The sequence below is a fragment of the Streptomyces hyaluromycini genome, assembly GCF_002217755.1.
GTDB classification, from domain to species: Bacteria; Actinomycetota; Actinomycetes; order Streptomycetales; family Streptomycetaceae; genus Streptomyces; species Streptomyces hyaluromycini.
In genome coordinates, this window is sequence record NZ_BCFL01000020.1 from 1 (window position 1) to 57,671 (window position 57,671).

The 57,671-nt window shown below is 71.5% G+C and carries 41 protein-coding genes, 1 tRNA gene and 5 pseudogenes (1 of these 47 running past the window's edge); 20 read left to right on the forward strand and 27 right to left on the reverse strand.

The window, feature by feature from the left end; translation table 11 throughout:
* Positions 1-653 precede the first annotated feature (653 nt).
* The 3 genes from SSP29_RS21825 to SSP29_RS21835 all read right to left on the reverse strand — a co-directional run bounded on the left by SSP29_RS21825 (position 654) and on the right by SSP29_RS21835 (position 3,094).
* The gene (locus SSP29_RS21825; RefSeq protein WP_089102453.1) at positions 654-965 is read right to left on the reverse strand and encodes a hypothetical protein; all 312 of its coding nucleotides are present in this window, start codon (positions 963-965) and stop codon (positions 654-656) included.
* An 89-nt stretch (positions 966-1,054) separates the two neighbouring features.
* The gene (locus SSP29_RS21830; protein WP_089102454.1) at positions 1,055-1,393 is read right to left on the reverse strand and encodes a thioredoxin family protein; all 339 of its coding nucleotides are present in this window, start codon (positions 1,391-1,393) and stop codon (positions 1,055-1,057) included.
* A gap of 561 nt (positions 1,394-1,954) precedes the next feature.
* Positions 1,955-3,094 (reverse strand): PucR-like N-terminal domain-containing protein, encoded by a 1,140-nt coding sequence (locus SSP29_RS21835; protein WP_089102455.1) that lies wholly within the window; start codon positions 3,092-3,094, stop codon positions 1,955-1,957.
* An 87-nt stretch (positions 3,095-3,181) separates the two neighbouring features.
* Here SSP29_RS21835 and SSP29_RS21840 point away from each other — a divergent pair, with 87 nt between their 5' ends.
* On the forward strand, positions 3,182-4,237 hold the full coding sequence (locus SSP29_RS21840) for a ferredoxin reductase (protein ID WP_089102456.1): 1,056 nt from the start codon (positions 3,182-3,184) through the stop codon (positions 4,235-4,237).
* Positions 4,238-4,244: 7 nt separating this feature from the next.
* A complete protein-coding gene (locus SSP29_RS21845) occupies positions 4,245-5,363 on the forward strand; it encodes a fatty acid desaturase family protein (RefSeq protein ID WP_089102457.1) in 1,119 nt (372 codons plus the stop codon).
* 386 nt (positions 5,364-5,749) lie between these two features.
* Here SSP29_RS21845 and SSP29_RS21850 read toward each other — a convergent pair whose 3' ends face one another.
* Positions 5,750-6,151 (reverse strand): hypothetical protein, encoded by a 402-nt coding sequence (locus SSP29_RS21850; RefSeq protein ID WP_150134640.1) that lies wholly within the window; start codon positions 6,149-6,151, stop codon positions 5,750-5,752.
* Between the two features lie 294 nt (positions 6,152-6,445).
* On the opposite strand from SSP29_RS21850, the gene SSP29_RS21855 reads away from it, so the two are divergent.
* The 3 genes from SSP29_RS21855 (at position 6,446) to SSP29_RS21865 (ending at position 7,697) form a co-directional block, all read left to right on the forward strand.
* On the forward strand, positions 6,446-6,805 hold the full coding sequence (locus SSP29_RS21855) for a hypothetical protein (protein WP_089102458.1): 360 nt from the start codon (positions 6,446-6,448) through the stop codon (positions 6,803-6,805).
* The gene (locus SSP29_RS21860) at positions 6,802-7,431 is read left to right on the forward strand and encodes a hypothetical protein (RefSeq protein WP_089102459.1); all 630 of its coding nucleotides are present in this window, start codon (positions 6,802-6,804) and stop codon (positions 7,429-7,431) included. The genes SSP29_RS21855 and SSP29_RS21860 overlap by 4 nt, the downstream gene beginning before the upstream one ends.
* Positions 7,432-7,511: 80 nt before the next feature.
* A complete protein-coding gene (locus SSP29_RS21865; protein ID WP_089102460.1) occupies positions 7,512-7,697 on the forward strand; it encodes a hypothetical protein in 186 nt (61 codons plus the stop codon).
* 51 nt (positions 7,698-7,748) lie between these two features.
* Here the strand turns inward: SSP29_RS21865 and SSP29_RS21870 are convergent, their stop codons facing one another.
* The gene (locus tag SSP29_RS21870; RefSeq protein ID WP_089102461.1) at positions 7,749-8,012 is read right to left on the reverse strand and encodes a hypothetical protein; all 264 of its coding nucleotides are present in this window, start codon (positions 8,010-8,012) and stop codon (positions 7,749-7,751) included.
* A 396-nt stretch (positions 8,013-8,408) separates the two neighbouring features.
* On the opposite strand from SSP29_RS21870, the gene SSP29_RS21875 reads away from it, so the two are divergent.
* Positions 8,409-8,486, forward strand: a tRNA-Met gene (locus SSP29_RS21875).
* A gap of 227 nt (positions 8,487-8,713) precedes the next feature.
* On the opposite strand, the gene SSP29_RS21880 is transcribed toward SSP29_RS21875, so the two are convergent.
* Positions 8,714-9,529, reverse strand: a complete 816-nt coding sequence (locus tag SSP29_RS21880) for an SAM-dependent methyltransferase (RefSeq protein ID WP_089102462.1) — start codon at positions 9,527-9,529, stop codon at positions 8,714-8,716.
* Between the two features lie 358 nt (positions 9,530-9,887).
* On the opposite strand from SSP29_RS21880, the pseudogene SSP29_RS59855 reads away from it, so the two are divergent.
* Both SSP29_RS59855 and SSP29_RS21890 read left to right on the forward strand, forming a co-directional pair.
* Positions 9,888-10,106, forward strand: a pseudogene (locus SSP29_RS59855) (NAD(P)H-dependent glycerol-3-phosphate dehydrogenase); the annotation flags it as partial.
* A gap of 150 nt (positions 10,107-10,256) precedes the next feature.
* Complete coding sequence (locus tag SSP29_RS21890) at positions 10,257-11,183, forward strand: ankyrin repeat domain-containing protein (protein WP_438363805.1); 927 nt, start codon at positions 10,257-10,259, stop codon at positions 11,181-11,183.
* Between the two features lie 504 nt (positions 11,184-11,687).
* Here the strand turns inward: SSP29_RS21890 and SSP29_RS52590 are convergent.
* On the reverse strand, positions 11,688-12,314 hold the full coding sequence (locus tag SSP29_RS52590; protein WP_145968941.1) for a hypothetical protein: 627 nt from the start codon (positions 12,312-12,314) through the stop codon (positions 11,688-11,690).
* Positions 12,315-12,320: 6 nt separating this feature from the next.
* Between SSP29_RS52590 and SSP29_RS21895 the strand changes: the two genes are divergently transcribed.
* From SSP29_RS21895 to mgrA, 5 genes and pseudogenes are all read left to right on the forward strand, one after another.
* The gene (locus SSP29_RS21895) at positions 12,321-12,521 is read left to right on the forward strand and encodes a hypothetical protein (RefSeq protein ID WP_150134643.1); all 201 of its coding nucleotides are present in this window, start codon (positions 12,321-12,323) and stop codon (positions 12,519-12,521) included.
* 32 nt (positions 12,522-12,553) lie between these two features.
* On the forward strand, positions 12,554-12,856 hold the full coding sequence (locus SSP29_RS59095) for an MBL fold metallo-hydrolase (RefSeq protein ID WP_150134644.1): 303 nt from the start codon (positions 12,554-12,556) through the stop codon (positions 12,854-12,856).
* Between the two features lie 62 nt (positions 12,857-12,918).
* Positions 12,919-13,269, forward strand: a pseudogene (locus SSP29_RS61245) (aquaporin); the annotation flags it as partial.
* Positions 13,270-13,303: 34 nt separating this feature from the next.
* Entirely contained in the window at positions 13,304-13,870 is a 567-nt protein-coding gene (locus tag SSP29_RS61250) for an aquaporin (protein ID WP_368669248.1), read from the forward strand.
* Between the two features lie 441 nt (positions 13,871-14,311).
* The gene (gene mgrA / locus SSP29_RS21915) at positions 14,312-15,355 is read left to right on the forward strand and encodes an L-glyceraldehyde 3-phosphate reductase (RefSeq protein WP_089102466.1); all 1,044 of its coding nucleotides are present in this window, start codon (positions 14,312-14,314) and stop codon (positions 15,353-15,355) included.
* 143 nt (positions 15,356-15,498) lie between these two features.
* Here the strand turns inward: mgrA and SSP29_RS21920 are convergent, their stop codons facing one another.
* Entirely contained in the window at positions 15,499-16,551 is a 1,053-nt protein-coding gene (locus tag SSP29_RS21920; RefSeq protein ID WP_089102467.1) for a serine hydrolase domain-containing protein, read from the reverse strand.
* A gap of 309 nt (positions 16,552-16,860) precedes the next feature.
* On the opposite strand from SSP29_RS21920, the gene SSP29_RS21925 reads away from it, so the two are divergent.
* The 3 genes from SSP29_RS21925 to SSP29_RS21935 all read left to right on the forward strand — a co-directional run bounded on the left by SSP29_RS21925 (position 16,861) and on the right by SSP29_RS21935 (position 19,473).
* Positions 16,861-17,529, forward strand: a complete 669-nt coding sequence (locus tag SSP29_RS21925; protein ID WP_089102468.1) for a response regulator — start codon at positions 16,861-16,863, stop codon at positions 17,527-17,529.
* Positions 17,526-18,638, forward strand: a complete 1,113-nt coding sequence (locus tag SSP29_RS21930; protein ID WP_089102469.1) for a sensor histidine kinase — start codon at positions 17,526-17,528, stop codon at positions 18,636-18,638. The genes SSP29_RS21925 and SSP29_RS21930 overlap by 4 nt, the downstream gene beginning before the upstream one ends.
* 214 nt (positions 18,639-18,852) lie before the next feature.
* A complete protein-coding gene (locus SSP29_RS21935; protein ID WP_089102470.1) occupies positions 18,853-19,473 on the forward strand; it encodes a histidine phosphatase family protein in 621 nt (206 codons plus the stop codon).
* Between the two features lie 677 nt (positions 19,474-20,150).
* On the opposite strand, the gene SSP29_RS56095 is transcribed toward SSP29_RS21935, so the two are convergent.
* Positions 20,151-20,735: a dihydrofolate reductase family protein gene (locus SSP29_RS56095; RefSeq protein WP_089102471.1), complete on the reverse strand. Its 585-nt coding sequence runs from the start codon at positions 20,733-20,735 to the stop codon at positions 20,151-20,153.
* A gap of 167 nt (positions 20,736-20,902) precedes the next feature.
* On the opposite strand from SSP29_RS56095, the pseudogene SSP29_RS21950 reads away from it, so the two are divergent.
* A pseudogene (locus tag SSP29_RS21950) lies at positions 20,903-21,289 on the forward strand (transposase); the annotation flags it as partial.
* A 20-nt stretch (positions 21,290-21,309) separates the two neighbouring features.
* On the opposite strand, the gene SSP29_RS21955 reads toward SSP29_RS21950, so the two are convergent.
* Complete coding sequence (locus SSP29_RS21955; RefSeq protein WP_150134648.1) at positions 21,310-21,570, reverse strand: DUF2625 family protein; 261 nt, start codon at positions 21,568-21,570, stop codon at positions 21,310-21,312.
* Positions 21,571-21,764: 194 nt separating this feature from the next.
* On the opposite strand from SSP29_RS21955, the gene SSP29_RS60940 reads away from it, so the two are divergent.
* Positions 21,765-22,583, forward strand: a complete 819-nt coding sequence (locus SSP29_RS60940; RefSeq protein ID WP_089102472.1) for a lectin — start codon at positions 21,765-21,767, stop codon at positions 22,581-22,583.
* 88 nt (positions 22,584-22,671) lie between these two features.
* Positions 22,672-23,037, forward strand: a pseudogene (locus SSP29_RS21965) (chitinase); the annotation flags it as partial.
* 88 nt (positions 23,038-23,125) lie between these two features.
* On the opposite strand, the gene SSP29_RS21970 reads toward SSP29_RS21965, so the two are convergent.
* Positions 23,126-25,912, reverse strand: coding sequence for a lectin (locus SSP29_RS21970; RefSeq protein WP_150134651.1), 2,787 nt, complete (start codon positions 25,910-25,912; stop codon positions 23,126-23,128).
* A gap of 342 nt (positions 25,913-26,254) precedes the next feature.
* On the opposite strand from SSP29_RS21970, the gene SSP29_RS21975 reads away from it, so the two are divergent.
* Positions 26,255-27,742 (forward strand): FGGY-family carbohydrate kinase, encoded by a 1,488-nt coding sequence (locus SSP29_RS21975; RefSeq protein ID WP_089102473.1) that lies wholly within the window; start codon positions 26,255-26,257, stop codon positions 27,740-27,742.
* 36 nt (positions 27,743-27,778) lie between these two features.
* On the opposite strand, the gene SSP29_RS21980 is transcribed toward SSP29_RS21975, so the two are convergent.
* From SSP29_RS21980 to SSP29_RS22055, 16 genes and pseudogenes are all read right to left on the reverse strand, one after another.
* Positions 27,779-28,933, reverse strand: a complete 1,155-nt coding sequence (locus tag SSP29_RS21980) for a DUF3103 family protein (RefSeq protein WP_245883166.1) — start codon at positions 28,931-28,933, stop codon at positions 27,779-27,781.
* 164 nt (positions 28,934-29,097) lie between these two features.
* Complete coding sequence (locus SSP29_RS21985) at positions 29,098-29,826, reverse strand: FadR/GntR family transcriptional regulator (RefSeq protein WP_089102475.1); 729 nt, start codon at positions 29,824-29,826, stop codon at positions 29,098-29,100.
* Between the two features lie 143 nt (positions 29,827-29,969).
* Entirely contained in the window at positions 29,970-30,896 is a 927-nt protein-coding gene (locus tag SSP29_RS21990) for a hypothetical protein (RefSeq protein WP_089102476.1), read from the reverse strand.
* Positions 30,897-31,022: 126 nt separating this feature from the next.
* Positions 31,023-31,865 carry a dimethylargininase gene (gene ddaH / locus SSP29_RS21995; protein WP_150134653.1) on the reverse strand — a complete coding sequence of 281 codons (843 nt, stop codon included), beginning with the start codon at positions 31,863-31,865 and terminating at the stop codon, positions 31,023-31,025.
* Positions 31,866-31,879: 14 nt separating this feature from the next.
* The gene (locus SSP29_RS22000) at positions 31,880-33,169 is read right to left on the reverse strand and encodes an MFS transporter (RefSeq protein WP_089102477.1); all 1,290 of its coding nucleotides are present in this window, start codon (positions 33,167-33,169) and stop codon (positions 31,880-31,882) included.
* Positions 33,166-40,245 (reverse strand): annotated as a pseudogene (locus SSP29_RS22005) (amino acid adenylation domain-containing protein); the annotation flags it as partial. The pseudogene SSP29_RS22005 and the gene SSP29_RS22000, both read right to left, overlap by 4 nt.
* 36 nt (positions 40,246-40,281) lie before the next feature.
* Positions 40,282-41,313 (reverse strand): TauD/TfdA family dioxygenase, encoded by a 1,032-nt coding sequence (locus SSP29_RS22010; protein ID WP_150134654.1) that lies wholly within the window; start codon positions 41,311-41,313, stop codon positions 40,282-40,284.
* An 11-nt stretch (positions 41,314-41,324) separates the two neighbouring features.
* Complete coding sequence (locus SSP29_RS22015) at positions 41,325-41,534, reverse strand: MbtH family protein (RefSeq protein WP_089102479.1); 210 nt, start codon at positions 41,532-41,534, stop codon at positions 41,325-41,327.
* A gap of 125 nt (positions 41,535-41,659) precedes the next feature.
* On the reverse strand, positions 41,660-42,883 hold the full coding sequence (locus tag SSP29_RS22020) for a cytochrome P450 (RefSeq protein ID WP_089102480.1): 1,224 nt from the start codon (positions 42,881-42,883) through the stop codon (positions 41,660-41,662).
* On the reverse strand, positions 42,853-43,647 hold the full coding sequence (locus SSP29_RS22025; RefSeq protein ID WP_150134655.1) for a thioesterase II family protein: 795 nt from the start codon (positions 43,645-43,647) through the stop codon (positions 42,853-42,855). The genes SSP29_RS22020 and SSP29_RS22025 overlap by 31 nt, the downstream gene beginning before the upstream one ends.
* Complete coding sequence (locus tag SSP29_RS22030; protein ID WP_089102481.1) at positions 43,644-45,452, reverse strand: non-ribosomal peptide synthetase; 1,809 nt, start codon at positions 45,450-45,452, stop codon at positions 43,644-43,646. Before SSP29_RS22030 ends, SSP29_RS22025 begins: the two co-directional genes overlap by 4 nt.
* A gap of 38 nt (positions 45,453-45,490) precedes the next feature.
* Positions 45,491-50,014: a non-ribosomal peptide synthetase gene (locus SSP29_RS22035; RefSeq protein WP_150134656.1), complete on the reverse strand. Its 4,524-nt coding sequence runs from the start codon at positions 50,012-50,014 to the stop codon at positions 45,491-45,493.
* A gap of 92 nt (positions 50,015-50,106) precedes the next feature.
* Positions 50,107-54,822, reverse strand: coding sequence for a non-ribosomal peptide synthetase (locus SSP29_RS22040; RefSeq protein ID WP_089102483.1), 4,716 nt, complete (start codon positions 54,820-54,822; stop codon positions 50,107-50,109).
* A gap of 118 nt (positions 54,823-54,940) precedes the next feature.
* Positions 54,941-56,188, reverse strand: a complete 1,248-nt coding sequence (locus tag SSP29_RS22045) for a glutamate synthase-related protein (protein ID WP_089102484.1) — start codon at positions 56,186-56,188, stop codon at positions 54,941-54,943.
* Entirely contained in the window at positions 56,185-57,201 is a 1,017-nt protein-coding gene (locus SSP29_RS22050; protein ID WP_150134657.1) for an asparagine synthetase A, read from the reverse strand. The genes SSP29_RS22045 and SSP29_RS22050 overlap by 4 nt, the downstream gene beginning before the upstream one ends.
* Before the next feature lie 35 nt (positions 57,202-57,236).
* Positions 57,237-57,671, reverse strand: partial view of a methylaspartate mutase gene (locus SSP29_RS22055; protein WP_089102486.1) — the end only. Its footprint extends 855 nt past the window's final position; the window shows 435 of its 1,290 coding nt (coding positions 856-1,290); its start codon lies off the right edge, out of view; the stop codon is at positions 57,237-57,239.

Here is a 57,671-nt window from a genome sequence, read left to right on the forward strand (position 1 = left end):
CTGACGTCACGTGCAGGGGCTCTCACCCAGCGGGTGAGAGCCCCTTTCGCCGGGACACCGCGAACGTGGTACTCCACGTCCTCAGCTTCGGGAGAGCCATGGAACGTCTGGACCGCCGCCACTTCCTGACAGGCGCCATCGCCGTCAGCGTGTATGCCGCCCCCGGCAGCCGACGGCTCGGAGCCAGCGCCGCCGCCGGTGTCGCCCGACCCGGGGGGCGAGTCGGCCGCGCCGAGCCGGCCGAGCTGTGGCGGGCCGCCGACGAAGCACAGCGATGGGACTCCAAGTTCGGCGGCGGATCTCCTCGTTCCTCCGCCGTCACCCGCTGCCTCACTACCGGGTCGCCCCGCTCCTCCACGGCAGCTACAGCGACGACGTCAGGCGCGGGCTGTTCTCCGTGACGGCCGAGCTCGCGCGCGTCGCCGGCTGGAGCGCTGTGGACACCTGCCAGCACGACCTGAGCGGCCCTGGCGGCCTCCGAGCATCGTCTGGAGCGCGCCGACAACGCTGCGGAGGAACGGCGCCCTCGATGAGCGGACGTACGACGAGCGAGTGCCTTTCCTCGCTCATGCTGTGCCCTCATAGACACCTCAGGGGTTTCAGCCGTCAAGGGGCACAGGGACGTGGTGCGCGGTGGTCGAACAAGCCAGTGGTCAGACGCTGGCGAAGGCGGACAGGAGTGTGTCTGTGCGGAGCCGAAGCTCAGGTGTCTCAGCTCCTGTGACGCTGACGGACACTTCCTGACCGCCGACGGCTTGAGCGAGGGCGACCTTCAAGGTCGCGTTCGTGCCGACCAGGGGATACGAGTACCGGCTGCCGGGTGCTTCGTCGTCGGTGTCCTGGACGCCGGCTTCGATGGTCTCCCAGTCGGTTTCGTCCAAGGCGTATCCGGCGTAGCGGGACAGCAACTCGAGGAAGGCACGCAGGTTGCGGCCCCAGATCCATCCGGTGATCGGCTCGGTCATGCGTCTCCCGTCTCTGCGAGGTGGACAGCATGGCAGACGTGGTCTGCCGTCAGGCTACGGGCGTCGGGGCCACGTGCCGCAGCGGCCGCTCAGAGGTGGCGGTCCAGGAACTTCCGTACCTCGGCGATGGTCACATGCCCCGTGCCGTGCGCCACCGCCTCTCCCTCTTTCAGCAGGACGTAGGACGGGGCTCCGGTGATCCCGTATCGCTCGGTTGCGGCCGGACAACGCGTGATGTCGGCGCGGACGACCGTAAGGCGGCCCGTGTAGTCGTCGGCGATGCCACCCACGACGAGGTCCATAACCCGGCAGGGCTCGATTGCCTTGGGCCATGTCCCGGTGAAGTATGCGAGGACCGGAACTCCGCTCATCCCAAGGATGAAATTGAACTCCGCGTCCTCACGGGGTCGGTGAACCCGCTTCGTCATGGAAGCTCCTGACCTCGCGTTCCGTCATTCCATCCCCATCATCCCTCGCGCGGTGTGCCAGGCCGGCCCGGTTGGTCGTCCGGTTGACCTGTCGGAAGGGAGGCACGGGGCCGTCGCAGAATCACGGTGGTCCCCGGCGGGAGCGGCCCGGCTCCCCGCCCCTGGTGACCCGGCCTGGCCGCCCCGCCGGTCACCCAGCTGCAGCCCGCCGCGCGCCCGTGAGGCAGCTCGTGCCAGGACGGCGCCCTCCACGACGGCATGAAGGCCGTTTTCCAGGGCGTAGCGGCCCAGATCATCGACCAGATGCTCGATGGGCGCGTTGACGAGCGGGCCGGTGCGCATCGTCCACCGGATCCAGTCGAGCCGTATCTGTCACCGCGATTCTCAGGGACGGCGCCCCCGACGGGCTTCCCGAGGTCTTGTCTGGTCTTCACGTCACCCCCCGGTCTCAGCTGGCTCATACCGCTGTTCCCGGGCCGCATGAGCCGGCTGATGGCACCGAGAACGAGGCACGGTTCCTGGACCGCTCGCGGACGCGGTCGTGGACTGTCGAAGTACGTGTCAGCTGACCGGAAGACCGACCGCCAGCGTCAGTTCAAGGACCCGGTGTGGCGATGCGAGATCCGGAAACAGCTCCCGCAGCTGCGACATCCGGTACCGGACTGTCTGGGGATGGACGAACAACGCCGCCGCCACCTCGTCCCGCCTGCCCTGGTGCAGCAGCCACGCCCGCAACGTCTCCTCCAGCCGCCGTGCGGTGGCGACAGGCAGGGTCCGCAACGGTGCGAGGGCTCGGGCACGCAGGTCTGCGTACGCGTCCATGTCGGCGCTCAGCACCAGTTCGGGCAGGTGGTCCTCGGTGTCGTGAATATCGGAGGAGAGGGAGCGTGCGCGTGCGGCTCGTGCGTACGAGGCGGACGCACGAGCCCATGGCCGGGCCGGGCCGACCACGGCGGTGCGGTCGGTCAGCTGCCGCAAGAGATGTGATCGGTCGGCATCGGGGACGAGCAGCACACCGGTGGCGTCCGGCAGATCGTCGAGGACGAGGGTGCTCGGGTCGAGCGTGCGGTAGGCAGGCCGGGCCTGGGCGGCGGGCAGCAGGACCGCGGTCAGCGAAACCGGAGGCTGCCACCCGGCCCGTTGGACAGAGGCCTGCAGCACGTCCGGGCTCGCGCCGGCGAGGAGGTCGCGGGCCAGGTGTTCCAGGTGGCGCTCGTGGGCCCTGCCCCGGGCGGCCAGTTCGTCGGCGTGGCCCGCGGCGCTCGCGGCGGAGAGCTCGTCGATGTAGGCGAAGGTCAGCTCGGCGAACTTGGCGACCTCGGCGGCGGGCAGACCTGCGGGTACGGCACCCGCTGCGAGGCATCGCCAGGCCACGCGGGCGCCGACGCGGTAGGCGCTGAGCAAGGCGTCCATCGAACGGCGGTCCCGGACCTCGCCGCGGCCCAGCTCGTAGGCTGCGTCACCGGCGTCGCCACCTGCGGCGTTCCCGCTCGCGAGGTCCAGGTAGTGCCCCAGGGCGGTGCGGACGGCTCGGCGGATGGTGCTGCCCATGCGGCCCGAAAGGGCGTTGGCGTAGGGAGGGACCTCGTCGATGATCGCCTGGACGACCTCGTCGGCGGTGGTCTTCAGCACGGCCCGAAGCGCGGTGACCGTCGTCTCGTCCAGGGCCAGTTCGCTGGCCCTCCGGATTGCATGGCTCACGTTTTTGTTTCCTGCGAACAATTCAGTCGACCAGATTTACATCCTGCGGTCAGGACTTTACGCCTTGAGGCGCAGCAAGCTGGGGTCATGACGAGTGCAGCCCTCCGCAGCAGGGCGTGGAAACTGCTGGAGATGGTCACGACGCCGCTGCTGCCGTCGGACTACCTCGACCTGGTCAGCCCGCTGCGTGCGGGCGCCGACCTGCGGGGGCGCATCGAGGCCGTGCACCCCGAGACGGGTGACGCCGCGACCATCGTGATCAGGCCGGGACGGGACTGGCGCGGCCACACGGCCGGTCAGTACGTGCGGATCGGGGTCGATGTCGACGGGGTGCGCCTGTGGCGTGCGTACTCACTCACTTCACCGGCAAAGCGCCAGGACGGCCGCTTCACGATCACCGTGAAGGCGATCCCGGACGGCAAGGTCAGCAACCACCTGGTCCGCAGGGCGAAACCGGGCACGCTGGTCCAGCTCGACCAGGCGGCCGGTGACTTCGTGCTGCCGCAGGCCAAGCCCGCCAAGGTGCTCTACCTGACGGCCGGCAGCGGCATCACGCCTGTGATGGGCATGCTGCGCGACACCGAGTTCGACGACGTCGTCATGGTCCACTGCGCGCCACAGCCGCAAGATGTGATCTTCCGCAACGAACTGCACGACCTGGTCGCGGACAAGAGGCTGCGGCTCACCGAGGTGCACACCGACACAGACGGCATGCTCGACATCGCCCGTCTCGACGAACTCGTGCCCGACTGGGCCGAGCGCGAGACCTGGGCCTGCGGGCCCGCGGGCCTGCTCGACGCCGCCGAAGAGCACTGGACCGAGCACGGCGTCCAAGAGCGCCTGCACACCGAACGCTTCCGCGCCAGCATCGTCGTCGCCGGCGACGGCGGCGAGGTCACGTTCAGCGCCAGCGGCAAGACCGTCGACGCGGATGGCGCCACGCCGTTGCTGGACATCGGCGAGGAGGCCGGCGTGCTCATGCCCTCCGGGTGCCGCATGGGCATCTGCTTCGGCTGCGTCACGCCGCTCAAGGCGGGCGCCGTCCGCGACCTGCGCACCGGCGAGATCACCGAGGCCGAACCGGGCATCCTCATCCAGACCTGCGTGTCCGCCGCGGCGGGCCCCTGCGACATCGAACGGTAGGAGCACCGTGACCGCCATCGACCCCACCGCCCACCTGACCGCGGATCAGATCGAGGAGCTCGGCCGCGAGCTGGACGCGATCCGCGACGAGGTGATCGCCGGCCGCGGCGAGAAGGACGCCGCCTACATCCGCAAGGTCATCTCGGCGCAGCGCAAGCTCGAACTGGCCAGCCGGGGCGTGCTGCTGTTCTCGTTCTTCCCGCCCGCGTGGCTGCTCGGCACCGCCGGTCTGTCGGTGGCGAAGATCATGGACAACATGGAGATCGGCCACAACATCCTCCACGGCCAGTGGGACTGGATGCGGGACCCGAAGATCCACTCCACCACCTGGGAGTGGGATCACGTCTCGCCGTCCGAGCAGTGGAAGCACTCGCACAACGAGCTGCACCACACGTACACCAACGTGATCGGCAAGGACAACGACCTCGGCTACGGCATCATGCGCGTCGACGAGGACCAGAAGTGGCACCCGTTCCACCTCGGCCAGCCGCTGTGGAACTTCATCAACGCCTGCTTCTTCGAGTACGGCATCGCAGCGTACGACCTGGAGCTCGGCAAGAACCTGCACAAGCGCCGCCGCAAGAACCCGGAGTTCCGCGCGCGGGCCAAGGCCGTGAGCCGCAAGATCCGCAAGCAGGTGCTCAAGGACTACGTGATCCACCCGCTGCTGTCGGGCCCGTCGTTCCTCACCACGCTCGCCGCCACGTTCACCGCGAACCTGGTCCGCAACATCTGGTCCCACTCGGTGATCATGTGCGGGCACTTCCCCGAGGGCGTGCAGGTCTTCGAGCGCCGGTCGATCAAGGGCGAGACGCGCGGCCAGTGGTACCTGCGCCAGATGATGGGCTCGGCGAACATCAGCGGCAGCAGGGCCATGCACTTCATGACCGGCAACCTGTCGCACCAGATCGAGCACCACTTGTTCCCGGACCTGCCGAGCAACCGGTACGCCGAGGTCGCGGTGAAGGTGCGCGCGCTGTTCGAAAAGTACGAGCTGGAGTACGTCACCGGGCCGCTGCCCAAGCAGGTGTTCTCCGCGTGGCACAAGGTCTTCCGGCTCTCGCTGCCGAACAAGAAGCCCAAGGTCAAGACGCCGGACCGCGAGCAGGAACTCGTCGCGGCCTGATTCCCGGCATTGGTTCAGACCTTTCGGCCGTACCGGCGGCACCACCGGGTTCGGTGAGATCCGTTGCGGACGGTAGGCGGCCGCGACATCAGACCGTACGACACGGGATCCGGGCCGCCCGGTGTCCGGCTGCGCTGCCTGGCCGTGCGCCAAGAGCTCAGCACACAGCCCCCGGCGAGGTGTTGTAGTGCGCTGACCCGCCGTGGTCGGGCCGGTAGTCGGGTGCGTACGCGCACTCGTACGCCGACGGGCGGGCTGGGTGGAAGGCATGGGCTGTCACGTGGACTCTGCCGGATGGGATTGCGCAGCCGTACGTCGAAGACCAGCATGCTCATTGGCGTCTCACCGTCTCACGGGTGACGAACGAGGTTGAGGGTCATGCTGTGTCAGGGTCGGGGCCGATGGCACCTACTGAGCGAAGCGAACGCCCGAGGTCTCCGGTGAGGATGCGGGGGTGTCGCCACCACCACAGGTCGGGGCCGGGGCAGGTTGTGGACCTGGTCGAGTGCTTGGCCGTCGTCGTCGATGGTCGCGGCCTTGTACCGGTCGTCCAGAGCTTTGATCTGCGGGGTCCAGAGCTGGACGATGTGTTCGTCCAGCAGGAGCCATGCCTCGTGCAGCCAGTTTCGGCAGTAGAGGTCGTCGGTGTACTCGTAGATGTCGTCGCCGTAACCGCGGTCGATGACGCTCACCAGGGCGGCCCACGCGTTCACCCTTTCAGTGACCGTGAATGACGTCCGACAGCCGTGCTGGTGCAACAGCTCTCCCACCTCGGTTTCGGTAGCCACGGGCAGGAGGCTGTCACGCCGAATCCGTCCGGGCGACCGAGATATGTCCCGCCAGAGGCTGCGGCCCCTGGAGCATGATCAAGGTGAGACGATCTCGCCGTGGCTGGTGTGATCACGGCATCGGAACTCTCCTGGATAGCCCCGAATCGACGTGCGCATCGTGCGGAGCGGCGAACTGGAGATCGTCCCGCTGAAGTTCTACCTCGACGGCTTCCCCACCTCCGCGCGCGGCCGGCGCCGCGCGATCCGTGAATCGTTCGACCGGGCGGCGCGGCGCTGCCCGAGATCCAGATCGTGGACCGCGCGCAGCTCGACGCGTATCTCGCTGCGTTCCCGGACATCGTGGAGTACTGGCAGCGAGACCATCTCCTCGAATCCGCCAAAATCCTCAACCAGGAGACCGCGCTCCTCACCGGCGGGGCCCAGGACCTGCAGACTCGGTTGCAGGCGCTCGGGGAGCGGGCCGACTCGCTGGATCCCCACTGGGGCATCGACTTCGCGTGGACCGGGAACACGGTCTGGCGCACTCTGCGGGCCAAGCACCCGCAGTCTCCCGAGATCAGCCCGGTCAGCCTCCACCTGGCTCTGCATCCCCAGGCCGCGCAACGTGACGACTGGGAGCGGCTGCTCGGAACGGCACCGCGGAGACGGTGAGGCTGTCCGCCGACGAGGTACAGGAACTGCGGGTCGAAGGCCCGCCATGGCTCAGCCAGGAGCACCAGCAGGTCGCCGTGGAAATCCGGCCGCTTGCCCATCTGCCGGAGTCGGAACACGAGGTCGACCTCGTCCCCACCGACGAAGAAGGACATCCGGTGTCCTCGTTCGTGGCAGCGCTGAAGGCGGCCGGCGAAGGCTCCCGAGGGCGCTCCGTCGAGGTACACGTCGACCGCGGCCTGGCGCTGCGACTCCTGCTCCCGCACGACGACACACAGCCCGCGAACCTGCTCTGCACCTTCCAGTCGGACGGACTGACCGCCGCCGACCCCCTCCGCCAGCTCGAACTGCGCCGGCTGCTGTCCGGGCCCGGGTATCTCGCCGTGGAGGTCGACGGTCACCCCGTGATCTCCGGCCGCCTTCCAAAAGCGCCCGACGATGACCCCGCCCAGCTGGCCGACTTCGACGCCTTAGCCTCCTACATCGAAGACCTCGACATCGGCCAACGTCACACCCGCCAGTACTTCCCCGTCGACCTGGACATCCCTACCGCAGCTTCACCGTCACGCTCAACGGCTCCGACGATCCCGTCCTGCGCAGCACCCTCAGCGGGACCGGCTGCCTGAAGGTCGGCTCCGACCGCTCGGCCATCCCCGTCGGACGACGCACCCTCAACCTCGGCCCCATCGAGGCGTACCACCCGCAGATGACCGCCGAAAACGGCCCCGCAGCCCCCGCCGCCCGCGACACCGGACGCACGAAAGGGCTCCAGGTCACCTACGCGGTTCCCGACGGCCGGCACCTGCGCGCCTTCCTCGCCGCGACCACACCACCCGACCGCCCCCTCGCCCCCGTACCCCTCGGATTGCCCGGAGCCCTCGACCTCCCCTGACGACCCACCCGCAGAGTCCCGGGAACTGCCGTCAAGTCTGCCGCGCGGAGGTCAGGAAATCTGCTCGTCGCGGACACCGACGCAACCGGCACGGCACCCGCGGACCACTTCCGCCAGCGCCCAGACCACGGCCCGCACCTGCTCCCGATCCTCGCCCTGGCCGACGACTTCCAGCGTCTCGGCCGCCGCCAGACGCACGGAAAGCGGCAGATCGTCGAAGGCGGCACACTGGTACGCGACCGTGCGACGGGACTCCCGCTCCGCAGCGCTGACCCCGCCGGCAGCCAGGGGGAAGACTGCCGCCTCGTACAGCATGATCCCCGCAGAACCGCATCCGCTGATGCCTCCGCCCTGCCGTCGTCCACGACCTGCTTCAGGAAGTCCTGGGTCTGCTGGCGGCACATCGAAATCGTGACTCTCGCGCCCAGGCACACCACGGTCATGCCCGCGAGCATCCCGGCGCCCGCACCCAGCCAGCCAGCCAGCCGCCCAGCCGAAGCCCGGCATATCCCCCGGCCGATCCCGCGCACATGATCAACAGCGTCAACGCCGCAAACAGACGGGCGCGGAGCGGGACTCTCATACCCACGAGTATGCCCACCCAGGGAGTGCCACGGGCCATCGGTGCCGCACAGTGGCAGACCCGAGGGACGGCCCGACGGCATAAATCCCTGCCGGCGCCGCGCGGATGCCGTACGGTAAAGACACCGACGCGGGGTGGAGCAGCTCGGTAGCTCGCTGGGCTCATAACCCAGAGGTCGCGTGGTTCAAATCCCGCCCCCGCTACCAACATCCGGCCCCCGGCGACATTTCGTCGCCGGGGGCCGGAGTCGTTCGGCAGCAGGGCTCCAGGTCGTACGCCGTCGCCAGACGTATCCGGGTGCCTTCGCACGTCAACGGCGCCGGCGTTGACCAGCGCCAAGATGCCCCACCGGGCGGTAGGCAGCGAGGTCGGCGTCAGGAACGAGGGGCGGGCCTGCCGGTGAGTGTGCGCGGCAGCGAGGTGCAGCGAGAGATCACGGCTTCAGCGCCACGGCTCCCAACTGGGGTACGACCGTGGGCTCTTCGCCGGGCTCCGGCCGCCACAGCGAGCAGGACACGAGCCCGGGCTCCAGGAGCGTGAGCCCGTCGAAGTACTGGGCGACCTCCTCGCTGCTGCGGGCGGTGACCGGCGGTTTGGCGTTGGCGTTCCAGAACTCCATCGCCTCAAGCTGGAGGTCGCCGCCGAGTTCGGGCTCCATGGTGGGATGGGTCAGTACGAGGAAGCTGCCGGGGGACAGCGCCTCCACGAGCCGACGCGCGATGGCCCGCGCCTCGTCACCGTCAAGGACGAAGTTGAGGATGCCGAGCAGCATGAGTGCGGTGGGCTTGGTGAAGTCGAGTGTCCGTCCGGAGATGCGCAGAATGGTGTCCGGGTCGTGCACATCGGCGTCGATGTAGTCGGTGGCGCCTTCCGGGGCACTGGTCAGCAGGGCGCGGGCGTGCGCGAGCACGATGGGGTCATTGTCGACGTACACGATCCGCGACTCGGGGGCGATCCGCTGGGCGATCTCGTGGGTGTTCTCCAAGGCCGGCAGGCCGGTGCCGATGTCGAGGAACTGACGGATGCCGTGCTCCTCTGCCAGACAGCGCACGGCGCGGCCAAGGAACTCCCGGTCGGCGCGCGCGATGTCGCGGATGACGGGGATCATTCCGGCAACGTGATCGCCTACCTGCTGGTCGACCTTGTAGTTGTCCTTGCCGCCCTGCCAGTAGTTCCACACGCGAGCGTTGTGCGCCGTCCCAGTGTCGAGTCGCTGGACTGCGGCGGTGGCGCTCTGGTTCTCGCTCACGTCTTCCTCTCCTCGCACGCCCAAGGACCGCGTGAAATAGGGCACTTGCGGTCACGGCTGCGCTATGGCACATCGGTGGGCGTCATTCTGCCGTACACCGCCATCGTCGTGTCCCGGAACAGGTGGGCCGGAGGAGACTTGGGTCTACGGCGCTCTGCTTGCGGCTGTCGCCGCTTGGGTCGGTCTGCCCCTGCCGGATGATGAGATCCACCCGGCGTCCTCGTGATCCGCTCCCGGCCGGCCAGCTGATGCGGAACTCGGCTCACCCTGGGGAAGGTCGTGCACCCTTCCGGGGGGAGCGGGCCCGCGAGCCAGTAGTCAACGGCGGCCCGGGTACCGAAGGCTGAGCCGCCCGGCGGCGAGCCCTCGTGGAGTGGCCGGACTGGCCGGCCTAGGCGACCTCGTCGCCACCTGCGCCTCACCGCTCTCCCGCAACCGCGCCTTCGGCACCCGCCTCGGTACGGGATCGACCGCCGAAGATGCGGCCGCTGCCACCCGGCAGACCACCGAAGGCGTCAAAAGCACAGCAGCGATCCTCGCCCTGGCCCACGCCCACGGTGTCGAGATGCCGATCACCGGGGGGCCTCGGAGTTGCCCGGCTTGGTGCTCCGGGCGGATGCGCGCTGGTCGGTCTCCAGTGTCGGACCCGTGTGCGAGCGTGTAGCGCGAAAGCATGTGACATGTTGAAGGGGGATCGGTGGCAGCAGTGAGTGACGGCTGGGCTGGGATGGGCTGGAACTGGACGGATGTCGACGACGTTCGCCGGCGTCTCAATGAAGGCGCCGATCCAGAAAGATGGAGCGGCGGTCGGCCGCTGCATCGCGCGGCCGTGTTCGGGTCCCCGCAGGTCGTCGCCGAGCTGGCCGACCGAGTTGTGGATGTGGACGCGCTGGAGAACGGGATGACGGCGCTGTGGGAGGCCGTTGTGTCCAGGAAGCCGGACAACGCACGGGCGCTCGCCGCCGCCGGGGCTGATCCCTGGCGGCTGTCGATCGGCGGCTGGTCACCGGGGCGGCTGAGCCTGGCTGGACCGACGCCGGATCTGTTCCCGGTACCGGAGGGGGTATGTCTGACCGGCACGGAGCGTGCGGCAGCGGAGGAGGCCAAACGGCTCACCACGGCACTGGGCACATTCCACTACGACGGTACGGGGCTGGCCTGCGTGGCCGGCATCGACGCGGCCGAGGCGGTGCGCCGGCTGGAGGCGGCGCCGGTGGCGGACGGAATCATCGATGAGCTGCTGGAGGACCCGTACGAGTACGACATGGACGAGAGCTTGCAGATCATCGGCGTGACGTCCGTGCCGGGCGGCTGTGTCGTGACACAGCCCTGGGGATATGCGCCGCAGATGCCCGGCGTGCTGACCCGGTTGTCCGCCGGCACGGTCTGCTACGGCCTGTACGCCAATCCCAAGAGCGGCAACCAAGGCGGCATCGCCCGGCACGGAAGCATCGAGGGCTGGGACCTGCACCCGGGCGGAGGACCGTACGAGAACGACACCTCCGAGGAAGCGCTGACTTCGTACCTCTACCAGTACAACGCCGTGGCCTACTCCTGCGCCGTTACAGGACTGCGCCCGGCCGACCGGCGCGCCGTGGTCGGACCTCCCGATATGTGGGTTGAACTGCCCTGCCGCGACTACTGGAGTCACTGACTCACACAGACCATCGCCGCCGTGCTGACGCGCCTCAACCACGCGACGGCACGGACGCACCTGAGCGAGCACCGCGTCTCGCGAGCCGGGGGTGGAACGGTGCAGCTCGGGTTCCGGTGATACGGAGGATTCGTTTCACCGGTGAACTTCCCTCCGCCATGGGGGTGACATCGCTCCGCCACACCAGCGTGGGTGCGTAGCGGGCGCTACCTCTCTGGATCAGCAACTCCGCCGATCGAGAGAGGCCACCGCATGCGCAGGATCAGCGCCAAGCTCGCCCGGGTGACCGCGACCGCGCAGCGGCGCGGTACCTGGGGGAATACTCACCGGATCCGGACGCCAACGCGGTGGCCGAGGATCCGGCCAAGGTGAGCCAGGAGCATATCGACCGGTCGCCGATGGAGAGGGTGCGGCAGCCGGAGCTGCCGCAGAAGCTGGTCCCGGTGATCCGTGACGAGGAGACCTCTAAGGTGTTGGGCACACCTGCAGGGGCGGGGAGTTCGCTCAGCTGCGGGACGAGGCGATCATCCGGCTGTACTGCAATACGGGGGCGCGGCACACGAGGCGTTTCCCTATCTGGATCTGCGGAACAACATCCACGCGCAGCTGGTCCACCAGATCGACGAACAGCCGTCGAAGTGGGCACCCGTGTCGTTCGTCGACATCGTGTACCGCAAGCACCGGCCGGACAACCCGTTCCCCGGACTGGACGACCTGATCGCCGCCCCGGTACGCCCGGACTGACGACATCTCGCGACGGCTGCGGTCGCGGATACCGTGGCCGTCTACCGGCGGGCAGCTGTGACGAAGAAGGCGCAGAGCCGGGCACCCCGTGCGCCTGGCTCCGCGCCTGTGTTCACCCGGCATCACGTCCCGGGCCTTTGAGAGTTGGCATCCCGCTTCAAGGAGAGCCAGGGCGGTCGCAATGCGGGGACCGATGTCGTCGGAAGCAGCGCCGAGTTCTTCGGCGAAGGCTTGCACGGCTGCATCGAGGGTGGCGGTCATGCGGCAGGCGCGCAGTTCGCGGTTGGCCCCGAACACGCGGTGTTCGAACCTGTCTTGTTTGGAGCGGAAGTACAGGGGGACCGCGCGGGGTGCGGCCTCGGCCGTTGCCGCGATGTCGGCGACCATGGAGGCGTGGCGGCCGCGTTCGCTTCGCCCGCCGCCCGCACCGAGGCGGAGGCCGACTTCCTCAAGGTGCGCCGTCTGGGCCTCGATGCCTACCCGAGACTGCTGCTGCACACCGCCCACAGCACCGACCGCCTGGGCGGCCCAGTGGCCTCGGCCGACGCGCTCACCCACGCCCTGGACCAGCACCTGACCACCACCGATGCCTGAAGCCCCCCGCACTCTGTGAACGAAAGCACCCCATGTCCGCCCTGACCCAGAACGTCCACGCCGCCGGTGACACCAGTCTGAACAAGTCGTCCGTCCTGATCGCGGGCGAGCGCGAAGCACTCCTGGTCGACGGCCAGTTCACGCTCGCCGAGCAGCACCGGGCCCTGGGAGAAATCATCGACAGCGGCAAGGAGCTGACCACCGTCGTGGTCACCGCCGGCGACTCGGATTACTGTCCGAAAGAAGCGCTGTTCGAGCGGTGTCCCGATCTGGGCCTGCTGGTGTTTCTGGACCCGGGCACCCGGGTCGCCATCGGCGTGATGGCCCGGGGTTGACCGTGTCCACGATTGCTTGTGTACCTGCGCGGCGGACTACTGGTACCACCGCCTCGGTGGCGATGGCCGCGGAGTTCACCCTTACGGGCGGTGTCCTGTTCGTCGTGGTGACCACTGTCCGCTGGGTGACGGCATCACCACTCAGCCGGGCCCTGCCAAAACCGCATCTTCAGCTTGCGGTCGTGGCGGTGATCGTCGGCGCGGCGCTCGCGGGGGCGCTGTCCTCTCCATGGGGCCGTTATTCCGGCGGACATCTCAACCCGGCGGTGACCTTCGGTCTGTGGCTGACCGGCGCCTTCCCCGGCCGCCGGGCTCCGGGATCCTTCGCTGCACAGCTCACCGGTTCCGTGGCGGGAACCGGCCTGGCCCTCCTCGTGTGGGGCCCGGTCCTCGACGACCGGATGGCCTACGCCGCGGTTGAACCCGCTCCTTCCTGCTCGCCGGGCCTTGCTGTTCACCGTCGAAGCCGTGTCCACCGGCGCCGTCCTCACCGTCACCCTGCTGCTGATGTCCCGTCGCAGGTGGACACGCTGGATCCCGCTGGCCCGCCCCGCCGCCACCACTGTGGTCATGATCGCCCTCGGCACCCTCACTGGCGGGTCCGCCAATCCCGCCCGCCAGTTCGGCCCTGCTCTGTGGGCCCACCGGCCGGGTGACTGGTCACACCTGTGGCTCTATCTGCCGGCGCCCCTTGCAGGCGCGGCCCTCACCGGCGGGGTCGCCCGGTACCAGGCATATCGCCTGTCCATCCCCCGAAGAGCGGTGGCGGACGGTCGCGCGCAAGGCGATCGGAGACTGGCCGATGCGCTGATGGAAGAACGTGCTGAAGTTGGTCGCGCTGGTGAAGCCGAACTGCGCCGCGATACGGGAGGCCGGCAGGTCGCCGTGCGCCAGGAGGGTCTGGCTTCCAGGACGACCCGCCGGTCGATGATTTTTCCGCCCCGGCCCTCGAGAGGGCATGGGATGAGCAACCCATGGCCGGGGCGTCGTCCTCCAGGCAGCAGGCGCGGGTGAAGTCATAGACGACGCTCTCTGAAAAGGGCTCTCATCACTACCGGGTCGAGCAGCGCCGCGGCGGTGTCGGGCGCTGTGATCGGATGCTTCGGACCGGAGTGTCGGCAGTCGTCGGTGTGGATGCGGGCTGGCTCGGGCCCGGTTGCCGTGGGCTGCCGCTCCACGACAAAGCCGGTCGCCTTCCGCCCGCGCCGACCCGCAGCGAAGGCAAGGCAGGACTGCCGAGTCTGCTGGCGTCTGGGCAGGCTGAGCCGCTGCGGGGTCTTCGGCGTAAGCGAGTGCCCTGGAGACGGCATCGCGCTGCTGCAAGGCTCTCTTTGAGAAACGACACCGATGAATGCGATGTGCGTGAGCTGTTGGACTCGGAAATCGAGCCAGGGCACAGTAGGCACGTTCGCCCCCCGAACGGTATGAAACCTACTGTCACCTGCGGAGACCCCCATGAACCACGTCGCGGACCCCGAGCGGTACTACGGCACGATGCGCTACCGGCGCACCGGGCGCTCGGGCCTCGACCTGCCCGTCCTGTCCCTGGGCTACTGGCACAACTTCGGTGACGACCGGTCGTTCGAGAGCCAGCGGGACATCGCGCTGCGCGCCTTCGATCTCGGAATCACCCACCACGACCTGGCCAACAACTACGGCCCGCCCTACGGCTCCGCGGAGATCAACTTCGGGCGGCTGCTGAAGCAGGACCTCGCGCCGTACCGGGACGAGCTGGTCGTCTCCACGAAGGCCGGCTGGGACATGTGGCCCGGCCCCTACGGCCAGGGCGGTGGCTCCCGCAAGTACCTACTCGCCTCCCTCGACCAGTCCCTGCGGCGCACGGGCCTCGACTACGTCGACATCTTCTACTCCCACCGCCTCGACGCCGGCACGCCCCTGGAGGAGACGATGGGCGCGCTGGACACCGCCGTCCGCCAGGGCAAGGCTCTGTATGTCGGAATCTCCTCCTACGACGCCGAGCGCACCCGGCAGGCCGCCGCGATCCTGCGGGAACTGGGCACGCCCCTGCTCATCCACCAGCCGTCGTACAGCATGGTGAACCGCTGGATCGAGACCGACGGGCTGCTTGACGCGGCGCAGGAGGAGGGTTTCGGCGTCATCGGGTTCACGGCGCTCGCGCAGGGCCTGCTCACCGGGCGCTATCTCGACGGCATCCCGGAGGACTCGCGGGCCGCGGCCGGCACGTCGTTCGACGCGGACTGGCTGTCGGACGACATGGTGAACAGGCTCCGCGCGCTCAACACCATCGCCCAGCGCCGTGGGCAGACCCTCGCGCAGATGGCGCTCGCCTGGGCACTGCGTGACCGACGGGTCACCTCGCTGGTCATCGGCGCGTCGCGTACCGAACAGCTCGAGCAGAACGTCGCCGCGCTGGAGAACCTGGAGTTCACCGCGGAGGAGCTGGCCGAAATCGATACGTACGCTGTCGACAGCGGCGTCGACCTGTGGCACGACGCCCGGACCGGAAAGATGGACTGAGGCCGTACTTGTGTCGGCCGGCGCGGCCTTGGGTCCGGCTGCCGGCAGCCGGCCGCCGGAGCCAGCGCGCTTTCCAGGAGGGCAGGGGAGGTGGGGCTGCTCCGGTCTTTCCGGTGGCGGTGCCGGGCCTCGCCGGCGCGCGGTCAGGCGAAGGCGAGCGAGCGGAACGTGTTGCGGACGGGGACGAGGGATCCGTAGTCCCTCGTGTAGTAGCGCGTGTTGGTGAGCAGGAGCGCCCAGCGGCCCTGTTTGGGGGACAGCCATGCGCCTGCTGCGCCGGAGGCGTAGTGCTCCCAGATGTCGTCGGTCCCGGGGACCGTTCCCGGGGCCGGGCGCCAGAACAGTCCGCCGGCGGGGGCGAGTTCGCCGGTCTGGGGCCGCAGCGACTCCTTGGTCCAGGCGGTGCCGAAGCCCGGTCGGCTGCCGTCGCGTCCCGGCTGGAGCAGGTGGCGGAGGAAGGCCGCGAGGTCGGGGAGGACGGAGAACACACCCGAGGTGCCGCGGACTTCGCCGAGCAGGCGCGCCGGAAGTCCGTGGGCGGTGCCCCTCAGGCGAGCCCCGGTGATGTCGTCGAGTTCGGTCGGCGCGCACCGGGCGGTCGCTTCGCCGGGCAAGGGGCCGTAGCGGGTGCGTGTCATGCCCAGGGGCTGCCACACTCCGGTGGCCGCGAGGACGTCGAGGCTCTGGCCTGAGAGTTCCTCGGCGAGGTAGCCGAGGACGAGGGCGGCGCGGTCGGAGTACTCCACGGCCGCACCGGGCGGGCGGCGCAGGGCCTCGTGGAGGACGCCTTCGCGCATGTCCTGGGGGTCGGTGCCGTACCGGTTCAACAGGTCGGTCCCGAGCGGGACGCCCGCCGTATGGGTGAGCAGATGGCGTGTGCTGACCCGGCCAAGCGGGTGGTCGCGCACCTCGGACCAGAAGTCACCCAGCTGGGCGTCGAGGTGCAGCTCGCCGGCTTCGACCAGGGATCCGATGGACGACCACACCGCGAGGATCTCCGTGAGGCCTTCGACGTCGAAGACCGTGTCGTGCCGCATCGGTTCGTCGGGCTGGTCGGGATCCAGGACCCCCTGGGTGCCGAAGGCCATGTTTCCGGAGCGGTCGCCGACGGCCCAGACGGCGCCCGGGTAGACCTTGTCGCGGGCACCTTCGCCGACGCAATCACGGATGCGGTCGATGTCGAGGTCGAGGGCCATGGTCTCCCGATCTGTCCTGGGCCGTGCGGTCTCCCGTAGCTCAGCGTAGTGAGGCGGGCTGGGAGGTCCTGGCTGCGCCACGGCGAGCCGGCCGCACTGTGCGCCGAGGTTGCGCGCCTGCCGCCGGCCGGCGAACGGGCACCGCCCGCCGGCCGGCGAACGGGCACCGCCCACCGGTCGGCGAGCGGGCACCGCCCGCCGACCGGCTGAGGCCGCGCCGCCAACCGGCGGGTTCTGCGTGCCGGCCGCCCGGGGGCCTGCTCCCGCAGGGGTAGGCATCGAGCCGGGCATGCGACGAGCGGAGCGCACATGATCCGGGTACTGGTGGTCGACGACGAAGCTTTGATCCGTACGGGTTTCACACACATCCTCGAAGCGGCGGACGACATCGAAGTCGTCGCGGCGGTACCCGGCGGCCAGGCCGTGCAGACGGTACGGGAACTGTGCCCCGACGTCGTCCTGCTCGACATTCGGATGCCGGACGTGGACGGGCTGACGGTCCTGGCCGAAGTCCGCCGCATGCCGAAGCCCCCGGTGGTCGCCATGCTCACCACGTTCGACACCGACGAGTACGTGACGACCGCCCTGCGTTCGGGCGCCGCGGGATTCCTGCTCAAGGACACCGATCCCGAGCAGCTTCCCTACCTGGTGCGTACCCTGGCCGAGGAAGGGACCGTACTGTCGTCCAAGGTCACCCGACTGGTGGTGGGCGGCTACCTCGACAACAACGTCCGCGAGCCCGCCGCCGTCCGTCTGACCGCTCGCCTCACCGAGCGCGAGCGGGCCGTGCTCGTCCTCATGGCCGAAGGACTCGCCAACAACGAGATCGGCGAACGGCTGCACCTGAGCACCGGCACCATCAAGGGGCATGTCACCAACGTGCTCGGCAAACTGCAGGTGAGCAGCCGTGTCCAGGCGGCTCTGATCGCCGAGCGCGCGGGCCTGCTCACCCACGCGCAGGACGAGGGCGTCCGATGAGCCGGCGACAGCCGCGGGCCGTGCTCACGGACATCGCTCTCGTCGGGATCGCGCTGGCGGACGCATGGGCTCACGTCGACATCGAGGACCGGCCGACCACTGCCTGCGCGCTGCTCGGTGCCCTCGCCCTGGCACTGCGTCACCGGCTGCCCCTGACGACCTTCGTCCTCACGCTCCCCACCGGACTGGTCACCGACGCGGTGGTCGCCCCCACGGCCGCGCTGTACACGCTGTCCTCCGTCAACCGCCACCGTTTCCTGCTGGGCGGCTGCGCGCTGCTCTACGCGATCATCGACTTCCTGCCCTGGCCGTGGTCGTCCCTCGACGCCACCGAGCTGTCGCAGACGAACAGCCTGTTCCACCTCAGCTACACACTGGCCACCGCTGCCGCTCCCGTTTTCCTGGGCCAGCTCGTCCAGGCCCGGCGCGAGCTCTCGCTGCGGCTCGCCGACATCTCCGAGGCCCGCAGGCAGGAACGGCTGCTGACCGCTCAGAGCGTGCTGGCCAAGGAGCGTGCCCAGCTTGCCCGGGAGATGCACGACGTGGTCTCCCACCAGGTCAGTCTCATCGCCGTACAGGCCGGAGCGCTCCAGGTGGGCGGCCGGGACGCCGAGACGAGACAGGCCGCGGCCACGATCCGCCGGCTGAGCGTGCAGACCCTGGAAGAGCTGCGGCACATGGTCGGCGTGCTGCGGGCCTCCGGCAGCAGGCCCACAGAGCTCACGCCGCAGCCCTCGCTCGCCGACCTGGAGCATCTGCTGGAGGCCGGCGGCATCGAAGCCAAGCTGGAGACCGATGTGCCCGAGGAGCTGCCGCCCACGGTGCAGCGGGCCGTCTACCGGACCGTCCAGGAAGCGCTGACCAATGTCCGCAAACACGCCCCCGGCGCCTCCGTGACCGTCCGTATCGGGCTCGGGGAGGGTGTTCTCCGCGCCACGGTCACCAACACCGCCCCCACCCGAAGCGCGCTCGCCCTGCCCAGCGCCCATCACGGCCTGGCGGGTCTGGCCCAGCGGGCGGAGCTCCTCGGCGGTACCGTCACGTCCGGCCCCACGGATCAGGGAGGCTACGAGCTCCGGCTCGAACTGCCCCATGAGCCGAACCGGTGAACGCGGCCGCCGAAACGCCCCGCGCGTTCGCCGCGCCTGGTTCCGGCCGGGTCGGGTCGCCGGGGTGGGCCGGCCGGTCGGCGGGGTGGTTTCGGACACCTGGCGGATGGTGCCGCAGGGGGCCTGCACCGACCGTGGAACACGTGAGGCACGACGTGCCGGCAGCTGTCCGCACCGTCCGAAGCCATTCCCGGCCAGGAAAGAGGTAGGTCCCATGCCGATCGACCTGACGCTCCTGTGCGCGCCCGGCGGTGACCCCACTCTGGATCCGCTCCTCGGCGACGCCCATCTGAGCGAGGACAACATGCACATGGCAGGCGCTGCGAGAGCAGTGCTCTCTCCCCGCGAGCCGGCCGTCCGGGCCCCTTCGATCCGCTGCTCGGAGACTGCTGACGCCATCGGTCTCGTGGCATCGTCCGAGCCCATGCTGCGCGATCTCAACGTGGGCAGGTGGTGCGGTCGCACGGTCGGCGAAGTCGCCGCGACCGACCCCGACGGGTTCACCGCCTGGCTCACGGATCCGGATGCCACGCCGCACGACGGAGAGTCCGTACGGCAGCTGTGCCGCCGGTCGGCGGACTGGCTGAGCAGCATGGCACCGCACACAGGCCACGCGGTGGCCATCACCGAAGCAGCCGTCATCCGGGCCGTGCTCATCGACGCGCTTGCCGTACCGGCACGAGCGTTCTGGCATCTCGCCGTGCCACCCCTGTGCGCCGTCTTCCTCACCAGGCGAAACGGCCGCTGGGACGTCCAGTTCGGCAGCATCCCACCCCAGGAGCCCCGGCACCGGCTCCTCTCCCGACGAGCGACGCCCGCGACGAGCAGGGCCTGACCAGCGCATTCGAGGTGAGGGGCAGGCCCGGCGCCTCGTGGAGGAGCAGGGCAAGTGACTGTTGCGGGTCTTGCCCTGCTGGGTCGATGACGATGTGCTCCCGGTTCCACGGTTCGTAGTCGCGGTTGAGAACCTGCTGCCAGTCGGGCAGTGGCAGCTCGGGGATGTCGATCGATCGCGTGGTCACGCGGTCTCGGTGCTCGTCCGGGTCCGAGCCGATCTTGATGGAGGCCGAGGATCCCGGGAGCAGCACGGTGCCCGCACTGGGACTCTGCGAGCTGACCCGGTTGACGTTGTCGCAGTCGACGGCGCTGCCGACGCTGCCGAGGACGCATCCGGCGGCCGAGAGCGCCCTGGCCCGCCGCGGACTTCCCGAGGACCGCACCGGCATCCAGGGGCTGAGCGGCTGGTACGTCCACGACGGCGCCGGCACCCACGACTGGCTGCTCGCGAAGTGGTTCGGGATGAGGACGGTGCGGAGAGGTACGCCGGCCGCACCGGCTACGCCGCCCCGTCCGGCCCTTCAGACCGCCGGTGAACACCCACGAGCCGCTCTCGCGCAGCTCCTCGTTGAACCGGTGCAGGTCGGTCGCGATTTGAGCCATGCCATGGCCCCGGGGTCGGCCACGGCTTCGGGCCGGTGGACAGAGAGCAGGTACTTCCGCTTGATTCCTGCTTCACCGGCGGGTGTAGTGGGCGATGATCACGCCCTTGGTGGTGGTGACGCTGCTGGTGAGCTCGAATTCGGTCAGCGGGGCGGGGCCCTCGAACAACCGCGTGCCGGTGCCCAGGGCGAGCGGGTGGATCAACAGGGTGTAGTTGTCGACCAGGCCGGCGGCATGCAGGTCGCGGACCAGCGCCACGCTGCCGATGATCGTCAGATCGTTGCCCGGCTCGGTCTTGAGCTTGGCCACCGTCTCGGCGGCCTCGCCGGGCAGCAGGATCGAGTTCTGCCATGCGTCGGCGTTCTCCAGCGTCCTGGACACGACGTACTTCGTGGCCGCGTTCATGTGCGTGGTGAACGGGTTCCCGTCCGTGGCATTGCCCCAGGCGGTGATGAAGTCCGTCCAGGTCCGGTGTCCGAACAGCATGTCCGTGGGCCTGGCCATGCCTTTGCCCATCTCGCGGCCCATCACCTCGTCGTTGTACTTCCCGCCCCAGCCCCCGTGGGTGAAGCCACCGCGGGTGTCCTCATCCGCACGGCCCAGGCCCTGGACAACTCCGTCGAGGGTGATGGACAACGTGGCATTGATCGAGCGCATGACATGCCCCTCTGCTTCTGCGGACCGCTCCTCCGCGGCCCAGTCACCCCCTACACGAACGGCCACCGGCCAAATCGACACCTGCACCGAACTTTCCTGCTCACCAAACCCACCACGCGGACGGCACCACACAACCGGAGCGGGCCGCGGCCCGCGCTGCCCGGCATCCGGTGCGTCCGCAGGGCGGTGGTCGACGGCGGTACGGTGATCGCGAAGTGCCGGCGGCGATCCTGTTCGTGGCCACGACGGGCTGTACGCCTGGCGGCAACTGCCGCCGGTCTTCGGTCCGTCCGGGCCGACCGCGCACCGCCGGTTCACCGAGTGGAGCCGGGCCAGGGTGTGGGGCATGCTTCAGCGCCTGGTCCTGGACGAACTCGGCGCTCGCGGGGAGTTGGGCTGGTCGTGGTGCGCGATCGACTCGGGGAACATGCGGGCCCTCCAAGGGGGACCTGAACAGTCACGGCAGCCAGGGAATCGAACCCCTCGTGCGCGGCATCCCGTCCCTCCGCTCCCGCCGCGGACCGCGTCGCCGCCATCCTCATCTGCTACCCGGCGTATGGGTGGGTGAGCCGGTTCATGCGACTCCGAGGAACCCCGGATTAGCGCCGTCGAACCGAAGGCACGAGTTGCGGCTCAGGCTCAGGAGTTCCGCCATGGGCACCGCACGACGGCCGGCCGCCGGCAGATCCCGGCGGGCCTCGGGCGGCCGCGATGGCGGGAAGAGCGACAGCCCCTGCCGGGCATTGAGCACAGAGACTTCGTCGCGCCAGCCGTCCCACCGCAGGCCCTCATAGAACTCCTGGAGCCCTCCGGAGAGAGAATCCAGGACAGCCATGAGGCCCCAGGTTCCCGGGCGCTCGTCCCGGCGCCGAACGAGCAGCAGTGGGGGCTCGGGCCATATCTGTCATGTTCACATCTTGACGGTCTTGGTATAGACCTTTTACCTTCCCGGTGTCAGGTCGTCCTGGCGTGCGTCCTGTCGGTGTCCACCGCACCTGCATGCCACCTCGGAAAGGCTTCCCACCCCCCATGGCTGCTCGCTCTTCCTTCCTCACCACCGCGTTACGCGGTACTCCTGTCATAGCCCTGCTGGCCTTGTCGCTCGGCCCGTTGACCGCGGCACCGGCGGCCGCGGCGACCGGCACGGTCACGGGCCTCGCCGGCAAGTGCCTCGACGTCGCCGGCGCCGGCACTGCCGACGGCACCCCGGTGCAGCTCTACGACTGCAACGGCACCAGCGCCCAACAGTGGACCCCGGGCGCCGACAACACCTTGCGCGCCCTGGGCAAATGCCTCGACGTCACCGCCAACTCCACCGCCGACGGGGCCAAGGTCCAGCTGTGGTCCTGCACCGGCGCCGCCAACCAGCAATGGACCGTCACCGCCGCCCACGACATCGTCAACCCCGCCGCGAACAAGTGCCTCGACGTCACCGACCGTTCCTCGGCGAACGGTGCGCGGATCCAGATCTGGACCTGCACCGGCGCCGACAACCAGAAGTGGAACGCTCCCGCGCAGCAGACCGGCGAACAGTGCTGGGCCACGCACTACGGCCCCCAGCCGCCCGGCGCCCTGACCGCCAGCGGCGAGGTCTTCGACAACGACGCCGACACGGCCGCCACCTCCCTCTCCCGCCAGCCCCAACTGCCCTTCGGCACGCGTGTTCTGGTCACCAACGTCGCCAACGGCCGGTCCCTGACCGTTCGGGTCAACGACCGCGGCACGTTCGTCCAGACCCCGCAGGAACCCAAGTGCCTCGATCTGACCGACGGCGCGTTCAGCCGGCTCGGCGGCGTCCTCGACCCCGACGCCGGACACATCGTCGTGACCCAGCAGGTCCTCGGCTGAGACGTCTGCCTTCACAGGCCGCAGGCGGGTCACACAGCACTCCCCCCCTCGTTTCACCTCAGGAGGAGTTCCCGTGCGCCTTTCTCGCTGTCCGGCCGGCCAGGCCGCCTACTACGGCCGCGGTCCCATCCAGCTCAGCTGGAACTTCAACTACAAGGCGGCCGGGGACGCGCTCGGCATCGACCTGCTCGACAACCCCTGGCTGGTGCAGAACGACTCGGCCGTCGCCTGCAAGACCGGCCTGTGGTACTGGAACACCCAGAGCGGCCCCGGCACGATGACCCCCCACAACGCCATGGTCAACGGCGCCGGCTTCGGCCAGACCATCCGCTCCATCAACGGCTCCCTGGAATGTGACGGCCGCAACCCGGCCCAGGTCCAGAGCCGCGTCGACGCCTACCAGCGTTTCACCTCGATCCTCGGCGTCACCCCCGGCGCCAACCTCTACTGCTGACCACCTCCGCGTGCTCGTGGAGACGGCCGGGCGTACAGCTGCCCGGCCGTCTCCGGGGGGTAGGGCTGTCAACTCCCCCGCCGACGGCTCAGGTCGGCAGCTTCCAGTTCTGTGCCGCCGTGCCGTTGCAGGTGTACAGCTGAAGCTGGGTGCCGTTCGTCGTCGAGGAGTTGGGGTCGTCCAGGCACAGCCCCGACTCGGGGTTGACCAGCGACCCGTTGGTACCGGCGGCCCACTGCTGGGCGCCGGTGCCGTTGCAGGCCCACAGCTGGATCAGCGTGCCGTTGGTGGTCCCGCTGTGATCGGCGTCCAGACACTTGCCGAGAGCCCGGACGGTTCCGTCGCCGGCGATGATCCAGTCCTGGGCATAGGTGCTGTTGCAGCCCCAGATCTGGACGTGGGTGCCGTCGGAGGTGCCGGAGGACGCGTCGTCCACGCAGAGGGTCGAGGCCACCGAGGAGGTGAGCGGACCGACGCGCGGCGAGGCCGGTGCGGTGGTGTCACCCGCGTAGGAGGGAGGTGCCGCGGTGGCCGCGGTCGCCCATGACGTGTTGGCGCTGGTGCCCAGTGTGAAGTCGAGCGTGCCGCCGGACGTGATCGCCGTGGTGGGGGCGTAGGCGTTGTTCCACGCCGTACCGTTCCACGCCGCGGACTGGACGTAGGGGGCGTTGTCGGCCGCGCCGTTGCCGTTGACCGTCAGCGTCCCACCCGAGGGAAGGGTGACCACGGCCTGGGTGAACAGCGGTGAGCCGAGGGCGAGGTCGGAGGTGCCGGGTGTCTCGGGGAACATGCCGAGCGCCGACCACACGTACCAGGCGCTCATCGCGCCGAGATCGTCGTTGCCGTCGGCCAGGCCGCCCGGGGTGTTCGACCAGATCTGGTCCTGGACCGCCCGCACCGTGCCCTGCGTCTTGTAGGGCTGCCCCGTGTAGTCGTACTCCCACGGGAGCTCGATGCTCGGCTCGTTGCCGACCCAGGCGTAGCCGCCCGCGCCGGTGTAACTGCGCAGCACGGTGTCCAGGTAGTGGTTCATCGCCGTGTTGCCGCCCTTGGCGTGCGCCAGGCCGCCGATGTTGAAGGGAACCATGCCGGTGTAGATCCACGAGTCGGCCTCGACCATGTCGGTGCCGCTGGTGGGGTCGAAGCCCCCGGTCCACGAGCCGCTCGCGTTGCGGGGTTCCACGAAACCGGAGGCGGGGTTGAGCACGTTGCGCCAGTCCTGGGCGCGGTTGGCGTACGTCTTCTGGTCGGTGGTGTCGCCGAGTGCTCCGGCCATCGCGGAGAGCGCGAAGTCGGCGGTGTCGTACTCCAGGGTGGTGGCCACCGGGCCGTAGAAGTTGCAGCAGCCGTAGCTGCCGTCGTGCGGCATGTATCCCGGCGAGTTCAGGTAGGCGAGGCCGGGCCGGTCGTTGTTGGTGGTGCTCGCCTGTCTGACCATGTCGGCCAGGGCGGTGGTGGTGTCGAAGTTCCGGGCGCCGAAGGCGTAGTAGTCGGCGATGATGGCGTCCGCCGGGTCACCGACCATGACGTACGACTCGCCGTTGTTCTCCGACCACTTGGGGAAGATGCCGGTCTGCGCGTAGTCGTCGACCATCGACTGCGCGGTGTCGGAGGCGACCTGGGGGGCGATGAGGGCTTCGAGCTGGGCCTGTGAGCGGTAGATGTCCCAGCCGGAGTAGTTCGCGTACACCGCGCTGTGGCCGGCGTCCACGGTGTGCGTCTTGCCGTCGAAGCCGTAGTACTGGCCGTTGCTGTCGCTGATCACATTCGGGTGCAGCAGCGAGTGGTAGAGCGCCGTGTAGAAGCTCTGCTGCTGCGCGGCCGTCCCGCCGGCGATCTGCACCCTGCCGAGCGTGCTGTTCCACGCGTTCTGTGCGGCGGTGCGGGTCGCGTCGAAGTCCCAGCCGGTGTTCTCCGCGGTCCGGTTGGCGACCGCGTTCGCGACCGACACGTAGGAGATGCCGACCTTGGCCTGCACGACCGGGTTGCTCGTGGTGTTGAAGGTGACGTAGCCGTTGGAGGCGGCGGCGTCGGGAGCAGCGCTGCTCTTGGTGGTCTGCGTGGACTTCGGGTCCGCGGTGCTGGGGTTCTTGCCGTGCAGTACCGGCTTGTTGGGCTTCTCGGCCGCGTTCTTCGACGCCTTGGGCGGCGCAGAGGATGTCGCGGTCGACGCCTTGGCGAGCGAGCTGCCCTGCGAGGCGAACGGCTGGTCGAAGACCATGTCGAAGTACACGGTGTACGTGTTTCCCGCGCCGCAGAAGTGGCCGCTGGTGACCTGCCCGCTCACCTCTGTGCTCGACACCTTGGTGAACTGGGTGGAGCTGGCACCGTTCTGACTGCCCGTCAACTTGAAGATCAGGTTGGCCTGGCTGGTGGAAGGGAAGGTGAAGCGGGCCATGCCGCTGCGTGTCGTGGTGGTCAGCTCGGTGGTCACCTGGTTGTCGAGCGCGACCTTGTACGACCCGGCGGACGCCGACTCGCCGGCGTGCGAGAACGTGTCCGAGGCACCGGTGTTCACGGCTCCCACCGTGGGCAGCACCGGTATGTCACCGGCCGCGCCGCAACCGGGTCCGGCGATGTGGGTCAGGCTGAAACCGGTGACAGACGAGTCGTTGTACTCGTAGCCCCCGCCGTCGGGGCGCGAGGGCGTGTCCGGGCTCCACTGCACCATGCCGAACGGGACGTCGGCCCCCGGGAAGTCGTCGGCCTGGTTCGACGTTCCGATGAACGGATTGACGAGCGTCGCCGGCGAGGTGACGAGCGCGGCTTTCCCGGCCGCCCACGCGGGCGTGCACAGTCCGGCCGCGGCCAGTGCCGCGGCGGCGAGGAGACCGATCGCCGCGGTTCCGGGAGGTCTGGACAGTCGTGTGATCACGGGGTTTGCTCCTCTACTCGGAAGTGGAGGTCCGACAACGTTGTCCTCGCGTCGAGAACGCGACCCCGGGGTGATGAGCGGCGCGTCGAGATGTCTTGATCACCAAAGGCTGACAACGTTGTCCAACCGTGGAGATGAGGTACCTGGGGTGCGAACGCTTCGATGGGACCCTGGGCTGCGGGCGCCCAAGGAGCAGAGCGGGAACTCTTCCGTGAAGCTAGCCACAAGGCAGGGGCATGTCAACGACTGCAGCGGAGAGGGTCACCATGGGCGTCACAGACGGCATCAGACCCCGAGGGACGCCGCCGCGACCGTCCGAGGAACAGATGCAGGGAGCCGTACATGATCGACGTCGTCTTCGGAGTTGACGTTGGCACCTCCAGCACCAAGGGCGTGGTGGTCGACGCCGCCGGCCGCATCCTGGGCGAGGCGGTACGCGGTCACGTGGTCGACCGGCCCCGGCCGGGGCACGTCGAGATGGACGCACAGGTGTGGTGGGACGAGTTCGTCTCGCTGGCGGCCGAACTGCTCGACCGCGACGACATCACCGTCCGGGCCGTCGGCGTCAGCGGCATGGGCCCGTGCACCCTCCTGGTCGACGACGCGGGAGAGCCGGTGCGCCCGGCGGTGCTGTACGGCGTGGACACCCGCGCCGAAGATCAGATCACGCGGCTGAACCGGGAGTTGGGGCCGGACACGATCTTCCGCAGGTGCGGGTCGGCGCTGTCGTCCCAGGCCGTCGGGCCGAAACTCGCCTGGATCCGCGAGCGGGAGCCCGAGGTGTGGTCACGGGCCCGCCGCCTCCTCATGCCCGCGTCGTGGCTCGCCCACCGGCTGACCGGCGCCTATGTGCTGGACCTGCATTCCGCCAGCCAGTGCACCCCGCTGTTCGACATCCACGAGCAGCAGTGGATCCCCGAATGGGCCGAGCACATCGCACCCGGCGTCGAACTCCCCCCGCTGCGCTGGCCGGGCCAGGAGGCCGGCCGGGTGAAGACGCCCGTCGCGGGCATCCCGGCCGGAACACCGGTCATCGTGGGGACGATCGACGCCTGGAGCGAGGCCATCAGCGTCGGCGGTCACGGCGTCGGCGACCTGATGCTGATGTACGGCACCACGATGTTCCTGGTGAACACCGTCGACCGGCTCGTGACCAGCCCGTCGATGTGGTCCACGGTCGGCGCCCTGCCCGGCACCCGTTGCCTGGCCGGCGGCATGGCCACCTCCGGAGCCGTCACCGACTGGCTGGGGCACCTCTTCGGCGACGTCGGCCCCGGCGTGCTGTTCGACGAGGCGGCCGCCTCGCCCCCGGGTGCGAACGGCCTGGTGATGCTGCCGTACTTCGCCGGGGAACGGACACCCGTCATGGACCCCGACGCCCGGGGCGTGATCGCGGGCCTGACGCTGGGTCACACCCGGGGCGACCTGATGCGGGCGGCGCTGGAGGCCACCGCCTACGGTGTCCGGCACAATGTCGAGACGATGCTCGCGGCCGGCGCCGACATCCGGCGGATCGTCGCGGTCGGCGGCGGTACCCGGGGCGGGCTGTGGCCTCAGATCGTCAGCGATGTCACCGGTCTCGAACAGATCGTCGCCCGCACGACCATCGGTGCCAGCTACGGTGCCGCCTTCCTCGCCGCCGGGCTGATCGGCCGACCGGACATCACGGCCTGGAATCCGCCGGAATCGGTGGTCCGGCCCGATCCCGCCGACGCGGCTGTCTACGATCGCCGGTTCACCCAGTACCGGGTCCTGTACGAGAGCACCACCGCGGTCACCCACGCCCTGGCCCACGACCAGAACACCGGCTGTGAAGAAGACGGCCCGTGACGTCGCCCGGGCCCGGTCCGCTCTTGGGCGCGAGGTCTAGAGCTCCTCGACGAAGTAGGGCTCGACGGTCATCCAGCCGTTGCCCGAGGCGCCGTTCAGCCGGCCCGAGGAGCTCTGGGCGAGGGTGTACCAGGACTCCACGTAGTCGGGGTCGTCGGTGAACCAGCTGTCGGGAATCGCGCTCAGGACCGCGTTCACCAACGGGATGTAGGTGCCCTGGTCGGTCACGGTGAGCAGCGCCGTGGTGATCGCCTGCGCCAGCGCACGGTAGTTGGTGCCGTCGTCGTCCTCCATCATGACGACGTCGGCCAGGTTGTACTTGTAGTTCGACCAGTTGACCAGGATCTGGTTCGGGTAGTAGATGGTGCCGTCGTAGTCCAGGTAGGGCATGTCCACCGAGTCGACGCGCGCCGTGCCGTCCTGCCCGAAGCCGGTCACCAGCGAGAACATCTCGGCGGCGCCCTTGAACCAGGGCTCCTGGTCGTCGTTCACCTCGACGGCCGTGACCTTGGTCGCCCACCAACCCGCCGCGCTCGCGGTGCCGGCGCTGTTCGCCGCCTTCGACGGCAGGGAGGTCAGCCCCTTGTCGGCGAAGGCCTTCTGCAGCACCTTCAGGCCGGCCCGGTGGGCCTTGGTGACGTCGATGTCCAGGACGTACAGCGGGCGGTCGGGGACGCGCGCGGTGCCGACGGAGTGGGCGTGGCCCTCACTGTCGTACGCCGTGATGTTCCTGGCGTCGTCGTCGGCCGCGGCAACGGCGATCCAGGGGGTGGCCTGGGCGTCCAGGTGCGACCGCATGGACGGCGCGCCCAGCCGGACGCGCAGCAGCGACCCGGTCGACGCGGGCAGGCCCTTCAGGCCCGCGATGCGGCGGTCCGCGGCAGCGACGGAAGCGAGCAGGTTCCTGCCCTCCGGAGCCGCGGTGCTGCCCGCCAGTGCCTGGAGGTCCACGTCCTCGGCGCCGAGCGCGGCCGCACGGACCTGCTGGCGCCACTGCGGGTCACGCAGCGAGGCGGACAGCGCCCGCGCGATCTCCTGCTCTGTCGACCGCACCGGAGACCGCCGGAACGGGGTGGCCTGGTCCCCCGCGTCCCGCACCGGCGCGGCGATCGCCGGCTGGACGGTGCCGCCGATGACCGCGGACAGCATCACGCCGATGAAGATGCCGCGTCTCTTGCCTGATCTGCTCATCATGCTCCTCGTGTTGTCGGTCGCCGCCGCGCCCACGGTGAACGGGCGGCCGTCCTAGGGGTGTTGGAGGCTCGCATTGTCCTGCGCATGACAAATAAGAGAGCCCGGGATGAACGGACATCCGCGGGGAGCCGGTGGGCTCGGGTCGTGGCCGGGGAGCGCGGCTACCGGGGGCTGTCGGCGGCCGGGCGTCCGCGCGGACTGCCCAGCGAACCGAGCATGATCTTCTCGGTGGCGGCCAGATAGGTCTCCGCCGCGCGCCGCGCCTCCTCGCCGTCCCGGCCGACCACGGCCCGTACCACCGGCGCGAGCCGGTCCGTCGCCCGCGCCGCGTCCTCGAACGGCGCGCGCAGAGCGGCCCGTACCGGAAGGTAGGCGTTGAACAGCGTGTTCGTGAGGAGCAGATAGACCCGGTTCCCGGTGGCCCGCGCCAGTTCGCGATGCACTTCCACGTCGGCGAGCTGGACGGCGTCGGCGTCCGGGCCGTCCGCGACCTGACGCAGCAGGTGTTCCAGCCGCCGGGCCTGTCGTTCCGTGCGCCGGTCGGCCGCGCGGCCGGCGATCAGGGTGCCGATCTGCCGCCGTACCTCGAAGACCTCGCGCAGCCATGTGGGGTCCTGTGCGGCCAGCATCGGAAGCAGGTCGGCGCCGCCGACCCGCAGGTAGTCCAGGATGCGCGTGCCGATGCCGTGCCGGGTGCTCAGCAGTCCCGCCTGCTCCAGCCGGGTCAGCGCGTGCTTCAACGTCGTACGGGTGACGCCGTATCCGGCGGCCAGCTCCCGCTCGGGGGGCAGCAGGGATCCGGGTTCGTGCGTGCCGCTCAGGATGTCGTCACGCAGCCGTGCTTCCAGCAGGTCGACCACGGTTCGGCGCGGAATGCTCTCGACGGCCACGGAGGATCTCCCAGGCTTCGGTCAGTCAGTGGTTCTGCGGCTCACTGGTCCAGTGGCTGAGCCACTGGACCAGTGAAGCAGCCCCCCGACCGCGCCGTCAATTGCCTGATGGCGCAGAGCAGTTGCGCGCGGTCGGGGCGGCGTCATCGAGGGCCGTCGAGCAGCACGACGTGGACCAGGTAGGGAAGTACCTCGTTGACGCGGGGATCTTGGTCGAGCAGTACCGCGACCGGGGTGCGGCCCTGGGCGCGCAGGGCGTCGAGTGGCCGGGACCAGTGCACGCGGGCGGACGGTTCGGCTCCGGGCGGCGGGAGTTCCTGGTCCGGGCCGATCGCGGGCAGTGGGCGTGGGCCGCGGTCCTCGGCGGCGGTCAGGGCACGCAGGGCGCGTGCGGTGGCACGGCGGACGGCCTCGGCGCGGGTGGCGCCGGTGGCGACGACCGTGTCCGGGCGGGGGCCCACCCGGACCGCGCAGCCGGGCAGGGACAGCAGGCCGGACAGGTCGTGGGCGACGGGTTCGCCCGCCGCGTAGAGCGGTTGTGACGCGGCCGTGGCGCGCTTCGCGCAGTCGTTGGCGGAACATCGGCCGTCGCACAGGCCCGCGAGGCACAGGCGCGGCACTCGGGTGCCGGGCTCGGCGAGGCGCCGGGCCAGCAGCGCCTCGCAGTGCGCGGTCATGCCGGCTTCCAGGGCACCCACCCAGGTGAGGCCCGCCGCCACTCCCACCGGGGGGTGCCCCGGTGGGCCGGCCGGGACGGCCAGTCGCTCGGCGGGCACCCGGCGCAGGACGCCGGTGTCCAGGTCCAGCCCCCACACGGTGGACCTAGGAGGGACCGTGCCGAGGCAGGACCGGCCGGCCAGGTGTCCCGCCAGCGCGGCCAGCAGTGTGTTCAGGTCCTCTTCGTCGCCAACGGTCCGGGGCGCCCGGTCCCCGGTGACTGCGGACGGCAGCAGGGCCGCCGCCCGGTCGATCAGTTCCCCGGCGTCCGCCGCCGCCCCGGCCGCCCGGGACACGAAGGCGGCCCGCGCCTCCTTCTCGGTGGGAGGGTGGGTGAACTCCTCGGTAGTCATGCCTGGTCGTTCCTCTCCGGGCTCCCCCGTCGGAGACCCTCATCGGTCGATGAAACCGGGAGGCGATCTACAGCGGATGGACGCTCGATCCCGCCACCTGACCGGTACCCGGGTGTCCGCCGCATATCAGCCGAGTGCCGGACGGTCGCGGATCTCGAGCGTGCAGCACTTCACACTGCCGCCGCCCTTGAGCAGTTCGGACAGGTCGAGGCCGAGGGGTTCGAAGCCGCGTTCACGCAGGCGCCGTGCCACCCCGGCGGCCGACTCGGGCAGGATGACGTGCCGGCCGTCGCTGACAGCGTTGAGGCCGAAGTGCTCGGCGTCGGCCTCGTCGACCACGATCGCGTCGGGGTACAGGCGCCGCAGGACGGCCAGGCTGTGCGGGGCGAAGGCGCCCGGGAAATACATGATCTCGTCGTCGTCGAGGACGGTCAGGGCCGTGTCGAGGTGGTAGAAACGCGGGTCCACCAGTTCCAGGCCGACGACCGGGCGGCCGAGGAACGCCTGCGCCTCAGCGTGGCTCTCGGGGGTGCTGCGAAAGCCCGTGCCGGCGAGCAGCCGGTCGCCGGCGAGCAGGAAGTCGCCCTCGCCCTCGTTGACGTGGACCGGGTCGTGCACCCGGTAGCCGCGGTCGCGGAACCACTCCAGGTAGGCCGGTCCCTCGGCCGCCCGCTCGGCGTCGCGGAACCTGGCTCCGAGGACCCTGCCGTCCACCACCGTGGCGCCGTTCGCCGCGTACACCATGTCGGGGTAGCCGGGCAGCGGGTCGACGAGCTCGACATGGTGGCCGAGCCGGCGGTGCAGGGCGAGGAGCTGTTCCCACTGGGTGACGGCGAGTTCGGTGTCCACCGGCTTGGCGGGGTCCATCCAGGGGTTGATCGAGTAGGTCACCTCGAAGTGGGTCGGGCGGCACATCAGGTAGTGCCGGGGGCGGGCGGAACGCTGGGCGCGGAGTTCCATGGCGGTCATCAGGTCATCAGTCCTTACGGCATCCGGGGAAGGTCGCGGAGGGTGCGCAGGGGGCTCGCGAGCAGGGCGAGGGCGGCGGTCAGCAGCACGGCGGACATGATCCAGATGGTGGGTCTGCTGCCCACGGCGCCGCCCAGCCAGCCGCCGAGCAGGGCGCCGACCGGGATCGCCCCGTAGTTGACGGTCGACGCGCTCGCCCGGACCCGGCCGAGCAGGTGGGAGGGGCAGTACGTCTGGTAGAAGCCGGCGACGATGACGTTGCCCGCGACCACACCGCACACCGCGACGCCCCAGGCCAGGGCGCTCACCATGAGCGGCAACTGCCGTCCCGCGAAGGGCAGCAGGAAGATGAACGGCGCCACGACCAGCATGCACAGCAGCAGTCCGCGGGCGGTGCCGAACCACCGGGCGATCCGGCCGGCGACGGCCGCCCCGGCCAGGCCGCCGACGCTCACCACCGCGAACACGGTGCCGACGGCGCCCGGTCGGAGACCGACGTCCCGGACGAGGAAGACGGTCTGTACGGCCTGGATGCCGTTGAGGGCCAGATTGGCGAGGGCGCCGAAGCCCGCCAGCGTCCGCAGGTACGGGTCACGGGCCACGAACCGGACGCCTTCGGCGATCTCCCGCCGGAGCGCTCTGCGCTGCGAGGGCTCCGGCGGAGTCTCCCGTACGTCGACCCCGCCGAGGCAGAGCGCGGAGACCAGGTAGGTCGCCGCGTCGAGGAAGACCCCGGTGACCGCGCCGAGGGCCTGGGTGACCAGGCCCGCCACGCCGGGTCCGGCGACGTCCGCCGCCGATTCGGCGCCGTGCAGCTTCGCGTTCGCCTCCAGCATGTCGTCGTCGGCCACGAGCGCGGGCAGCAGCGCTGTGTAGGCGGTGCTGAAGAACACCTTCGCCGCGCCGGAGAGCAGGGCGACGAGCACGACCTGGGCGAGGGTGAGTACGCCCAGCCAGGCGGCCACGGGAACGCTCCCGAACAGGACCAACAGCGACAGGTCGCAGACCAGCATGGTCCTGCGGCGGGGCCAGCGGTCCACCCAGGCGCCGGCCGGGAGCCCGATGAGCAGCCACGGCGTCCAGGCCGCCGCGGTGAGCACGCCCATCATGAAGGGGGAGGCGTGCAGCGTGACCACCGCCACCAGGGACAGGGACACATGGCCGACCGCGGTGCCCAGGCCGCTCGTGCTCTCGCCGAGCCACAGCCTGCGGAAGTTCCGTTCGGACCACAGGCCCAGGCGGCCGCGGGCGGGCCGCTCGTCCTCCCGTTCGGGCGAGGCGGGATCGGCGTACGCGCGGCTCATCGGTGCTCTCCCGGCTGTGCGGTGCGGAGTTTCTTGGCGACCGCTTCCGCGATCAGGGCGATCGGACCGGGCCGGGTCATCGCGCCGTGCTCGCAGGCGAGCAGGTCATGTTCGATCAGCCCGGTGACGTACGGCCGCCAGGCGCTCTCGTACGGCCAGTCGGAGGGCTTGTCGAGCGCGGCGCCGATGAACAGGGCGTCGCCCCGGTAGACGGCGGGCACGTGTGCGGCCAGCAGTCGGTCGTGGTCAGCGAAGACCCTGGGCAGGGTGTCGGCGGCGTCTCCCAGCATGGCCCGCAGGGCTTCCGGCACTCCGTCCGTGCCGTCGCCCCGGTCGTCGGTGGCGTAGCCGAGCGAGGCCAGCAGGGCGGCGAGGGGTTCCGGCTGTTCCTCGGGACCCACCGTGTCGTCGGGGCCGGGGGTCGGTGGGTAGCCGTCCAGCAGGATCAGGGAGCCCGTCTCCTCACCGTCCGCCTGGAGCCGTACGGCCATCTCATGGGCGACGACGGCGCCGAAGGACCAGCCGAGCAGGTGGTAGGGGCCGCGGGGCTGGACGGACCGGATGTGCCGAAGGTAGGTCGCGGCCAGCGCGCCGACGCTGTCGGGGGTGGCGCCCCGAAGGCCAGGGGCTTGCAGGCCGTAGACCGGGTGGGCGGCGTCGATGTGGCGCAGCAGACCGGAGTAGACCCAGCTGATGCCGGCTCCCGGGTGCACGCAGAACAGGGGGGTCGCGGTGCCGCCGGTCCGCAGCGGCAGCAGGGTCCCGAGGGAGTCCTGCGGTCCGCGCTCGGTGTCGAGATGGCGGGTGAGTCCGGCCGGGGTGGGGTGTTCGAACAGGGCGCGGATGCCGATCTCCTCCCCCAGTACGGCGCGGATCCGGCTCAGCAGCCGGGTCGCCAGCAGCGAGTGGCCGCCCAGGGCGAAGAAGTCGTCGTCCACCGAGACCGATGCCAGCTCCAGCACCTCGGCGAACAGAGCGCACAGGGTCTCCTCGCGCGGGCTCGCGGGCGCCCGTCCGGCAGCCGTTCCCGCGAAGCGCGGTGCGGGCAGCGCCGCCCGGTCCAGCTTGCCGTTGACGTTCAGGGGCAGCGTCTCCAGCACCGTGACCACCGCCGGGACCATGTACCCGGGCAGCACGCCCGCCGCGAACTCCCGTACGGCGGTGCCGTCCGCCTCGCCGGTCACATAGCCGGCCAGCCGCCCCTCGTGGGCGACGACCACGGCCTGCGTCACTCCGGGGCAGCGGGCCAGCACCGCCTCCACCTCGCCCAGTTCGATGCGGAATCCACGGATCTTGACCTGGTGGTCCGTGCGTCCCAGGTACTCCACTTGGCCGTCCGGGCGGCGGCGCACCAGATCGCCGGTGCGGTACATCCGCTCCCCCGCCGTGAACGGATCGGCCACGAACCGCTCGGCGCTCAGGGCCGGTCGGTTCAGATATCCCCGTGCGATGCCCGCGCCGGCGAGGTACAGCTCGCCTGCCACCCCGGCCGGGACCGGGCGCAGGCCCTCGTCCAGCACATGGGCGCGGGTGTTGGTCAACGGCTTCCCGATCAGCGGGGTTTCGTGGTCCGCGAGCCGGGCGTGGAGGGCGTCGACGCTGTACTCGGTGGGGCCGTAGAGGTTGTGGCCGGTCACTCCGGGGGTCTCGCGCACGGCGGTCCACAGGGCCGGTCCCGCGGCCTCGCCGCCGAGCATCAGGACCGGGAGCCGGCGCCGCTCCAGCAGTCCCTCCTCAAGGAGTTGCTCGGCGTAGGTGGGGGTGACGTCCATGGCGTCGATCCCGGTTTCCTCCACGTAGCGCACCACGGCGGCGGCGTCGCGGCGGCAGTCGTCGTCGAGCAGGTGCAGTTCGTGCCCGGCCACCATCCACAGGATTCCCTCCCAGGAGGTGTCGAAGGACAGCGAGGCGGTCAGCGCGAACCTGAACCGCCGTCCCGGGTGGGCGCGTTCGGCCTCCGCGATGGTGGTCGCCCGGTGGAACGCGTACAGGTTGGCGACGCCCCGGTGCTCGATCACCACGCCCTTGGGGCGGCCGGTCGAGCCGGAGGTGTAGATGAGGTAGGCGGCGTTGCGGGCGCCGGCCCGGTGGGTCACCGGAGCCGGCCCGGTCACGGCGCGGTCCTCGTCCAGCGACAGCCGGGGCAGGCCGTCCAGGATCCGCGGGAGGGGCCAGGCGGTGTGGGTCAGGGCGAGCAGCGGGGCGGTGTCGCGGAGCATGTGGGTCAGGCGGTCGGGCGGGTAGTCGGCGTCCAGCGGGAGGTAGGCGCCGCCCGCCCTGAGCACGGCCAGGATCGCGACGACCGAGTCGGCCGAGCGTTCCAGGGCGAGGGCGACGACCTGTTCGGGGCCGACGCCGACGGCGGCCAGCCGCCGGGCCAGTGCGTCGGCGCGGGCGTCCAGTTCCCGGTAGGTCAGCGAGGTGTCACGGCTGACCAGGGCCACGGCGTCGGGGGTGCGGGCGACCTGCGCCGCGAAGACCTCGGGCAGCAGGGCGGGAGACGCGGGAAGTGCGGTGTCGTTCCAGCGCTCCAGCGCCGTACGGTCGTTCGCCGTCAGGATGTCCAGGCTGCCGACGGCACGGCCGGGGTCCTCGGCGACCTGGCTCAGCACGCTGGTGAGGGCGGTGGTGAGCCGCTCGGCGGTGTCCCGGTCGAACAGGTCGGTGGCGAATTCGAGCGCGCCGCCCAGTGCGGTCGTGGCGCCGTCGGGGCCGTGGCGTTCGGTGACGTTCAGGCACAGGTCGAAGGGGGAGGTCGTGAAGTCGGTGGTCTCGTGCTCGGCGTGTACTCCGGGGAAGGCGATGTCCGCCTCGGTGGTGTTGTCGTAGGCCAGCATCACCTGGAACAGCGGGTTGCGGGCCGGGGAGCGGACCGGGTTGAGCTCTTCCACCAGCCGTTCGAAGGGCACGTCCTGGTGGGCGTAGGCGGCGAGGTCGGCGGTGCGGACCCGGGTCAGCAGCTCGGTGAAGCTCGGGCGGCCCGACAGGTCGGTCCGGAGCACGAGGGTGTTGACGAAGAAGCCGACCAGGTCGTCCAGGGCGCCGTCCGCCCGGCCGGCCACGGGGGTGCCGATGGGGATGTCGTCACCTGCGCCGAAGCGGTGCAGGAGGGTGGCGAACGCGGCCTGGAGGACCATGAACAGGGTGGTGCCGTGTGCGCGGGCCAGTTCGGTGAGCCGGGTGTGGAGGGCGGGGTCGAGTTCGAAGCGGACGGTGTCGCCGCGGTGGCCGGGCACCGCCGGGCGGGGCCGGTCGGCCGGCAGGCTCAGTTCGTCGGGCAGTCCGGCGAGGGCGTTCTTCCAGTAGCCGAGTTGCCGGGTCAGGAGGCTGTCCGGGTCTTGGTCGGTGCCGAGCAGCTCCCGCTGCCAGAGCGCGTAGTCCGCGTACTGCACCGGCAGCGGCCGCCAGTTCGGGGCGGCGCCCGCGCGGCGGGCCCGGTAGGCGGTGGCGAGATCGTCGAACAGGGGGCGCAGGGAGGCGCCGTCGGCGGCGATGTGGTGGACGACCAGGACGAGGATCTGTTCGCCGGATCCGCCGGGTCCCCCGGTTCCGTCGGTTCCGTCGGTCCCGTCGGTCCCGTCGGGGATCAGGTGGGCGTGCACGGGGACGTCCGTGGCAAGGTCGAAGACATGGCCCGCGGCGACGGCGACGGGCAGGGCCGCGACGGTCAGCAGCGGGGCGGGCGGCTCGTCGAGGACGTGCTGGTAGGGGACGCCGCCGACGGTGCGGTAGACGGTGCGCAGGGCCTCGTGGCGGGCGACGACGTCCCGCAGGGCGGCCTCCAGGGCGGTGGTGTCCAGGGCGCCGCGCAGCCGCAGGGCGAGGGAGACGTTGTAGGTGGCGCTGGGGCCCTCGGACTGGCCGATGAACCAGAGCCGCTGCTGGGCGAAGGAGAGCGGCGGCCGCTCCGGCCGGTCGGCAGGGCGGGGCGCCGGGCGGGCCGGAGCACCGGCGGTGCCGTCCGTGAGCCGGTCGGCGAGGCCCGCGGGCGTCGGTGCCTGGAACAGCTCCGCCAGCGGGATCTCGGCGCCCAGGACGGTGCGGATACGGCTGACCAGCCGGGTGGCCGTCAGGGAGTGGCCGCCGAGGGCGAAGAAGTCGTCGTCGACGCCGACCGAGGCGAGGCCCAGCAGTTCGGCGAAGAGGCCGCACAGGATCTCCTCGCGAGGCGTGCGGGGGGCGCGTCCGCCGGCCGGTCCGCCCAGGTCGGGGGCGGGCAGGGCGGCGCGGTCCAGTTTGTCGTTGGCGGTCTGCGGGAGCCGGTCGAGGACCATCACCAGCGGGACCATGTAGCCCGGCAGGGTGTCGGCGGCGTACCGGTGCAACGCGGCCGCCAGGTCCGGCCGTTCGCCCGTGGGCGTGCAGTAGGCGACCAGCCGCTTCTCGCCGTCGTCCGCGCGGACCACCACGGCGACCTGGCCGACGCCCTCGTGCCGGGCCAGTACGGCCTCGATCTCGCCGGGTTCGATGCGGAAGCCGCGGATCTTGACCTGGTGGTCGGTGCGGCCGAGGAACTCGATGGTGCCGTCCGCGCGATGGCGTACCAGGTCGCCGGTGCGGTACATCCGCTCGCCCGGCTCGAACGGGCAGGCCACGAACCTCTCGGCGGTCAGGGCGGGCCGGCCCGAGTAGCCGCGGGCGAGGCCGGCGCCCGCCACGTACAGCTCGCCGTGGACGCCCGGCGGCACCGGGCGCAGGCCGCCGTCCAGGACATAGGCCCGCATGTTGTCGAGAGGCGTGCCGATCGGCACCCGGGCTCCGGCGAGGTCGTCCTCGGTCACCCGGCGGAAGGTGGCGAAGGTGGTGGTCTCGGTGGGGCCGTACCCGTTTCCCAGGACCAGGCCGGGGCAGGCGTCCAGGACCCGTCGCAGCATGGCCGGTGCGGCCGCGTCGCCGCCAGTGGTGACCGCGCGCAGTCCGGCGAGGGAGTGCGGGCTCTCCTCCGCGACGACGTCGAACAGGCCCTTCGTGAGCCATGCCGCCGTCACCGCGTGGCGTTCGATCACCTCGCGCAGGACGGCCGGGTCGAGGTGGCCGGGCGGGGCGACGACGACGGTGCCGCCGGACAGCAGGGGCGTCCAGAGTTCGTAGGTGGCGGCGTCGAAGGCGTGCGGCGAGTGCAGCAGGACGCGGCGGTGGTTCTCGCCGTGCCAGCGGTGGTCGGTGGCGAGGGCGACGACGTCGCGGTGGCGGACCGCGACGCCCTTGGGCAGCCCCGTGGAGCCGGAGGTGTACATCACGTAGGCGAGTTGGTCGGGGTGCGCCGCCGGTGCCTCGAATCCGGGCACGGGCTCGCCCTCGGGCCGCATCACCAGGGCGTCCGGCACGAAGCCCAGGTCGTCGCGGTCCGTCAGGAGCACCGGAGCCCCGGCCTCGGCCAGCACCCGCTCCAGCCGGTCCGCCGGCAGGGAGGCGTGCAACGGCACGTACGCACCGCCCGCCAGCACGATCGCCAGCGTGGAGACCACGACCTCGGCCGAGCGCTCCAGCAGCATCGCCACGGGCGTCTCAGGACCCACGCCCAGCGCGGCGAGCCGGGCCGCGAGGCTCTGCGCACGGGTCTGCAACTGCGCGTAGGTGTAGGTGGCTTCGTCCGACACCACGGCGACGGCGTGCGGGCTGCGCGCGGCCTGCCGGGCGAACGCCTCCGTCAGCGTCCCGTCGCCCGGTACCGGGCGCGCGGTGTCGTTCCACTCCCCCAGGATCCGGGCCCGTTCCTCCTCGCCCAGCAGGTCGTGCCGGCCGACCGGCGCGCCCGGGTCGGCCGTGGCCGCCCTGAGCAGCCGCTCCCAGCGGGCGGCGAACGCCGCGACCGTCCCGGTGTCGAACAGGTCGGCCGCGAACTCGATGGAGCCGGTGATCCCGGCCGGGGTGCCGTCCGGGGCGTGGTTCTCCTCCATTCCGATGTTGAGGTCGAACTTCGCGACCCTGATCCCCAGCGGTTCGGGCGTGAAGTCCAGTCCGTCCGGGGCCGTTTGGCCGTGGGCGGCGTTCTCGTTGTTCTGGAGGACGGCCATCACCTGGAACAGCGGGTGGCGGGCCGTCGAGCGGACCGGGTTGAGCTCCTCCACCAGCCGTTCGAAGGGCACGTCCTGGTGGGCGTGGGCCTCCAGATGGGTCTCCCGGACCCGGGCGAGGAGTTCGGTGAAGGACGGGTCGCCCGAGACGTCGGTGCGCAGCACCAGCGTGTTGACGAAGAAGCCGACCAGGTCGTCGAGGGCCTCCTCCGAGCGGCCCGCCACGACCGAGCCGACCGGCACGTCGGTGCCGCCGCCCAGCCGCGAGATCAGCGCGGCCAGGGCCGCCTGGAGCACCATGAACAGGGTCACCCGGTGCGTGCGCGCCAGGTCGAGGAGGCCGGCGTGCAGGTCCGCGTCGAACCGCAGGGGCAGCGCGTCGGCGCCGGCGCCCAGGGCGCGGGGCCGGGGCCGGTCGGTGGGCAGGGTCAGTTCCTCGGGGAGGGCGGCCAGCTTGCCGCGCCAGTAGTCCAGTTGACGTGCCATCAGGCTGTCCGGGTCGCCGTCGCTGCCGAGCAACTCGCGCTGCCACAGCGCGTAGTCGGCGTACTGGACGGGCAGCGGCTCCCAGTCGGGGGCCCGGCCCGCGCGCCTGGCCGTGTGGGCGGCGGCCAGGTCGCGCAGGAACGGCCCCTTCGACCAGCCGTCACCGGCGATGTGGTGCAGCACGGTCAGCAGCACGTACTCGTCCTGGGCGAGGACGAACACCCGTATACGGACGGGGAGTTCGCCGCGCAGGTCGAAGGGCTTCGCCGCCGCCGCGTCGCGCAGCGCCGGATAGCCGTCGGGGTCGGCCGTGCAGTCGACCACCGTGAAGGAGAGATCCGCCGCCGCCTGCTCGGCGGGCACCACCTGTTGCACGGGGACGCCGGCCACGGCCGGGAAGACCGTGCGCAGCGCCTCGTGCCGGGTGATGACGTCCACGACCGCGGCGCGCAGGGCCGCCGGGTCCGGTGCGCCGCGCAGGCGGACCGCGAACGGCAGGTTGTAGAGCGGGCCAGGCCCTTCGATCTGGTCGGTCAGCCACAGACGCTGCTGCGCGAAGGAAACCGGGATCACGGATCTGTCCTTACGTCACGGGCCACGGGGGCCTGGTCAGGCGGTGGGCAGGGGCGCGGCGCGGAACGCGGCGGGCGGCACGCTGGGCCGGCAGTCCAGGACGTCGACCGGCTCTCCCATGGCGACGGCGATCTTCCGGTCGCCGCTGAACGGGTCGCGGCCGTGGGCGGCGAGGATGTTGTCGACGAGCATCACGTCGCCCCGCTGCCAGGGTTCGCGGACGGTGGCCGCCTCGTAGACGGCGTTGAGGGTCTCCACGTCGTCCCGGGTGAGGGGGGCTCCGTCGCCGACACCGGTGTTGAAGGGCAGGCCGTCGGGGCCGAACTCGTCGGTCAGGGCCTCGCGGATCATGGGGTCCAGCGACCATTCGTTCCAGAACGCGAGGTGGTTGAACCAGACCTCCTCGCCGGTCTCCGGGTGGGTGATCGTGCCCGGGCGCAGCTGCCGGGTGCGCAGCCGGCCGTCCTCCCGCCACTCCCAGGAGACGAGGTTCTCGGCGCAGTACTCCTCGGCCTTCTCCGGGTCGTCGGTCGCGAAGGCCGTGCGCCAGTCCAGGGACACGTATTCCGAGTAGTTCCGGGTGAGCGTCCAGCCGTTGGCACGCACTCGGTCCACGAGGGCGGCGGGCAGGTTCGCCAGGACCTTGCGGCAGTCGACGACGGGGGTGGCGCCGCCCTCGGCGGGGGCGGTCAGGCAGGCGAAGAGCAGCTTGCCGGGGAAGGTGAGCGTGTAGCTGTTCTCGTTGTGCATGCGGATGGACTGGTGGGGCGGCAGGTCGGTCGAGGAGAAGACCCCGTGGCCGAAGTCGCTGCGCGGGGTGGCCTTCTCCCGGTACGGGGTGGGCTCGGGCAGCAGCACGTCGCGGACCCGGGCGACGTCCTCGCTGCCGGCGACCGGCAGGCCCCGGAGGAAGATCGCGCCGTGCTCGGCGAGGGCCGCCCGCAGCTGCGGGCTGTTGTCCTGGAGCCAGTCGACGGCCGCGTCCATGTCGTGGACGCCGGTGACCCGGGTCAGGGCCGGGCGGCCGGGAGCGGTCTCCCAGTGCGGTGTGGTCGGTGCGGTCGGCACGGCGGGGCCTCCTAGCGGCCGAGGGCGGCGAGCAGGCTCGCCGGGCGGATGTCGGTCCAGTTCTCCTCGATCCAGGCGAGGCAGGCCTGCCGGCCGGCCTCGCCGAAGGCGACCGTCCAGCCGGCCGGGACATCGATCCACGCGGGCCACAGAGAGTGCTGGTTCTCGTCGTTGACAAGCACCTTGTAAGTGCCGTTCTCGTCCTCGAAGGGATTCGTCATGATGCTTTTCCTCCGTCGTGGGCAGGGCGGGAAATTCGGGGTTCTCGGAATTCCGTCCGGACTTTTCGAAGTTATCGGCGCTCGTTTCCGCCGACAGGCAGGAGTTCCGGCAGGATTGGGGAAGTTCAGCGCGCGATCAGACGCACCGGGAAGTGGTCCAGGCCGAAGTTGATGATCGAGCGGTTGTACTGCACCGGTCCGGTCGGCTCGATCCGCTCGACGCGTTCCAGCAGGGCCGTGAAGAGCGCGGTCAGCTCCGTCTTGGCCAGCGGGGCGCCGATGCAGTAGTGCGCGCCGAGGCCGAGGGCCACGTGGCGGTTGGGGCTGCGCTCCAGCAGGATGTCGTGCGGGCGGTCGAAGGCGGCCGGGTCGTGGTTGGCCGCCCAGGTCCATACGACGACCCGCTCGCCGCGCCGGATGCGGTGGCCGCCCAGTTCGGTGTCCTTGGTGGCGGTGCGCAGGGTGTGCAGCCCGACCGAGGTCCAGCGCAGCAGCTCGTCGAGGGCCGGCCCCATGGCGGCCTCGCCGCTCTGCAGCCGGTGCCACAGCTCCGGGTGCCGTACCAGTGCGAGCAGCCCCATCACGGCGGTGTGCCGGACGGTCTGCACTCCGCCGACGACGATGTTGTCCAGGTTGAGGACCACGTCCTCGACCGGCAGCAGCCGTCCGGCGATCCGGTAGCCGGCCATCATGCTGATCAGGTCGTCACGGGGGTCGGCCCGCCGCTTCATGACCTGGTGCATGAGATACGGGATGAGCCGCTGGTGACCGGCCCTGCGCTCCTGCGCGGTGCGGCCGAGGAAGGCGTCGTCACAGACCTGTACGACCATCTCGCGGTCCTGGTCCGGGACGTCGAGCAGGTCGCACATCACGGTCAGGGGCAGGGGGGAGACGACGTCGACGAGGTCGACCTCGCCCCGCTCCACGGCCGAGGTGACGATCCGGCGGGACAGCTCGGTGATGCCGGGGGCGGCGCCGCGGGCCCCGCCGGGCGAGAGGAACGGGGTGGCGGGCGCCCGGAGTTCACGGTGCCGGGGCGGGTCGGTCAGGGCCATCATGCGGCCCGCGCCGACGGGTGTGTTCCCGGCTCCGGCCCCGAGCAGTGAGCCGCCCTCCGAGCTGTAGACGGCCGCGTCCTTGAGGACCTCGACGGCCAGGTCGTAGGAGAGCACCGACCAGACCGGCCCGTCGTCGGCGGTCTCGGTGCGCTGGACGGGGCCCGCCTCCCGCAGCCGGTCGACGACGGCGGGCAGGTCGGGGCGGGTCCACAGGCCGGGGTCGCTCAGGTCGACGGAGGCGGCCGGCGCCGGGCCGGGGATCAGCGGGCGAGGGGCTGTACTCGTGGCCATCGGGGCTCCCTGGGGGTCGGATCGGGCCGGTGCCCGACGATCGAGGTCAGCAGGCCCACCGGTCCGGGCCGTTGTACGGTCGCCAGCAGATGGCCGCCGGGGACCACCGTCAGGCCGAAGGCGCCCGAGGTGTGCTGCGCCCAGCCCGCGAGCAGGGCGGCGTCGAGCATCGGGTCGGCGTCGCCCGCGACGGCGTGCAGGTCGGTGTCGAGCAGCGGGCCGGGCCGGTACCGGTAGGTGTCGCGCACCGTGAGGTCGCTGCGGATGGCCCGCAGCGCCAGCTCCCGCAACTCCGGCTCCGACGCGACGAGTTCGCCCATGCCGCAGGTCCGCAGCAGATCCTCGGCCCCGTGCTGGGGCGGGGTCGGGGCGGCCCAGGTGCCGGGCGGGGACGCCGAGGCCGTGATCACCACCTCCGGACGGTGCTCGGCGGGCAGGGCGCGTGCCACCTCGTAGGCCAGCAGGGAGCCGAAGCTCTGCCCGTAGAACCCGAAGCGGCCGCTCAGGTGCGGCAACAGGGCGTCTGCCACGGTCCGCGCAAGCAGGTCGAAGGTGGCGGGCATCGGGTGGCGGCTGCGCCCGCCCCGGGCCGGCATGCGCAGTGCCCACACCTCGGCGGCCGGGGCGAGCGCCTGGGCCAGCGGGGCGAAGGCGGTGGCGTCACCGCCGGCGTGCGGGAAGCAGAACAGCCGGTAGGGCCGGTGGTCCTGGGGTGCGGGCACCAGCAGCCAGTCCCCCTCGGTGCGTGGGCGTGCGGGGTTCACCGGGCACCCGCCGCGCCGCCGACGAGGGCTGGACGCCGGGTCGCCGGGGCCTGCCCTGCCGTGCGGACCGCCTCGGTGAAGTCGGCGAGGTCGCGGGCGTCGAGCAGGTGGCGGAGCTGGAGTTCGACGCTGAGGGTGCGGCGCAGGATGTGGATGACCCGCAGCGCGGCAAGGGAGTGGCCGCCGAGGGTGAGGAAGTCGTCGTCGGGGCGGATGTCGTCCCGGCCGAGGACGGTCCGCCAGACGTCGGCGACCTGTTCCGCCAGGCCGGTGCCCGTCGGACCGGTCCCCGACAGGTCGGCCGGCTGCGGCCGGGGCCCGGCGGCGGGCGCCGGGGCGGGCAGTGCGGCGTGGTCGAGTTTGCCGTTGGGGGTGAGCGGCAGGGCGTCGAGGACGACGACCGTGGCGGGGACCATGTGGGCAGGCAGCAGGGTGCGGGCGTGGGCCAGGATGTCGTCGGCGCCGAGGTCCGGGGTGCCGGCGGTGGTGAGGTAGGCGATGAGCCGCTGGTCTCCGGGGGCGGCTTCGTGGACCTTGACGGCGGCCTCGCGGATCCTCGGATGGCGGGTCAGGGCGCCCTCGATCTCGCCCGGTTCGATGCGGAAGCCGCGCAGCTTGAGCTGGCGGTCGGCGCGGCCGGCGAACTCCAGGGTGCCGTTCTGGGCGCGGCGGGCGAGGTCGCCGGTGCGGTACATCCGCGTACCGGGTGCGCCGGGGCAGGCCACGAAGCGTTCGGCGGTCAGGCCCGGGCGGCCGACGTACCCGTGGGTGACGGCGGGACCGGCGATGTAGAGCTCCCCGGTGGCGCCGGGGGCGACCGGCCGCAGTGCCCGGTCCAGCAGGTGCAGGGTCACGGCCGGCAGGGCGTCGCCGATGTGCGGGAGGGGTCCGGTGATCCGGGTGGCGGTGGAGTCGACGGTGCACTCGGTGGGGCCGTACAGGTTGAGGGCGTCGGTTCCGCCGGCGGTGATCTCGTCCCAGGTGGCCCGGGGTACGGGCTCGCCGCCCATGAACAGCCGGACCGGGCGGGCGGCCAGCGCCTCGCGCAGCAGCTCCCAGTGCGAGGGGGTGAGGTCCAGGTCGGTGACGCCGTGCTCGTCGAGCAGGGCGGCCAGCCGGACCGGGTCGGTGCGGGTCGTGTCGTCGACCACGACGACGGTGTCGCCCCGGCAGACCCGCGCCCACTGCTGGACGGAGGCGTCGAAGGACACGCTCGCGCTCCAGCCGACCACGCCCGGCTCGGACCGGTACATACCGTGTTCCTCCAGCCCGGCCAGCAGGGTGGCGACACCACCGCGGGTGGCCTCGACGCCCTTGGGGCGGCCGGTGGAGCCCGAGGTGTAGATGACGTAGGCCGCGTCCAGCGCGGTGACCGGGGTGTCCGGCGTGTCCGGGCCGAGGTCGCCCGTCGCGTCGGGGCCGAGGGCCGGGACTCCGCCGGGCAGCGGGACGGCGCCCGGCTCGGCCGTGAGCAGCAGGGCCAGGCCCGAGTCCTCGGCCATGAAGGCGAGCCGTTCCCGGGGGTAGGCGGGGTCGAGCGGTACGTAGGCCGCGCCCGCCCGCCACACGGCGAGCAGCGCCACCGGCAGGTCGGTGGTGCGGCGCAGGTGGACGCCCACCCGGTCGCCGCGGCCGATGCCGCGGGCGCGCAGGGCGCCGGCCAGCTCCGCGGTACGGCGGGCCAGTTCGGCGAAGCTGAGCCGGCCGTCGGCGGCCACGACCGCGGTGCGCCCGGGGGTGGCGTCGGCGGCGCCCAGGAACCGGGTCAGCGGGTCGACCGGTCGGGGGCCGTGGGTGTCGGTCATGGGGCTTGTCTCGCTCTCTTCTCGGTCTGCGCGGGCGGTCACAGGGCCGCGTCCATCGCGTGGAGGGCCGTCTCGTAGGCGTCGAGGAAGGCCTCGGCGAGCGCGTCGGGCACCACGGACCGCTGTTGGTCCACGGCCAGCAGAACGCGGTCGGACACGGGGTCCTGGATCAGTGAGGCGCCGAAGGCGAAGCTGTTGGGTTCGTGGCGCATGGTGGGCTCGCAGCCGATCCGGTCGTCCTCGATCCGCGCGTCGCCGAGGTGTCCGAGAGCGTGGAAGCGCAGGAAGCCGAACTGGCTGTCCAGCCGGGTGCCGGTCATCAGCCGGGCCAGCCGGGCGATCGGGACCCGGCGGTGCGGCATCATGTCCAGCTCCTCGCGGTGCACCTCGCGCACCAGCGCCAGCGGGTCGTCGGAGTCCGCGCCACGGGTCCCGGCCACCAGAGGAACGGTGTTGAGGAACAGCCCGTACACCTCGGTGCCGCCGCGCCGTTCGAGGCGGCCGTTCATCGCCAGGCCCGTGGTGATCCGGCGGCGGCCGGTGATCTCCTGGAGCGCGTGCACATGGGCGGCGAGCGCCACGGACTTGACGGGGACGCCGGTGGCATCGGCGACGCGGCGCAACTGGCCGGGGGCCTCGGGCAGTACCCGTTCCACAATGCGGGCCAGTTCATGGGTTTCACCGGCGCCGTCCCACAGCTCGCCGCTGACGCCGTCGAGCTTGCCGCGCCAGTACGCGAGGGATGCGGGGTCGGCCGCTGCCTCCCGTTCGACGGCCACGAAGTCCCGGTAGCGGGAGCCGGGCGGGGCGGCCGGATCGCTGTCCGGGTCGGCCGACAACTCGGTGTGGCGTTCGAGGAGTTCGGCGAGGAGCGAGGTGAAGCTCCAGCCGTCGAGGATGGTGTGGTGCTCGGAGACGGTGAGCTGGAAGGAGGTGTCGGTGAGCCGCTGCACGGTGATCCGGAACAGCGGCGGTTCCAGCAGCTCGAAGGGGGTCCTGCGGTGGTTCTCGAAGACCGCCGTGACCGCCTCGTCCCGCTCGTGGGCGGCCAGCCGCCGCAGGTCGTCGAAGGTGACGGGCGGCGCCAGCTCGCCGTGCACGAGCTGGAGGGGTTCGGCGTAGCCGGAGATGTCCAGGCCGGTCCGCAGGACGGGGTGGCGGGTCATCGCCTCGGTCACGGCCCGGCGGAACGCCGCCTCGTCGAGCGGTGCGCTGATCCGGTAGCTGTTGACGTTGTGGTAGCTGTCGGTCGATCCGGCGATCTCCATGTGGAAGACCATGCTGAGCTGCATCGACACCATCGGGTAGGCGTCCACGACGCCGGCCGGGAGCTCGGCCCGGGTCTCGGCGTCGACCAGCGAGAAGGGCCCGTCGGCGGTGTCCGTACCGGCCACCGGGCGGGCCAGCGGCGCCAGGGCGGCGATGGTCGGCGCGTTGAAGATGTCCCGCAGGGTGACCGTCCAGCCGGCCTCGTGCAGCTCTCCGGAGAGCTGCACGGCGCGGATCGAGTCGCCGCCGAGGTGGAAGAAGTCGTCGTACGCCCCGATACCGGTGACGCCCAGGACCTGTGACCAGACCGCGGCGAAGTCCCGCTCGGTGTCGTTGCGGGGGGCCACGTGCCCGGCCGCGGAGCCGGCGGGCGCGGTGGTGTGCGGGCTCGGGTCGGGCAGGGCGCGGCGGTCGACCTTTCCGTTGACGGTCAGCGGCAGGGTGTCCAGGACGGTGACGGTGGCCGGGATCATGTAGTCGGGCAGTGAACGGGCCAGGAACTCGCGCATTCCGGCCGGCTCGCGGCCGGTGACGTAGGCCGCCAGCCGCTGCTGGTGGACCGTGACCACGCAGGTGTCCACGTCGGGGTGGGCGGCCAGCGCGTTCTCGATCTCGCCGAGTTCGATGCGGAAGCCGCGCAGTTTCACCTGGAAGTCGGCTCGCCCCAGGTATTCCAGGCCGCCGTCGGGCAGCCTCCTGGCCACGTCCCCGGTGCGGTACATCCGGGCCCCGGGCGCGGTGGCGTAGGGGTCGGCGACGAAGCGCCCGGAGGTGAGGCCGGGCCGGTCCCAGTAGCCGTGGGCGAGGCTGCCGCCGCCGATGTACAGCTCGCCGGGCACGCCCACCGGGCAGGGCCGCAGCCAGTCGTCGAGGACCATCGCACTGAGGTGCGGCATCGGTGTGCCGATCAGGCTGCGGTCGAAGTCGTCGGCGTCGGGGCCGAGGTCGTGGGTGGTGACGTGGACGGTGGTCTCGGTGATCCCGTACAGGTTGCACAGCCGGGCCGGGGGCAGCGGGTCGAGGGCGTTCCAGCGGCGCACCACGGCGGGGTCGAGCGCCTCCCCGCCGAGCATGACCTGTTTCAGCGCGGGCAGGGCGCGCGGCCGTTGCCGCAGGGCGAGTTCGAGCTGGCGCAGCGCGGACGGGGTCAGGCACAGGAACGAGACGCCCTCGGCCGCGAGCAGTTCCGTGAACTCCTCGGGCGAGCGGCTGGTCAGGTAAGGCACCACGACCAGCCGTCCGCCGTGCAGGAGGGCGCCCCACAGCTCCCAGACAGTCCAGTCGAAGGCGTAGCTGTGGAAGAGGGTCCACACCTCGTCGGGGCCGAAGGGGAAGTGCCGGGCGCCGGCGTCCATCAGTCGGGTGACGTGTTCGTGGGCGACCGCGACGCCCTTGGGCCGGCCGGTGGAGCCCGAGGTGAAGATGATGTACGCGGTGTCCGAGGGGCGTACCACGACAGCGGGGCGGGTGGCCGGTAGCGCGGCCAACTCAGCGTCATGCAGAGCTGGTTCGACCAGCTGCCACGGGCCGTCCGGGACCCGGTCGGGCCGGTCGGTGACGACGACCCGGACCCCGGTGTCCCCGAAGACCATCGCGGCCCGGTCGGCGGGGGCGGTCAGGTCCACCGGCACGTAGGCCGCGCCGGCCTTCAGCACGCCGAGCACCGAGACGGGGATCTCGTGCGTGCGGTCAAGGAGCAGGCCGACCCGGTCGCCGGGGCGGACGCCGCGGGCGATCAGTGCGTGGGCCAGCCGGTTGGCCCGCTGGTCCAGTTCCGTGTAGCTCAGGGACCGGTTGCCGTGGGTGAGGGCCGTGCGGGTGGGGTGCGCGTCGGCCGCGTCCTCGAACAGCCGGTGCAGAGCGCGGCCTTCGGGGATGCGGACGGGGGCGGCGGGCGGCTGCCGGTCGGCCAGGCGGGTCAGTTCACGGACGGTACGGCCGGTGTCGTCGAGGGCGGCCGTCAGCAGGGCCCGCCAGTCGTCGGTCATCCGGCGTACCGTCTCCGTGTCGAAGAGGCCGGTGCTGAACTCGACCTCGCCGCGCAGCTCGCCGTCGTCGTAGACGGACCAGGTCAGGTCGAACTTGCTGGTGCCGTTGGAGTGCACCCGCCGGTCGGCCGAGGCGGGCCCGAACGCCAGGGGTGCCCGGTTCTCGGTGTGCGAGCCGAAGACGACCTGGACGAGCGGCGGGTGGGCGGCGGAGCGGTCCGGGGCGAGCTGGTCGACGATCGTGTCGAACGGCACGTCCAGATAGCCGTACGCCTCGAAGGCCACGTCGGAGACGTGGGCGAGCAGCTCGCGGAAGGTGGTGCGGGCGCCGAGCCGGACCCGCAGCGGCAGCAGGTTGACGAAGTAGCCGACCAGGTTCTCCAGTTCGGGCCGGTCGCGGGTGGTGACCGGAGTGCCGATCACCATGTCCTCGGCACCGGTGTGGCGGTTCACCAGGAGGGCGAAGGCGGCCAGTTGCACGATGAACGGCGTCACCCCCTCGCTCTCGGCCAGCGCGCGGACCCGTGCCGCGGTGCCGGCCGGCAGGTCGAAGGGCTCGGTGCGGCCGAGGTGGCCGCGCTCCGCCGGGCGCGGCCGGTCGGCGGGCAGTTCCAGCAGGCCGGGGGCGCCGTCCAGCCGGTCCTTCCAGTAGGACAGGTGGTCCTCGAAGGAGCGGCCCTCTTCCCCGGTCGCGTAGTCGGCGTACTGGACGGTCAGTTCGGGCAGCCTGGGATCGCGGTGTTCGGTGAGGGCGGTGTAGGTCTCCGCCAGTTCCGTCTCGAAGACGTCGGCCGACCAGCCGTCCCAGACGATGTGGTGGACGACGAGGACGACGGTGGTCTCGGTGTCCGACCGCAGCAGGGCCGACGCCCTCAGCAGCGGTCCGGCGGCGAGGTCGAAGGGGACCGCCGCCTCTGCGGCGAGCCGCTGTGCGGCCTGTCGTTCCCGCTCGTCCGCCCGCAGGTACCGCAGGTCCACGACGGTCAGCGGGATCTCCAGGCCGGGGTGGACGAGCTGGCGGGGGCCTTCGGGCCCCAGGGTGAAGGTGGTACGCAGCGCCTCGTGGCGGGCGACCACGGTGTTGAGGGAGCGCTCCAGGAGCGCGGTGTCGAGGGGGCCGGTGAACTCGAAGACCCAGGGGGTGTTGTAGGTGGCGGTCCCGGGGTGCCAGCGGTCCAGGAACCACAGTCCTCGCTGGAGGCCCGAGAGCGGTGCGGTCCTGGCGGGTGCCGGGGCCGACGGCGGAGCGGGGACGGGCAGCGGGGTGGGAACCGGCGGCGGAGCCGTGTCCGTGGGCGAACTCACTGTCGGTCTGCCTTCCTTGTCGGGGAGCGGAGGTGTCGGTCCGGCGTAGAGCCGGCGCCGGGCGCGTGTCGGACACGCGGTGTGCCGTGTGCTCAGGCCGGCAGCAGTTCGGCGATCGCGCTCACGGTCCTGGCCCGGAACACCAGGTGCGGCGGGACGCGGGTGCCGGTCTCCCGGGACAGGCGCATTGCGACGCGTACGGCCGACAGGGAGTTGCCGCCGATCCGGAAGAAGCTGTCGTGGCGGCCCACCTCGGCGAGGCCGAGGATCTCCCGCATCACGTCGGCCACCAGGCGTTCCCTGCCGACCAGTGCGGTGTCCCCGCCGCCGTACCCGTCCCCTCCGGTGGCGGCCGCCGGGGCCGGCAGGGCGCGGCGGTCGGCCTTGCCGTTGGCGTTCAGGGGCAGCGCGTCCAGGACGTCGACGGTGGCCGGGACCATGTACTGCGGGAGCCGCCCGGCCAGGTACCGGAGGAGGGCATCGGGGTCGGGGGTCGCACAGCCGTCGGAGGCGGTCGTGACGTAGGCGGCCAGCCGCCGGTCCCCTGGGGCGGGCTCGTACACGGTGACGGCGGCCTCCCGTACCCCCGGGTGACGGGTGAGGAGGTCCTCGATCTCTCCCGGTTCGACGCGGAAGCCCCTGATCTTGACCTGGTCGTCGGCGCGGCCGGTGATCTCCAGCGTGCCGTCCGCCGTGCGGCGCCCGAGGTCCCCGCTCCGGTACAGCCGCCCCCCGTAGCCGCCGGGATCGGCGACGAAGCGGGTGGCGGTGAGGCCGGGCCGGGCCGTGTAGCCGAGGGCGAGGCCGCAGCCGGCCGTGTAGAGCTCGCCGGTGACGCCGGGTCCGACGGGCCGCAGGGCTTCGTCGAGGACGAGGACGTCCTTGCCGTAGAGCGGACGGCCGATGGGGATGGAGGCGGTCGTGACGTCCTCGGGCACGACGGTGTGGCAGGTGGTGAGGCCGAGGCTCTCGACGGGGCCGTAGCCGTTGGCGACCCGGAGTCCGGGGAACATCTCCAGTGCCTTGGCGACATGGGTCACCGAGGCCCGCTCGCCGGCGGTGAAGGCGGTGCTCAGTCCGGCGAACGTGTCGGGGAACTCCTCCAGGAGGAAGTTGAACAGGCTGGCGGACAGCTGGAGCTGGGTGACCCCGTGGCGGCGGGTGAGCTCGGCGACGGTCTCCGGGTCGGGCCGCTGCCCGGTCTGCAGGACGCAGGTGCCGCCGAACATCAGGGCGCCGTACAGCTCAAGGGCGAAGGCGTCCCAGGAGACCGGGGAGCACTGGAGCCAGACCTCGTCCGGGCCGAACCGGGCGTAGTCCTGGCCCGCGTAGGTGCCGGTCAGGGCGCGGTGCGGCACGGCGACGCCCTTGGGGCGGCCGGTGGAGCCGGAGGTGAACATCACGCAGGCCAGGTCGTCGCCGGTGACGGGCAGCCCGGGGTCGTACTCCGGGCGGCGGGCCAACTCCCCCGCGACGGTGTCCAGGTCGATGTGCGCGCCCTGCCAGGCGAAGGGAACGTCCTTGCCCCGATGGGTGATCAGGTGTCCGGCGCCGCTGTCGGTGGCCGCTCCGGCGAGCCGCTCGGCCGGGAAGTCGGGGTCCAGCAGGGTGTATCCGGCGCCGGTCTTCAGCGCCGCGAGCAGGGCCACGACGAGGTCGAGGCCGCGCTCGACGAGCACCGCGACGACCGTCCCGCGCCCGGCGCCCCGGCCGGCGAGGTAGTGGGCCAGCCGGTTGGCCCGTGCGTTGAGCTGCCCGTAGGTGAGCTCCTCGGCTCCGGCTATCAGGGCGGTGGCGTCCGGGGTCCGGGCGGCGGCCGCCTCGAACAGGGTGTGCGCGGGGGCGGCGACGGCCGCGGCCAGTGCGCCCAGCCAGCTGTCGCAGAGCGCCTCCATGGTCCGCGCGTCGAACAGGTCGCTGTCGTACTCGAACCGGCCGGTGAAACCGGTGCCCAGGTCGTCGACGGAGACGGACAGGTCGAAGCGGGAGACCTCCTGCACATGGAGTTCGCGGGTGACGGTGATGCCGTCGACCTCCAGCGGCCGGGTGTCCAGCGGATGCAGTTCGAGCAGGACCTGGCAGAGCGGGTTGCGGTCCCGGGGCGGGTCGGTGACGACCCGGTCGACGATCGCGTCGAAGGAGGCGTCCTGGTTGCGGTAGGCGCCCACCGAGACGTCCCGGACGTGGCGTACGAGGTCGCGGAACGGCAGGTCGGGGTCGATCCGCAGCCGCAGTGGCAGCAGGTTGACGAAGTAGCCGATCAGCCCGGCCGCTCCGGCCCGGCCGCGCACGTTCACCGGGGAGCCGATGACCATGTCCCGCTCCCCCGAGCGCCGGTGCAGCGTGGTCGCCAGCGCGGCCAGCAGCACCATGAACGGGGTGGCGTCCTCCTCGCGGGCCAGCTCGCGCACCGCCCGCGCGACCGGCTCCGGCATCGTGAAGCTGTGATGGGCGCCCCGGAACGCCTGGAGTTCGGGTCGGGGCCGGTCGGTGGGCAGCGCGGTGGTCTGCGGCACGTCCGCCAACTGCTCGGCCCAGTAGGCGAGCTGGGCTTCGGTGGCGGCGGCCACGGCGTCGTCGTACTGCCAGGCGCTGTAGTCGGCGTACTGGGCGTCGAGTTCGGGCAGCCGGTGCGGGCGACCGGCCCGCAACGCCTCGTAGACCTCCTTCAGTTCGGTCTCCAGGACGGGCAGTGAGCCCTCGTCCCACACGATGTGGTGCAGGACCAGGAGGAGCACGGTCCTGCCGTCCGGCGCGCGCAGGGCGTGGGCGCGCAGCAGCGGTCCGGTCTCCAGGTCGAAGGGCTCGACGGCAGTCGCTGCGATCAACTCGGCGATCCGCTCGGTGGGTGCCTCGGTGACGGTGAACGGCACGGTGACGCTCTCCCGGACGACCTGGCGGGGGCCGGTGTCGCCGAGGACGAAGCAGGTGCGCAGGCTCTCGTGGCGGTCGACCACGGTCTGAAGGGCCCGGTGCAGCAGGCCGAGGTCGGGGGCCGCGGCGAAGCGGAACACCCAGGGCACGTTGTAGGTGGCGGAGCCCGGGTTCCACTGGTCGAGGAACCACAGGCCGCGCTGGTACGCCGACAGGGGTGCCTCGCTGTGCCCCGACCGGGTCAGGGCCGGGAGCCGCTCGCCCTCGGGGGCGGTGGCGACGGCGGCGAACTCCGCGAGCGTCGGGGCCTCGAAGATCGCGTACGGGGAGACCACGCCGAAGACGTCCGCGACGCGCCCGACGACGCGCACCGCGGTGAGCGAGTCGCCGCCGAGGTGGAAGAAGTTGTCGTGGGCGCCGACGTCGGGCACGCCGAGTACGTCGGACCAGACCCCGGCGAGCAGCCGTTCGGCCTCGGTGCGCGGAGCGACGTACCCGTCCCGCACCAACGCGTTCTCGGCGCCGGGGTTCGGCAGGGCCGCCCGGTCGATCTTGCCGCCCGCGGTCAGCGGGAAGGCGTCCAGGACGGTGAGGCTCCCGGGGACCATGTGCTCGGGCAGCCGGTCCGCCAGGAACGCGCGGACCTCGCGGTACTCCGGCGGCACCGGCGCGGTGGTGGTGGCGTAGGCGGCCAGCCGGCCCTCGTGGGCGGTCACCACGCAGGCGGCGACCGACGGATGGGCGGCCAGCGCCTGTTCGACCTCGCCGGGCTCGACCCGGAAGCCGCGGATCTTCACCTGGTGGTCGGTGCGACCGACGAACTCCAGAGCGCCGGAGGACCGCCGCACCAGGTCGCCCGTGCGGTACATGCGGGCACCCGGCACGGCCGAGAACGGGTCGGCCACGAAGCGTTCGGCGGTCGCCGCGGGGCGGCCCCAGTAGCCGGAGGCCAGCAGCGGCCCGCCGACGTGGAGTTCGCCGGCGGTGCCGTCGGGCACCGGGCGCAGGGCGTCGTCCAGCACGTACAGGGCGCGGTCGCCGAGCGCGTCGCCGATCGGCACGCGGCGCTCGCCGTCGGCCGGGTCCGCCGGCTGGAGGACATCCTGGACGGTGGCGGTGACCGTCGTCTCGGTGGGCCCGTACGCGTTCAGCAGCGGGACGCCGGTGAGTTCGGTCCAGGCGGCCGCCGTCTCCGGGTACAGCCGGTCGCTGCCGGAGATCATCAGTCGCAGCGAACCGGGGACGCGGGCACCGGCCCGCAGGGCGGCCACGACCTCCTGGAAGTAGCCGGCGGACAGGTTGGCGACGGAGACCTCCTCGGCCGCCAGCAGGGCGAGCAGTTCACCGGCCGCCAGGAGTCCCCGCTCCGGTACGACCAGGCAGGCGCCGGTCGTCAGGGCCGTCAGGACCTGTTCGACCGCCACGTCCACGGAGGGCCTCGCCATGTGCAGGACGACATCCCGGTGGGTGATGCCGAAGCGGGCGGTGGCGGCCTCGATGTGCCGCGCCAGCACGGACGCGGCGACATGGACGCCTTTCGGGCGGCCGGTGGTGCCGGAGGTGTGGACGAGGTAGCCGGAGCCGCCGGCCCGACCGGATGTCAGGGCTCCGACGGTGAGTTCGCCGTGAGTCAGGAAGGCCGTCGCCCCGGCGTCCCGGACGATGAACTCGGTGCGCTCCGCCGGGGCGTCGGCGTCGACCGGCAGATGGATCCCGCCGGCCCGCAGCACGGCCAGCAGTCCGACCACGTGGTCGAGACGGTCCCGCCCGGACACCGCGACGACCTGGCCCGGGGCGATGCCCGCCGCCAGGGCACCGGTCAGCCCGTCGAGTTCCGCGTAGCTGAGGGTCCGGCCCGCGCAGCGCACGGCGGGCCGGCCGGAATGGCGGCGTACGGCCGCCTCGAATGCGAAGGGAATACCGTCTGAGGACATGGGTTCACCCCGATGTTGGAAATGCCCGCGGAATTGGCGACGCGAGAAACGCTAGGTCGCGCCAACCCGGTGGACGGGCAGTTGGAGAGGAAGAAGAACGGCAATTTCGACGGCTCGGTCAATTGCCGTCCGGTGACCAGACGTCCTGCTGGTCGAGTGCGTCCGGGGCGTATTTTCCCAATGCGCTGATCAGCATCCGCATTTCCATGGCGAGGCATTCCGTGAAACGGATCAGCCCCTGGTCCGGGTCCTCCGCGACGGACAGCAGCGCGGCCCGGCCCAGGCCGACGGCCCGTGCGCCCAGCGCCAGGCTCTTGACGGCGCGGGTGCCTTCCCACATCCGGCCCGACACCAGCAGGCAGGGCGGCGGGTCGTCGGCCAGGCGCCGCAGGCACGCGGCGAGCGGCAGCCCGACCCCGCCGGTGAAGGCGACGGGCGCCCAGCCGGTGCCGCCTTCGGCGCCGTCCACCGTCACCGCGTCCGCGCCCGCGTCCACGGCCACCCGCGCCGCCTCGGCGACATCGCGGCCGGGGTGGAGTTTGACCCAGACCCGGGCCCGGGGGAAGTTGTTGCGCATCAGCCGGATCTGCTGGCGCAGGATCTCCGCCGTGAACGTGCCGGGGCTGCTGGAGCGCAGCACGTGCCGCTCGCCGAGGGCCGCGGTGTCCAGGCCGTACCGGTCGCCCAGCCGCGCTGCCGCGGCCGTGTCGAGGACGGTCATCCCGCCGAGCCCGGGCTTGGCGCCCTGCCCCGTCTTGAGCTCGAAGGCGAGCCGTCCGGAGTCCAGCAGGGGCCGGGCGGCGGGGTCGCTGTAGACGAGGTTCCAGACCTCGGCGTCGGCGTCCTCGGTGCTCTGCTGCACGGCCACTCCGCCGAGCCCGTCGGGCAGTTCGTCGGTGTAGGCGCGCAGCCGGCCGAGCAGCGTGACGGTGGCGTCGCCGGGCGGGCCGTCCAGTCGGCCGTAGCCGTGCACCGGAACCACGTTCTCGCCGATGACCATGGGCAGCCCGAGACGGCCGGCCTGACGGCCCAGCGCCAGGCCGGGGTCGCCGCCGGCCGCCCGGGTGGAGCCCAGCGCCGACACATACACGGGCAGTGCGGCGGTGAAGCCCCCGATGCCGGTGGTGAGTTCGACGTCGTCGTACATCGGCTCGCGGCCCAGTTCGATCAGCTTCTTCAGCCGCTCCTCCATGAAGACGGGCGGGACGAGACGCATCCGGTCTATGTCGTCCTCCGGGGCGGTGGGCGCGCAGGCGCCGAAGAGCACGTGCCCGTAGTCCTCGGCGGCCGGGAAGGCGGCCGCCGCTCCCGACCGGGCCCGGCGGCGGACCTCGTCCTCGGGGAAGGCGGGGGCGACGGGGCTCACGGCGAGACCACCCCGGGCAGCTTGGGGAAGGCGTTGGCCTGCCACACCGCGTCGCGTCCGGCCACGTACCGGGTCAGCCGCTCGACGCCGATGCCGAAGCCCGCGCTGGCGGGGACGCCCTCGCGCACCAGGTCGAGGTACCAGCGGTACTTCTGCGGGTTCTCGCCGGTCTCCCGCATGCGGGTGACGATCTGCGCGTAGTCGTTGGTCCGCTCGCTGCCGCTGCACAGTTCGCCGAAGCCCTCGGGGGCGATGAGGTCGAAGTTGCGCAGCACACCGGGCTCGGTGCGCGACTCGCGGTCGTAGAACCCGCGGGATCCCTTCGGGTAGTCGGTGACGAAGAACGGGCGCGCGGCCTTCGACGACAGCAGTGCCTCGCCCGCCCAGTCGATCTCGGCGTCCGGGCTCTGGTCGTGTCCCACAGCCCGCAGTTCGGCGACCGCGTCGGCGTGCGTGAGCCGGCCGAACGACCCGTGCAGCAGCTCGGTGAAGGCGTCTACGTCCCTGCCCAGGAGTTCGAAGTCGGCGGGCAGCGCGTCGCGGGTGGACCGGACCATGTGGACCACGAGGTCCTCGAGGAGTCCGGTGATCCGCTCCCGGTCCGCGCCGGCCACCTCCACGTCCAGCTGGTGGAACTCCGCGAGGTGCCGGTCGGTGTCGGTGGTCTCCAGCGGCTCCAGACGGACGTTGGGGGCGATGCAGAAGATCTTGTCGAAGGCCAGCAAGGAGGCCTGCTTGTAGAGGATGGCGCTGGTCATGAGCTTGTAGCGGTGGCCGTAGAAGTCGATGTCCACCTGCTTGGAGCCGCGGCTTCCCGGGTCGGTGACCGGCCCGATGACCGGCGGCAGCATCTCGGTGAACCCGGCCGACGTCAGGTACTCGCGGGCGGCCGCGATCAGCCGGTTCTGGATGCGCAGGGTGCTGCGGGTGGCCGGGGACGAGAGGTGTGCCCGGGGGGCGGGCGGGGACGGTGGGGAGTTGGGCGTGTCGTGGTTCATGGCTGCTGATCCCATCTGTGGGTTGTCTGGGCGAGGACGGGGTGGGACGGCTACCGGGCGGCGGTCTCGGCCCGGGCGCGCCGGTCGAAGGTCCGCTGTACGTACGACAGGGCGGCCATCAGGCCGTCCGAGCCGAGGATCGGATTCCGGCCCCGTCCGGGCCGGCCGGGCAGCGGCATCGCCCCGGCGGCGGACCAGTACAGGCGGCCCTCGGCGTCCAGGCCGCTGCGGGCGCGCCCGGCGTTGTCGGGGTGGAGGCAGAACGGCACGTCCAGGTAGCCCCGGGCGAAGGCGGTCACCAGGGCGCGGCCGATGTCCCGGTCGAGGCCGAGGACGGCGTCGATCAGGGCGCTCGCCTCCGCGTGGATCCCGGTGTCCGGGGCGCCGGCCGCCCTCGGCGCGGACGCTTCCGCGGCGGCCGCCCCCGCGGCCGTCTCCAACGCCCTTACGTTCTCCGCGACGGTGGGGATCCGGTGCGCCTCGGC

Excerpts from the sequence above, each read along its gene's own strand:
- ddaH (WP_150134653.1), bottom strand. The coding sequence starts at position 31,865 with ATGACCGCCATGGAACTCCGCGCCCAGCGTTCCGCCCGCCCCCGGCAC.
- SSP29_RS22000 (WP_089102477.1), bottom strand. The coding sequence starts at position 33,169 with ATGAGCCGCGCGTACGCCGATCCCGCCTCGCCCGAACGGGAGGACGAG.
- SSP29_RS22040 (WP_089102483.1), bottom strand. The coding sequence starts at position 54,822 with ATGTCCTCAGACGGTATTCCCTTCGCATTCGAGGCGGCCGTACGCCGC.
- SSP29_RS21980 (WP_245883166.1), bottom strand. The coding sequence starts at position 28,933 with ATGAGCAGATCAGGCAAGAGACGCGGCATCTTCATCGGCGTGATGCTG.
- SSP29_RS21920 (WP_089102467.1), bottom strand. The coding sequence starts at position 16,551 with ATGGCCCTCGACCTCGACATCGACCGCATCCGTGATTGCGTCGGCGAA.
- SSP29_RS21935 (WP_089102470.1), top strand. The coding sequence starts at position 18,853 with ATGCCGATCGACCTGACGCTCCTGTGCGCGCCCGGCGGTGACCCCACT.
- SSP29_RS21825 (WP_089102453.1), bottom strand. The coding sequence starts at position 965 with ATGACCGAGCCGATCACCGGATGGATCTGGGGCCGCAACCTGCGTGCC.
- SSP29_RS59095 (WP_150134644.1), top strand. The coding sequence starts at position 12,554 with ATGTCCGCCCTGACCCAGAACGTCCACGCCGCCGGTGACACCAGTCTG.
- SSP29_RS60940 (WP_089102472.1), top strand. The coding sequence starts at position 21,765 with ATGGCTGCTCGCTCTTCCTTCCTCACCACCGCGTTACGCGGTACTCCT.
- SSP29_RS22050 (WP_150134657.1), bottom strand. The coding sequence starts at position 57,201 with ATGGGATCAGCAGCCATGAACCACGACACGCCCAACTCCCCACCGTCC.
- SSP29_RS22020 (WP_089102480.1), bottom strand. The coding sequence starts at position 42,883 with ATGGCCACGAGTACAGCCCCTCGCCCGCTGATCCCCGGCCCGGCGCCG.
- SSP29_RS21870 (WP_089102461.1), bottom strand. The coding sequence starts at position 8,012 with ATGCTGTACGAGGCGGCAGTCTTCCCCCTGGCTGCCGGCGGGGTCAGC.
- SSP29_RS56095 (WP_089102471.1), bottom strand. The coding sequence starts at position 20,735 with ATGCGCTCGATCAATGCCACGTTGTCCATCACCCTCGACGGAGTTGTC.
- mgrA (WP_089102466.1), top strand. The coding sequence starts at position 14,312 with ATGAACCACGTCGCGGACCCCGAGCGGTACTACGGCACGATGCGCTAC.
- SSP29_RS22030 (WP_089102481.1), bottom strand. The coding sequence starts at position 45,452 with ATGACCGACACCCACGGCCCCCGACCGGTCGACCCGCTGACCCGGTTC.
- SSP29_RS21990 (WP_089102476.1), bottom strand. The coding sequence starts at position 30,896 with ATGACTACCGAGGAGTTCACCCACCCTCCCACCGAGAAGGAGGCGCGG.
- SSP29_RS21890 (WP_438363805.1), top strand. The coding sequence starts at position 10,257 with ATGGGCTGGAACTGGACGGATGTCGACGACGTTCGCCGGCGTCTCAAT.
- SSP29_RS21975 (WP_089102473.1), top strand. The coding sequence starts at position 26,255 with ATGATCGACGTCGTCTTCGGAGTTGACGTTGGCACCTCCAGCACCAAG.
- SSP29_RS21840 (WP_089102456.1), top strand. The coding sequence starts at position 3,182 with ATGACGAGTGCAGCCCTCCGCAGCAGGGCGTGGAAACTGCTGGAGATG.
- SSP29_RS21865 (WP_089102460.1), top strand. The coding sequence starts at position 7,512 with ATGACCGCCGAAAACGGCCCCGCAGCCCCCGCCGCCCGCGACACCGGA.
- SSP29_RS22015 (WP_089102479.1), bottom strand. The coding sequence starts at position 41,534 with ATGACGAATCCCTTCGAGGACGAGAACGGCACTTACAAGGTGCTTGTC.
- SSP29_RS21925 (WP_089102468.1), top strand. The coding sequence starts at position 16,861 with ATGATCCGGGTACTGGTGGTCGACGACGAAGCTTTGATCCGTACGGGT.
- SSP29_RS21830 (WP_089102454.1), bottom strand. The coding sequence starts at position 1,393 with ATGACGAAGCGGGTTCACCGACCCCGTGAGGACGCGGAGTTCAATTTC.
- SSP29_RS21930 (WP_089102469.1), top strand. The coding sequence starts at position 17,526 with ATGAGCCGGCGACAGCCGCGGGCCGTGCTCACGGACATCGCTCTCGTC.
- SSP29_RS52590 (WP_145968941.1), bottom strand. The coding sequence starts at position 12,314 with ATGGTCGCCGACATCGCGGCAACGGCCGAGGCCGCACCCCGCGCGGTC.
- SSP29_RS21955 (WP_150134648.1), bottom strand. The coding sequence starts at position 21,570 with ATGGCTGTCCTGGATTCTCTCTCCGGAGGGCTCCAGGAGTTCTATGAG.